General features: G+C 71.5%; 55 protein-coding genes and 1 pseudogene (2 of these 56 only partly in view). 40 read left to right on the top strand and 16 right to left on the bottom strand.

Annotated features, from left to right (window positions below):
* From ftsW to ACZ42A_RS00805, 9 genes are all read left to right on the top strand, one after another.
* On the top strand, positions 1-713 hold the 3' portion of the coding sequence (gene ftsW, locus ACZ42A_RS00845) for a putative lipid II flippase FtsW (RefSeq protein WP_468524966.1). It extends 631 nt beyond the left edge of the window; 713 of the gene's 1,344 nt are visible here — the last part of the coding sequence; its start codon lies beyond the left edge, outside the window; the stop codon is at positions 711-713.
* A gap of 6 nt (positions 714-719) precedes the next feature.
* On the top strand, positions 720-1,817 hold the full coding sequence (gene murG / locus ACZ42A_RS00840) for an undecaprenyldiphospho-muramoylpentapeptide beta-N-acetylglucosaminyltransferase (RefSeq protein ID WP_468524965.1): 1,098 nt from the start codon (positions 720-722) through the stop codon (positions 1,815-1,817).
* 35 nt (positions 1,818-1,852) lie between these two features.
* Positions 1,853-2,647, top strand: a complete 795-nt coding sequence (locus tag ACZ42A_RS00835) for a cell division protein FtsQ/DivIB (protein ID WP_468524964.1) — start codon at positions 1,853-1,855, stop codon at positions 2,645-2,647.
* Between the two features lie 288 nt (positions 2,648-2,935).
* A complete protein-coding gene (gene ftsZ / locus ACZ42A_RS00830) occupies positions 2,936-4,138 on the top strand; it encodes a cell division protein FtsZ (RefSeq protein ID WP_468524963.1) in 1,203 nt (400 codons plus the stop codon).
* Complete coding sequence (pgeF, locus tag ACZ42A_RS00825; RefSeq protein ID WP_468524962.1) at positions 4,135-4,866, top strand: peptidoglycan editing factor PgeF; 732 nt, start codon at positions 4,135-4,137, stop codon at positions 4,864-4,866. Before ftsZ ends, pgeF begins: the two co-directional genes overlap by 4 nt.
* Before the next feature lie 6 nt (positions 4,867-4,872).
* Positions 4,873-5,592, top strand: coding sequence for a YggS family pyridoxal phosphate-dependent enzyme (locus tag ACZ42A_RS00820; protein WP_468524961.1), 720 nt, complete (start codon positions 4,873-4,875; stop codon positions 5,590-5,592).
* Positions 5,593-5,720: 128 nt separating this feature from the next.
* On the top strand, positions 5,721-6,362 hold the full coding sequence (locus ACZ42A_RS00815; protein WP_351839935.1) for a cell division protein SepF: 642 nt from the start codon (positions 5,721-5,723) through the stop codon (positions 6,360-6,362).
* Between the two features lie 74 nt (positions 6,363-6,436).
* On the top strand, positions 6,437-6,721 hold the full coding sequence (locus ACZ42A_RS00810; protein WP_016435858.1) for a YggT family protein: 285 nt from the start codon (positions 6,437-6,439) through the stop codon (positions 6,719-6,721).
* 53 nt (positions 6,722-6,774) lie between these two features.
* Positions 6,775-7,887, top strand: coding sequence for a DivIVA domain-containing protein (locus tag ACZ42A_RS00805; RefSeq protein WP_468524960.1), 1,113 nt, complete (start codon positions 6,775-6,777; stop codon positions 7,885-7,887).
* A 222-nt stretch (positions 7,888-8,109) separates the two neighbouring features.
* Here ACZ42A_RS00805 and ileS read toward each other — a convergent pair whose 3' ends face one another.
* The gene (gene ileS, locus ACZ42A_RS00800; RefSeq protein ID WP_468524959.1) at positions 8,110-11,256 is read right to left on the bottom strand and encodes an isoleucine--tRNA ligase; all 3,147 of its coding nucleotides are present in this window, start codon (positions 11,254-11,256) and stop codon (positions 8,110-8,112) included.
* Between the two features lie 440 nt (positions 11,257-11,696).
* Here ileS and ACZ42A_RS00795 point away from each other — a divergent pair.
* The 6 genes and pseudogenes from ACZ42A_RS00795 to ACZ42A_RS00770 form a co-directional block, all read left to right on the top strand.
* A pseudogene (locus ACZ42A_RS00795) lies at positions 11,697-12,701 on the top strand (histone H1-like repetitive region-containing protein); the annotation flags it as partial.
* A 348-nt stretch (positions 12,702-13,049) separates the two neighbouring features.
* Positions 13,050-14,081: a TraR/DksA family transcriptional regulator gene (locus ACZ42A_RS00790; protein ID WP_468526101.1), complete on the top strand. Its 1,032-nt coding sequence runs from the start codon at positions 13,050-13,052 to the stop codon at positions 14,079-14,081.
* A 61-nt stretch (positions 14,082-14,142) separates the two neighbouring features.
* Complete coding sequence (lspA, locus tag ACZ42A_RS00785) at positions 14,143-14,799, top strand: signal peptidase II (RefSeq protein ID WP_468524958.1); 657 nt, start codon at positions 14,143-14,145, stop codon at positions 14,797-14,799.
* Positions 14,800-14,842: 43 nt separating this feature from the next.
* Entirely contained in the window at positions 14,843-15,787 is a 945-nt protein-coding gene (locus ACZ42A_RS00780; RefSeq protein WP_468524957.1) for an RluA family pseudouridine synthase, read from the top strand.
* Positions 15,784-16,263, top strand: a complete 480-nt coding sequence (locus tag ACZ42A_RS00775) for a GNAT family N-acetyltransferase (protein WP_468524956.1) — start codon at positions 15,784-15,786, stop codon at positions 16,261-16,263. The genes ACZ42A_RS00780 and ACZ42A_RS00775 overlap by 4 nt, the downstream gene beginning before the upstream one ends.
* 88 nt (positions 16,264-16,351) lie before the next feature.
* Positions 16,352-17,935: a Na+/H+ antiporter gene (locus ACZ42A_RS00770; protein ID WP_468524955.1), complete on the top strand. Its 1,584-nt coding sequence runs from the start codon at positions 16,352-16,354 to the stop codon at positions 17,933-17,935.
* A gap of 24 nt (positions 17,936-17,959) precedes the next feature.
* Here the strand turns inward: ACZ42A_RS00770 and ACZ42A_RS00765 are convergent, their stop codons facing one another.
* A complete protein-coding gene (locus tag ACZ42A_RS00765; RefSeq protein WP_468524954.1) occupies positions 17,960-19,087 on the bottom strand; it encodes a mechanosensitive ion channel family protein in 1,128 nt (375 codons plus the stop codon).
* 107 nt (positions 19,088-19,194) lie between these two features.
* On the opposite strand from ACZ42A_RS00765, the gene ACZ42A_RS00760 reads away from it, so the two are divergent.
* Positions 19,195-19,767, top strand: a complete 573-nt coding sequence (locus tag ACZ42A_RS00760; protein WP_468524953.1) for a dienelactone hydrolase family protein — start codon at positions 19,195-19,197, stop codon at positions 19,765-19,767.
* Between the two features lie 16 nt (positions 19,768-19,783).
* On the opposite strand, the gene ACZ42A_RS00755 is transcribed toward ACZ42A_RS00760, so the two are convergent.
* The 5 genes from ACZ42A_RS00755 to ACZ42A_RS00735 all read right to left on the bottom strand — a co-directional run bounded on the left by ACZ42A_RS00755 (position 19,784) and on the right by ACZ42A_RS00735 (position 25,871).
* Positions 19,784-20,794 carry a zinc metalloprotease gene (locus tag ACZ42A_RS00755; protein WP_468524952.1) on the bottom strand — a complete coding sequence of 337 codons (1,011 nt, stop codon included), beginning with the start codon at positions 20,792-20,794 and terminating at the stop codon, positions 19,784-19,786.
* Between the two features lie 332 nt (positions 20,795-21,126).
* On the bottom strand, positions 21,127-22,785 hold the full coding sequence (locus tag ACZ42A_RS00750) for an alkaline phosphatase D family protein (RefSeq protein ID WP_468524951.1): 1,659 nt from the start codon (positions 22,783-22,785) through the stop codon (positions 21,127-21,129).
* 95 nt (positions 22,786-22,880) lie between these two features.
* A complete protein-coding gene (locus ACZ42A_RS00745; protein WP_468524950.1) occupies positions 22,881-23,681 on the bottom strand; it encodes a DsbA family protein in 801 nt (266 codons plus the stop codon).
* Between the two features lie 81 nt (positions 23,682-23,762).
* Positions 23,763-24,467, bottom strand: coding sequence for a hypothetical protein (locus ACZ42A_RS00740; protein WP_468524949.1), 705 nt, complete (start codon positions 24,465-24,467; stop codon positions 23,763-23,765).
* Between the two features lie 78 nt (positions 24,468-24,545).
* Positions 24,546-25,871: a DUF2252 domain-containing protein gene (locus ACZ42A_RS00735; RefSeq protein WP_468524948.1), complete on the bottom strand. Its 1,326-nt coding sequence runs from the start codon at positions 25,869-25,871 to the stop codon at positions 24,546-24,548.
* A 204-nt stretch (positions 25,872-26,075) separates the two neighbouring features.
* Here ACZ42A_RS00735 and dnaE point away from each other — a divergent pair, with 204 nt between their 5' ends.
* Positions 26,076-29,615 carry a DNA polymerase III subunit alpha gene (gene dnaE / locus ACZ42A_RS00730; RefSeq protein ID WP_468524947.1) on the top strand — a complete coding sequence of 1,180 codons (3,540 nt, stop codon included), beginning with the start codon at positions 26,076-26,078 and terminating at the stop codon, positions 29,613-29,615.
* A gap of 90 nt (positions 29,616-29,705) precedes the next feature.
* Here the strand turns inward: dnaE and ACZ42A_RS00725 are convergent, their stop codons facing one another.
* Positions 29,706-29,870 carry a hypothetical protein gene (locus tag ACZ42A_RS00725; RefSeq protein ID WP_468524946.1) on the bottom strand — a complete coding sequence of 55 codons (165 nt, stop codon included), beginning with the start codon at positions 29,868-29,870 and terminating at the stop codon, positions 29,706-29,708.
* A 244-nt stretch (positions 29,871-30,114) separates the two neighbouring features.
* Between ACZ42A_RS00725 and ACZ42A_RS00720 the strand changes: the two genes are divergently transcribed.
* From ACZ42A_RS00720 to ACZ42A_RS00705, 4 genes are all read left to right on the top strand, one after another.
* The gene (locus ACZ42A_RS00720) at positions 30,115-31,332 is read left to right on the top strand and encodes an NYN domain-containing protein (protein WP_468524945.1); all 1,218 of its coding nucleotides are present in this window, start codon (positions 30,115-30,117) and stop codon (positions 31,330-31,332) included.
* Positions 31,333-31,494: 162 nt separating this feature from the next.
* On the top strand, positions 31,495-32,469 hold the full coding sequence (locus ACZ42A_RS00715; RefSeq protein ID WP_468526100.1) for an ABC transporter ATP-binding protein: 975 nt from the start codon (positions 31,495-31,497) through the stop codon (positions 32,467-32,469).
* 76 nt (positions 32,470-32,545) lie between these two features.
* Positions 32,546-33,367, top strand: a complete 822-nt coding sequence (locus ACZ42A_RS00710) for an ABC transporter permease (protein WP_468524944.1) — start codon at positions 32,546-32,548, stop codon at positions 33,365-33,367.
* A gap of 34 nt (positions 33,368-33,401) precedes the next feature.
* On the top strand, positions 33,402-34,085 hold the full coding sequence (locus ACZ42A_RS00705; protein ID WP_468524943.1) for an AAA family ATPase: 684 nt from the start codon (positions 33,402-33,404) through the stop codon (positions 34,083-34,085).
* 162 nt (positions 34,086-34,247) lie between these two features.
* Here ACZ42A_RS00705 and ybaK read toward each other — a convergent pair whose 3' ends face one another.
* The 3 genes from ybaK to ACZ42A_RS00690 form a co-directional block, all read right to left on the bottom strand.
* Positions 34,248-34,751: a Cys-tRNA(Pro) deacylase gene (gene ybaK, locus ACZ42A_RS00700; protein WP_468524942.1), complete on the bottom strand. Its 504-nt coding sequence runs from the start codon at positions 34,749-34,751 to the stop codon at positions 34,248-34,250.
* Between the two features lie 13 nt (positions 34,752-34,764).
* Positions 34,765-35,505, bottom strand: a complete 741-nt coding sequence (locus ACZ42A_RS00695; RefSeq protein WP_468524941.1) for an LON peptidase substrate-binding domain-containing protein — start codon at positions 35,503-35,505, stop codon at positions 34,765-34,767.
* 159 nt (positions 35,506-35,664) lie between these two features.
* Positions 35,665-37,248 (bottom strand): oxidoreductase, encoded by a 1,584-nt coding sequence (locus tag ACZ42A_RS00690; protein WP_468524940.1) that lies wholly within the window; start codon positions 37,246-37,248, stop codon positions 35,665-35,667.
* 178 nt (positions 37,249-37,426) lie between these two features.
* Between ACZ42A_RS00690 and hisD the strand changes: the two genes are divergently transcribed.
* Genes hisD through hisF form a run of 8 tightly spaced genes read left to right on the top strand, consistent with a single transcriptional unit; the run spans position 37,427 to position 43,142 of the window.
* Positions 37,427-38,752 carry a histidinol dehydrogenase gene (hisD, locus tag ACZ42A_RS00685; protein WP_468524939.1) on the top strand — a complete coding sequence of 442 codons (1,326 nt, stop codon included), beginning with the start codon at positions 37,427-37,429 and terminating at the stop codon, positions 38,750-38,752.
* 14 nt (positions 38,753-38,766) lie between these two features.
* Positions 38,767-39,873 carry a histidinol-phosphate transaminase gene (locus ACZ42A_RS00680; protein ID WP_468524938.1) on the top strand — a complete coding sequence of 369 codons (1,107 nt, stop codon included), beginning with the start codon at positions 38,767-38,769 and terminating at the stop codon, positions 39,871-39,873.
* Positions 39,870-40,463, top strand: coding sequence for an imidazoleglycerol-phosphate dehydratase HisB (gene hisB, locus ACZ42A_RS00675; RefSeq protein ID WP_037889654.1), 594 nt, complete (start codon positions 39,870-39,872; stop codon positions 40,461-40,463). The genes ACZ42A_RS00680 and hisB overlap by 4 nt, the downstream gene beginning before the upstream one ends.
* Entirely contained in the window at positions 40,460-40,624 is a 165-nt protein-coding gene (locus tag ACZ42A_RS00670) for a hypothetical protein (protein ID WP_468524937.1), read from the top strand. The genes hisB and ACZ42A_RS00670 overlap by 4 nt, the downstream gene beginning before the upstream one ends.
* A complete protein-coding gene (hisH, locus tag ACZ42A_RS00665) occupies positions 40,615-41,259 on the top strand; it encodes an imidazole glycerol phosphate synthase subunit HisH (RefSeq protein ID WP_468524936.1) in 645 nt (214 codons plus the stop codon). Before ACZ42A_RS00670 ends, hisH begins: the two co-directional genes overlap by 10 nt.
* Positions 41,260-41,263: 4 nt before the next feature.
* Entirely contained in the window at positions 41,264-41,989 is a 726-nt protein-coding gene (priA, locus tag ACZ42A_RS00660) for a bifunctional 1-(5-phosphoribosyl)-5-((5-phosphoribosylamino)methylideneamino)imidazole-4-carboxamide isomerase/phosphoribosylanthranilate isomerase PriA (RefSeq protein ID WP_468524935.1), read from the top strand.
* Complete coding sequence (locus ACZ42A_RS00655) at positions 41,986-42,390, top strand: RidA family protein (protein WP_468524934.1); 405 nt, start codon at positions 41,986-41,988, stop codon at positions 42,388-42,390. The genes priA and ACZ42A_RS00655 overlap by 4 nt, the downstream gene beginning before the upstream one ends.
* Positions 42,387-43,142: an imidazole glycerol phosphate synthase subunit HisF gene (hisF, locus tag ACZ42A_RS00650; RefSeq protein WP_468524933.1), complete on the top strand. Its 756-nt coding sequence runs from the start codon at positions 42,387-42,389 to the stop codon at positions 43,140-43,142. The genes ACZ42A_RS00655 and hisF overlap by 4 nt, the downstream gene beginning before the upstream one ends.
* 19 nt (positions 43,143-43,161) lie before the next feature.
* Here the strand turns inward: hisF and ACZ42A_RS00645 are convergent, their stop codons facing one another.
* Entirely contained in the window at positions 43,162-43,797 is a 636-nt protein-coding gene (locus ACZ42A_RS00645; protein WP_468524932.1) for a TIGR03085 family metal-binding protein, read from the bottom strand.
* Positions 43,798-43,938: 141 nt separating this feature from the next.
* On the opposite strand from ACZ42A_RS00645, the gene hisI reads away from it, so the two are divergent.
* The 11 genes from hisI to lgt all read left to right on the top strand — a co-directional run bounded on the left by hisI (position 43,939) and on the right by lgt (position 52,732).
* Positions 43,939-44,334, top strand: a complete 396-nt coding sequence (gene hisI, locus ACZ42A_RS00640; RefSeq protein WP_165997583.1) for a phosphoribosyl-AMP cyclohydrolase — start codon at positions 43,939-43,941, stop codon at positions 44,332-44,334.
* An 11-nt stretch (positions 44,335-44,345) separates the two neighbouring features.
* The gene (locus ACZ42A_RS00635) at positions 44,346-45,824 is read left to right on the top strand and encodes an anthranilate synthase component I (RefSeq protein ID WP_468524931.1); all 1,479 of its coding nucleotides are present in this window, start codon (positions 44,346-44,348) and stop codon (positions 45,822-45,824) included.
* Between the two features lie 52 nt (positions 45,825-45,876).
* Complete coding sequence (locus ACZ42A_RS00630) at positions 45,877-46,527, top strand: TIGR02234 family membrane protein (protein ID WP_468524930.1); 651 nt, start codon at positions 45,877-45,879, stop codon at positions 46,525-46,527.
* Positions 46,528-46,667: 140 nt separating this feature from the next.
* Positions 46,668-46,955, top strand: coding sequence for an HGxxPAAW family protein (locus ACZ42A_RS00625; RefSeq protein ID WP_468524929.1), 288 nt, complete (start codon positions 46,668-46,670; stop codon positions 46,953-46,955).
* Between the two features lie 79 nt (positions 46,956-47,034).
* Positions 47,035-47,472 carry a DUF2752 domain-containing protein gene (locus ACZ42A_RS00620; protein ID WP_468524928.1) on the top strand — a complete coding sequence of 146 codons (438 nt, stop codon included), beginning with the start codon at positions 47,035-47,037 and terminating at the stop codon, positions 47,470-47,472.
* A gap of 138 nt (positions 47,473-47,610) precedes the next feature.
* Positions 47,611-48,420: an indole-3-glycerol phosphate synthase TrpC gene (gene trpC, locus ACZ42A_RS00615; RefSeq protein ID WP_468524927.1), complete on the top strand. Its 810-nt coding sequence runs from the start codon at positions 47,611-47,613 to the stop codon at positions 48,418-48,420.
* A 22-nt stretch (positions 48,421-48,442) separates the two neighbouring features.
* Positions 48,443-48,616 (top strand): tryptophan biosynthesis modulator TrpM, encoded by a 174-nt coding sequence (gene trpM, locus ACZ42A_RS00610; protein WP_468524926.1) that lies wholly within the window; start codon positions 48,443-48,445, stop codon positions 48,614-48,616.
* 108 nt (positions 48,617-48,724) lie between these two features.
* The gene (gene trpB, locus ACZ42A_RS00605) at positions 48,725-50,008 is read left to right on the top strand and encodes a tryptophan synthase subunit beta (RefSeq protein ID WP_468524925.1); all 1,284 of its coding nucleotides are present in this window, start codon (positions 48,725-48,727) and stop codon (positions 50,006-50,008) included.
* Positions 50,005-50,820, top strand: coding sequence for a tryptophan synthase subunit alpha (trpA, locus tag ACZ42A_RS00600; RefSeq protein WP_468524924.1), 816 nt, complete (start codon positions 50,005-50,007; stop codon positions 50,818-50,820). The genes trpB and trpA overlap by 4 nt, the downstream gene beginning before the upstream one ends.
* Positions 50,821-50,947: 127 nt before the next feature.
* Positions 50,948-51,721: a DsbA family protein gene (locus ACZ42A_RS00595; protein ID WP_468524923.1), complete on the top strand. Its 774-nt coding sequence runs from the start codon at positions 50,948-50,950 to the stop codon at positions 51,719-51,721.
* Between the two features lie 81 nt (positions 51,722-51,802).
* A complete protein-coding gene (lgt, locus tag ACZ42A_RS00590; RefSeq protein ID WP_468524922.1) occupies positions 51,803-52,732 on the top strand; it encodes a prolipoprotein diacylglyceryl transferase in 930 nt (309 codons plus the stop codon).
* A 67-nt stretch (positions 52,733-52,799) separates the two neighbouring features.
* Here lgt and ACZ42A_RS00585 read toward each other — a convergent pair whose 3' ends face one another.
* The 4 genes in view from ACZ42A_RS00585 to ACZ42A_RS00570 are tightly spaced (each overlapping or abutting the next) and all read right to left on the bottom strand, a layout consistent with a single transcriptional unit that may run on beyond the window.
* The gene (locus tag ACZ42A_RS00585; RefSeq protein WP_468524921.1) at positions 52,800-53,624 is read right to left on the bottom strand and encodes an HpcH/HpaI aldolase/citrate lyase family protein; all 825 of its coding nucleotides are present in this window, start codon (positions 53,622-53,624) and stop codon (positions 52,800-52,802) included.
* Complete coding sequence (locus ACZ42A_RS00580; protein WP_468524920.1) at positions 53,621-54,811, bottom strand: CaiB/BaiF CoA transferase family protein; 1,191 nt, start codon at positions 54,809-54,811, stop codon at positions 53,621-53,623. The genes ACZ42A_RS00585 and ACZ42A_RS00580 overlap by 4 nt, the downstream gene beginning before the upstream one ends.
* A complete protein-coding gene (gene rbsK / locus ACZ42A_RS00575) occupies positions 54,808-55,701 on the bottom strand; it encodes a ribokinase (protein ID WP_468524919.1) in 894 nt (297 codons plus the stop codon). Before rbsK ends, ACZ42A_RS00580 begins: the two co-directional genes overlap by 4 nt.
* Positions 55,698-56,507: the 3' portion of an ADP-ribosylglycohydrolase family protein gene (locus ACZ42A_RS00570; protein WP_468524918.1), read on the bottom strand. It continues 564 nt past the right edge of the window; the window shows 810 of its 1,374 coding nt (coding positions 565-1,374); its start codon lies off the right edge, out of view; it ends in the stop codon at positions 55,698-55,700. The genes rbsK and ACZ42A_RS00570 overlap by 4 nt, the downstream gene beginning before the upstream one ends.

Raw genomic sequence — 56,507 nt, 5'->3', positions numbered from 1 at the left:
TCCTCTTCGGGCTGCTGTGGCTGGCCGGGGCGCCCACCCGGCTGTTCGTCGGGGTGCTGGCGGTCGCCGCGGCGATCGGCGCGGTCCTGATCAAGACCAACTCCAACCGGCTGGACCGCTTCGCCTGCATCGGCGCCACCGAGATGGGCCCCGACGGCTCCTGCTGGCAGGCCGTGCACGGGATCTATGCCCTGGCCTCCGGCGGACTCTTCGGTTCCGGGCTCGGCGCGAGTGTGGAAAAATGGGGCCAACTCCCCGAAGCGCACACCGACTTCATCTTCGCCGTCACCGGTGAGGAACTGGGCCTCGCGGGGACGCTGTCGGTGCTCGCCCTCTTCGCCGCTCTAGGCTATGCGGGTATCCGCGTGGCCGGACGCACGGAGGACCCGTTCGTGAGGTATGCCGCGGGAGGCGTGACCACCTGGATCACGGCTCAGGCCGTGATCAACATGGGTGCGGTGCTCGGCCTGCTGCCGATCGCCGGCGTCCCCCTCCCGCTGTTCTCCTACGGAGGATCCGCCCTGCTGCCGACCATGTTCGCCATCGGGCTGCTGATCGCCTTCGCGCGCGACGAGCCCGCTGCGCGGGCGGCGCTTGCGATGCGGCAACCCCGCTTTGGTAGAAAGCGGGGGGCTGGGGGCTCTCAGGGGCCTCGGAGATGGAACACGATGCGACGGCGCACCTCGGCGGTGCGTACGTCCGGAGAGCGGTGAATTTCGGTGCATGTCGTACTCGCCGGCGGGGGCACCGCGGGCCACATCGAGCCCGCGCTCGCCCTCGCGGACGCCCTGCGCAGGCAGGACCCGACCGTGGGCATCACGGCCCTGGGCACGGAGCGCGGCCTGGAGACCAGGCTGGTCCCGGAGCGCGGTTACGAGCTGGCGCTGATCCCGGCCGTACCGCTGCCCCGCAAGCCCACTCCCGAGCTGATCACCGTCCCGGGCCGGCTGCGCGGCACGATCAAGGCGGCCGAGCAGATCCTGGAGCGCACCAAGGCGGACGTCGTGGTCGGCTTCGGCGGCTATGTCGCGCTGCCCGGCTATCTCGCGGCCAAGCGCCTCGGCGTGCCGATCGTCATCCACGAGGCCAACGCCCGCCCCGGCCTCGCCAACAAGATCGGCTCCCGGTACGCCGCGCAGGTCGCCGTCGCCACCCCGGACAGCAAGCTCCGGAACGCGCGCTACATCGGCATCCCGCTGCGCCACTCCATCGCCACCCTCGACCGGGCCGCGGTCCGCCCCGAGGCGCGCGCGATGTTCGGCCTCGACCCCAATCTGCCGACGCTGCTCGTCTCCGGCGGCTCGCAGGGCGCCCGCCGCCTCAACGAGGTCGTCCAGCAGGTCGCGCCCTGGCTCCAGCAGGCCGGCATCCAGATCCTGCACGCGGTCGGCCCGAAGAACGAACTGCCGCAGGTGCACCAGATGCCGGGAATGCCCCCCTACATCCCGGTAAGTTACCTGGACCGGATGGACCTCGCGTACGCCGCGGCCGACATGATGCTCTGCCGTGCGGGCGCGATGACCGTCGCCGAACTCTCCGCCGTCGGACTCCCGGCCGCCTACGTCCCGCTGCCCATCGGCAACGGCGAACAGCGGCTGAACGCCCAGCCGGTGGTCAAGGCCGGCGGCGGTCTGCTGGTCGACGACGCGGAGCTGACCCCCGAGTGGGTGCAGCAGAACGTGCTGCCCGTGCTGGCCGACCCGCACCGGCTGTACGAGATGTCCCGCGCCGCCGCCGAGTTCGGCCGCCGGGACGCCGACGACCTGCTCGTCGGCATGGTGTACGAGGCGATCGCCGCCCACCGTGCACACCGATAGGACCCGTATCTCCATGTAAGCGGAGGGCAGGAAGCGTGGCCGGACCCACCACCGCCGAGCGCGGTGCACGCCAGCAGGAGTCGTCCGGCCCGCCTCCCACCCGACGGCCGCGGCTGCCCGGACTCCGTACGATCGTCATCCTGGCCGTCGCCCTGGCGCTGCTCGGCGCGGGCGGCGGCTGGGTGCTGTACGGCTCGCAGTGGCTGCGGCTGGAGCGTGTCTCCGTCTCCGGCACCCGGGTGCTCGCCCCCGAGCAGGTGCACGAGGCGGCCGACGCCCCGGTCGGAGCGCCGCTGGTGTCGGTCGACACCGAGGCGATGGAGAGCCGACTGCGCCGGAAATTGCCCAGAATTGACGAGGTTGATGTGGTCCGTTCCTGGCCGAACGGAATCGGGCTGAAAGTAACCGAGCGCACTCCGGTTCTGCTGCTGAAAAAAGGCGGGAAGTTCGTGGAAGTGGACGACGAAGGTGTCCGTTTCGCCACGGTTTCTAACGCTCCGAAAGGTGTTCCTCTTCTGGAATTGAGACCGTCCCGGTCCCGGTCCGCGGCGGCCAGTCTGCGGCGCTTCGGCGAGGGGCGGCTGGTGCGGGAGGCGGTGCGGGTGGCCGGGGCCCTGCCGGAGGCCGTCGCGCACCGGACGCGGGTGGTCAAGGTCCGCTCGTACGACGACATCTCGCTGGAGTTGGGCGACGGCCGGACGGTCGCCTGGGGGAGCGGTGAGAAGGGTGCCGCGAAGGCCCGTACCCTCACCGCTCTGCTGAAAGCGGCCCCCGATGCGCGGCACTTCGACGTGAGTGTCCCCACCGCCCCTGCGTCATCAGGGAGTTGACGCACATCCGCGCAGGCCAGCACCCTGGTTGGGCATCGCTATGGCTGATCACATAGGGTGAAAAGAAAAACGGGAGGTTCGGCGTGTTCGTTGAACGTGCGCCACTTGTCGACTTAGTGTCCTGTTCAGAAGACTCCAGGGAACAGACACACTGGTAACCCTAAACTTCAACGTTAGGGTTCGGGTCGGCGATACGGACCGTCCCATTCGGCATCAGTCGTCGGATCGCGGGGGCGCAGCGCCCACGGTGATGCGGCGACACGTAACTCGAGGCGAGAGGCCTTCGACGTGGCAGCACCGCAGAACTACCTCGCAGTCATCAAAGTCATCGGTGTCGGCGGCGGTGGTGTCAATGCCATCAACCGGATGATCGAGGTCGGTCTCAAGGGCGTCGAGTTCATCGCCATCAACACCGACGCGCAAGCTCTGTTGATGAGCGACGCCGACGTCAAGCTGGACGTCGGCCGTGAACTCACCCGCGGACTCGGCGCCGGAGCCAACCCGGCCGTCGGCCGCAAGGCCGCCGAGGACCACCGCGAGGAGATCGAGGAGGTCCTCAAGGGGGCCGACATGGTCTTCGTGACGGCCGGTGAAGGCGGCGGCACCGGCACCGGCGGCGCGCCCGTCGTGGCCAACATCGCACGCTCCCTCGGCGCGCTCACCATCGGCGTGGTCACGCGCCCGTTCACCTTCGAGGGACGGCGCCGTGCGAACCAGGCCGAGGACGGCATCGCCGAGCTGCGCGAAGAGGTCGACACCCTCATCGTCATCCCGAACGACCGCCTGCTGTCCATCTCGGACCGCCAGGTCTCGGTCCTCGACGCGTTCAAGTCGGCGGACCAGGTCCTGCTCTCCGGCGTTCAGGGCATCACGGACCTCATCACCACCCCCGGTCTGATCAACCTGGACTTCGCCGACGTCAAGTCGGTCATGTCCGAGGCCGGTTCGGCCCTCATGGGCATCGGCTCGGCCCGCGGCGACGACCGCGCGGTGGCCGCGGCCGAGATGGCGATCTCCTCGCCGCTCCTCGAGGCGTCCATCGACGGCGCCCGGGGCGTGCTGCTCTCCATCTCCGGCGGCTCCGACCTCGGTCTGTTCGAGATCAACGAGGCCGCCCAGCTGGTCAGCGAGGCCGCCCACCCCGAGGCCAACATCATCTTCGGCGCGGTCATCGACGACGCCCTCGGCGACGAGGTCCGGGTCACCGTGATCGCGGCCGGCTTCGACGGCGGCCAGCCGCCGGCCCGCCGGGACAACGTCCTCGGCTCGACCTCCTCCACCCCGGCCCGCCGCGAGGAGCCCGCTCCGGTACGGCAGCCGGAGAGCCGCCCGTCCTTCGGCTCGCTCGGCAGCGTGACGCCGAAGGAGGAGCCGGAGCCCGCCCCGGAGCCGGTGAACGACATTCCGGTCGCCCCGCCGGTCACCCCGGCGCCGCGCACCTACGCGGACAGCGCGGCCGAGGAGCTGGACGTCCCGGACTTCCTGAAGTGATAGGACGGCGCGAGAGCGTGAGCGGCGCGCACTTCGCCTTCACCGACCGGTGGGGCGGGGTGAGCGCCGCTCCGTATGAGGAGCTCAACCTCGGCGGCGCGGTCGGCGACGACCCGGCCGCCGTACGGACCAACCGGGAGCTGGCGGCGAAGTCGCTGGGGCTCGAACCGGCCCGGGTGGTCTGGATGAACCAGGTGCACGGCAACGACGTGGCGGTGGTCGACGGGCCCTGGGGCACCGACACCGAGATCCCCTCGGTGGACGCGATCGTCACCGCCCGCCGGGGACTCGCCCTCGCCGTGCTCACCGCCGACTGCACCCCCGTCCTGCTCGCCGACCCGGTCGCCGGGGTGGCGGCCGCCGCCCACGCGGGCCGGCCCGGCATGGTCGCCGGAGTCGTCCTCGCCGCGCTACGCGCGATGATGGAACTGGGTGCCGAACCGTCCCGGATCGTCGCCCGCACCGGACCCGCCGTCTGCGGCCGGTGCTACGAGGTGCCGGAGGCGATGCGCGCCGAGGTGGCCGCCGTCGAGCCGGCGGCGTACGCCGAGACGAGCTGGGGCACGCCGGCGGTCGATGTGACCGCGGGGGTGCACGCGCAGCTCGAACGGCTCGGGGTGCACGACCGGGCGCAGTCGCCGGTGTGCACGCTGGAGTCGCACGACCACTTCTCGTACCGCCGCGACCGCACCACCGGTCGGCTCGCGGGCTATGTCTGGCTGGACTGATGGGGCATGACGGACCGTAGGGACGAACTCGCCGGAAATCTGGCGCGGGTCGAGGAGCGCATCGCCGCCGCCTGCGCTGCGGCGGGGCGCAAGCGTGAAGAAGTGACCCTGATCGTGGTCACCAAGACCTACCCCGCGAGCGATGTGCGGATCCTGTCGGAACTCGGTGTGCGTCACGTCGCCGAGAACCGTGACCAGGATGCGGCGCCGAAGGCCGCGGAATGCAAGGATCTGCCCCTTTCCTGGCACTTCGTGGGCCAGTTGCAGACCAACAAGGTCCGTTCCGTGGTCGGTTACGCGGATGTGGTGCAGTCCGTCGACCGCGCCCGGCTGGTGACGGCCCTCTCCAAGGAGGCGGTCCGGGCCGACCGCGAGATCGGCTGCCTCATCCAGGTCGCCTTCGACGCGGGAGCGAGCGGCCGGGGCGAGCGGGGCGGCGTGGCGCCGGAAGGCGTCGAGGAGTTGGCCGGTCTGGTCGCCGGCTCTCCCGGGCTGCGGCTCGCCGGGCTGATGACGGTCGCACCTCTGACCGGTGAGTACGCCGGTCGCCAACAGGCGGTGTTCGAGCGGTTGATGGATTTGTCGACCGACCTGCGCCGAGTCCATCCGGCTGCGAACATGGTCTCGGCAGGAATGAGTGCGGACCTCGAACAGGCCGTGGCCGCCGGGGCGACACATGTACGCGTCGGCAGCGCGGTACTCGGAGTCCGCCCCAGGCTCGGGTAACGTCGCCAGGAAGTCGGACCACAGCAGAAAATATGGTCATTACCGTCGAAGGGCGGGCATAACGACCTCGTGGATCGCAGGACTTGGCAGTCGTCAGCCGATCCACCACAGAGCGGAGGACTCAGAGCATGGCCGGCGCGATGCGCAAGATGGCGGTCTACCTCGGCCTCGTGGAGGACGATGGGTACGACGGCCGGGGATTCGACCCCGATGACGACTTCGAGCCCGAACTGGACCCGGAGCCCGAACGGGATCACCGACGGCACGAGCCGTCCCACCAGTCGCACGGTTCACATCAGCCCCAAAGGGACGAATCGGTGCGCGTGGTGCACCCTCCCGCGCCCCGGGAGCCGGTGGCCCACTCCGCTTCGCTACCCGCGGAATCCGGGCGACCGGCGCGCATCGCGCCCGTGGCGTCCATCACACAAGAACGCGCAAGCCTGGAGAAGAACGCACCGGTGATCATGCCCAAGGTTGTGTCGGAACGAGAGCCTTACCGGATCACCACGCTTCACCCGCGGACCTACAACGAGGCCCGTACCATCGGGGAACACTTCCGTGAAGGCACCCCTGTGATCATGAATCTGACTGAGATGGATGACACAGACGCGAAGCGACTTGTCGACTTTGCGGCCGGTTTGGTGTTTGGTCTTCACGGCAGCATCGAGCGGGTGACGCAGAAGGTGTTCCTGTTGTCGCCTGCTAACGTCGATGTCACGGCGGAGGACAAGGCCCGCATCGCAGAGGGCGGGTTCTTCAACCAGAGCTGAGACGCACGACCGGAAAAAGCGGTACAAAGCAGTACCTGGACAGCACGGAATCAGGGGAGAGGGAAGCACGGGTCATGAGCGTGGTCCTGGATGTCATCTACATCGCGCTGATGTGCTTCCTCATCGTGCTCATCTTCCGGTTGGTCATGGACTACGTCTTCCAGTTCGCCCGCTCGTGGCAACCCGGCAAGGCGATGGTGGTCGTTCTGGAGGCCACCTACACTGTCACTGATCCACCGCTCAAGCTTCTGCGGCGGTTCATTCCGCCGCTGCGTCTCGGGGGCGTGGCGCTCGACCTGTCCTTCTTCGTACTGATGATCATCGTCTACATCCTGATCTCGATCGTGAGCCGGCTGTGAGCGATGTGACCTACCGTCTTGCCGAATGCCGACGACTACGTTGAGGTGAAGAGATGCCGTTGACCCCCGAGGACGTGCGGAACAAGCAGTTCACGACCGTCCGCCTCCGAGAAGGCTATGACGAGGACGAGGTCGATGCCTTCCTCGACGAGGTCGAAGCCGAACTGACCCGTCTGCTCCGCGAGAACGAGGATCTGCGCGCGAAGCTGGCCGCGGCCACCCGCGCCGCCGCGCAGAACCAGCAGAACATGCGCAAGCCGCAGGAGCAGCAGGACCAGCAGCAGCCGCCGCAGGGCATGCCGCAGCAGGGCATGCGAGGTCCCGGCGCTCCGGTGCCCGCCGGGATATCGGGCCCGCCGCAGCAGCAGATGGGTGGCCCCATGGGTGGTCCGCCCCAGCTGCCGAGCGGTGCCCCGCAGCTGCCCGCCGGTCCCGGCGGTCAGGGTCCGCAGGGTCCCGGCCCGATGGGTCAGGGTCCGATGGGCCAGGGCCCGATGCAGGGCCAGATGGGCCCGGGCCCGATGGGCGGTCCGATGGGTGGTCCCGGTATGCCCGGTCAGGGCCCCGGTGGCGACAGCGCCGCGCGCGTGCTGTCGCTGGCCCAGCAGACCGCCGACCAGGCGATCGCCGAGGCCCGTTCCGAGGCCAACAAGATCGTCGGCGAGGCGCGTTCGCGTGCCGAGGGTCTGGAGCGTGACGCCCGTGCCAAGGCCGACGCCCTGGAGCGGGACGCGCAGGAGAAGCACCGTGTCGCGATGGGCTCCCTGGAGTCCGCCCGCGCCACGCTGGAGCGCAAGGTCGAGGACCTGCGCGGCTTCGAGCGCGAGTACCGCACGCGCCTGAAGTCGTACCTGGAGTCGCAGCTGCGCCAGCTGGAGACCCAGGCCGACGACTCCCTGGCCCCGCCGCGCACCCCGGCGACCGCGTCCCTCCCGCCGTCCCCGGCGCCCTCCATGGCTCCGGCCGGCGCGAGCGCCCCGTCGTACGGCGGCAACCAGTCGATGGGGGGTGCGCCGAGCCCGTCCGCTCCGTCCTACGGCGGTCAGCAGCAGATGTCCCCGGCCATGACCCAGCCGATGGCTCCGGTCCGGCCGCAGGGTCCGTCGCCGATGGGCCAGGCTCCCTCGCCGATGCGTGGGTTCCTCATCGACGAGGACGACAACTGACGGTTCGTAGTACGGCGTAGACGTCGGCAGCGTTCAGGGCGGGGCCCCGGATTCCGATCCGGGGCCCCGCCCTTTTGCTACGCGTGTTCACGGGGTTTGCGGTGTTTGTTCGGAGGGCGGGGGCTTTGTCCGACGTACAACATGCCGAAGGCCCGGCCCCCCAAGATTTCTTGGTGGCCCGGGCCTTACGCCTTCGCGCCTGCCGGGACAGGTCTTCCTGCGCTATGCCTTGCGGAGGCGGAACGTCAGGGTCAGACCCTCGTCCGTGAACGGGTCCCCGTAGGTGTCATCCGCCTCGCCCTGCGCGAAGTCGGTCGCCAGGACCTCGTCGGCGATCAGTTCCGCGTGCTCGCCGAGCGCCGCGACCGTTGCCGGGTCCGTGGCCGTCCAGCGCAGCGCGATCCGGTCGGCCACGTCGAGGCCGCTGTTCTTGCGGGCCTCCTGGATCAGCCGGATCGCGTCACGGGCGAGGCCCGCGCGGCGCAGCTCCTCGGTGATCTCCAGGTCGAGGGCGACCGTGGCACCCGCGTCGGACGCCACCGACCAGCCCTCGCGCGGGGTCTCGGTGATGATCACCTCGTCCGGGGCGAGTGTGATGGTCTCGCCGTCGACCTCCACGGACGCGTTGCCCTCGCGCAGCGCCAGCGACAGCGCCGCCGCGTCGGCGTTCGCGATCGCCTTGGCCACGTCCTGGACCCGCTTGCCGAACCGCTTGCCCAGCGCGCGGAAGTTGGCCTTCGCCGTGGTGTCGACCAGCGAGCCGCCAACCTCGGAGAGGGACGCCAGCGACTCGACGTTCAGCTCCTCGGTGATCTGGGTGTGCAGCTCGCGGTCCAGCGCCTCGAAGCCGGTCGCCGCGATCAGCGCGCGCTTGAGCGGCTGACGCGTCTTGACGCCGGACTCCGCGCGGGTGGCCCGGCCCAGCTCCACCAGGCGGCGCACCAGCACCATCTGCCTCGACAGCTCCGGGTCGATCGCGCCCAGGTCCGCCTCCGGCCAGGACGCCAGGTGCACCGACTCCGGCGCGCCCGGGGTGACCGGGACGATCAGGTCCTGCCAGACCCGCTCGGTGATGAACGGGGTCAGCGGGGCCATCAGCTTGGTGACCGTCTCGACGACCTCGTGCAGGGTGCGCAGCGCGGCCTTGTCGCCCTGCCAGAAGCGGCGCCGGGAGCGGCGGACGTACCAGTTCGACAGGTCGTCGACGAACGCGGACAGCAGCTTGCCGGCGCGCTGGGTGTCGTACGCCTCCAGCGCCTGGGTCACCTGGTCGGTGAGCGCGTGCAGCTCGGACAGCAGCCAGCGGTCCAGCAGCGGACGGTCGGCCGGGGCCGGGTCGGCCTCGGACGGCGCCCAGTTCGAGGTGCGCGCGTACAGGGCCTGGAAGGCGACCGTGTTCCAGTAGGTGAGCAGCGTCTTGCGCACCACCTCCTGGATGGTGCCGTGGCCCACGCGGCGGGCCGCCCACGGGGAGCCGCCGGCCGCCATGAACCAGCGGACCGCGTCCGCGCCGTGCTGGTCCATCAGCGGGATCGGCTGGAGGATGTTGCCCAGGTGCTTGGACATCTTCCGGCCGTCCTCGGCGAGGATGTGGCCGAGGCAGACGACGTTCTCGTACGACGACTTGTCGAAGACGAGCGTGCCGACCGCCATGAGCGTGTAGAACCAGCCGCGGGTCTGGTCGATGGCCTCGGAGATGAACTGCGCCGGGTACCGGCTCTCGAACAGCTCCTTGTTCTTGTACGGGTAGCCCCACTGCGCGAACGGCATCGAGCCCGAGTCGTACCAGGCGTCGATGACCTCGGGCACGCGCACCGCGTCGAGGGAGCAGCCCTCGTGGGTGCAGGTGAAGGTGACGTCGTCGATGAACGGGCGGTGCGGGTCGAGGCCGGACTGGTCGGTGCCGGTCAGCTCGGTCAGCTCGGCGCGGGAGCCCACGCAGGTGAGGTGGCCCTCCTCGCAGCGCCAGATCGGCAGCGGGGTGCCCCAGTAGCGGTTGCGGGAGAGCGCCCAGTCGATGTTGTTGTTCAGCCAGTCGCCGAAGCGGCCGTGCTTGACCGTGTCCGGGAACCAGTTGGTCTTCTCGTTCTCCTGGAGCAGGCGGTCCTTGACGGCCGTCGTACGGATGTACCAGGAGGGCTGCGCGTAGTACAGCAGCGCGGTGTGGCAGCGCCAGCAGTGCGGGTAGCTGTGCTCGTACGGCAGGTGCTTGAAGAGCAGGCCGCGGTTGCCGAGGTCGTCGGTGAGGGCTTCGTCGGCCTTCTTGAAGAAGACGCCGCCGACCAGGGGGACGCCCTCCTCGAAGGTGCCGTCCGGGCGGACCGGGTTGACCACGGGCAGGCCGTAGGAGCGGCAGACCTTGAGGTCGTCCTCACCGAAGGCGGGGGACTGGTGGACCAGGCCCGTGCCGTCCTCGGTGGTGACGTAGTCGGCGTTGACCACGAAGTGGGCCTCGGCCGGGAACTCCACCAGCTCGAAGGGGCGCTGGTAGGTCCAGCGCTCCATCTCGGCGCCGGTGAAGGTCTGGCCGGTGGGCTCCCAGCCCTCGCCGAGGGCCTTGGCGACCAGCGGTTCGGCGACGACGAGCTTCTCCTCGCCGTTCGTCGCGACGACGTAGGTGACCTCGGGGTGCGCGGCCACGGCGGTGTTGGAGACCAGGGTCCAGGGGGTCGTCGTCCAGACCAGGAGCGCGGCCTCGCCGGCGAGCGGGCCGGAGGTCAGCGGGAAGCGGACGTAGACCGAGGGGTCGACGACCGTCTCGTAGCCCTGCGCCAGCTCGTGGTCGGACAGGCCGGTGCCGCAGCGTGGGCACCAGGGGGCGACGCGGTGGTCCTGGACGAGGAGCCCCTTGTTGAAGATCTCCTTGAGCGACCACCAGACGGACTCGATGTACTCGGGCTCCATCGTGACGTACGCGTCGTCGAGGTCGACCCAGTAGCCCATGCGGGTCGTCAGCTCGGAGAAGGCGTCGGTGTGGCGGAGCACGGACTCGCGGCACTTGGCGTTGAACTCGGCGATGCCGTACGCCTCGATGTCCTTCTTGCCGCTGAAGCCCAGCTCCTTCTCGACCGCCAGCTCGACCGGGAGGCCGTGGCAGTCCCAGCCCGCCTTGCGGGCCACGTGGTAGCCGCGCATGGTGCGGAAGCGGGGGAAGACGTCCTTGAAGACGCGCGCCTCGATGTGGTGGGCGCCGGGCATGCCGTTGGCGGTGGGCGGGCCCTCGTAGAACACCCATTCGGGGCGGCCCTGGGACTGCTCCAGGCTCTTGGCGAAGATCTTCTGCTCGCGCCAGAAGTCGAGCACGGCGTGCTCGAGCGCGGGCAGGTCGACCTGGGCGGGCACCTGGCGGTACGTCGGCGCTGTTGTCATCAGCGATCTTCCTCCGGCGGACTTGCTGCCTTCCGTCGGAGGGACGAGAGCTACGTCTTTCCTACGCCGCTTCGGCGCGCTCCCGCGGTACCACCCTCCTTGGCCCTCCGACGCAGCTCGTGCCTCGGTGAGCCCCCTCATTGGGGTCGCGAGCCGGTTCTACTGACCGCTGCGGGCTGGCTGCGGCGTTCTTCCGGCGGCTCCGGGGTGATCTTCACGTCGCGCTCGCCCCCGGGCTTCCACCGTCCCCGGGTCGCTCTGGGCTGCGTACGCCGCTACTCGTCCCCATCCACGCTTTTCGCTCCGCCCAGTGTACGGCGCCCCACGGACAGCGGCCGACCGGTTTTACGGCGGGCGGGGCGCGGGGCCCCGGACGACCTCTTTGATGACCTCTCCGGCGACCTCTCTCCGGTGACCCTCCCGGTGACCCGAATGGTCAGATGCGAGGCCGGGGATCCGGGGAAGTCCGCGGAACTGCGGCTCGGCGGCATACCCGGCGGGGAGCTGGGCACAACGCATGCATGCCGGTCACGCGGGGGTCGTGGGGCGGGCGAATCGGGCGGCGTGCCCCGTTGCCGCGGGACTCAAGTCGATTTATCGTCCCAGCACGATTCGCGTGCAAGATCACAATATGTGAAGGGGCCGCGGCCATGGTGGCGAAGAAGACCGCCGTACAGCAGTCGGCGGCGTCCGGCAGGCCCACAGGCGCGGATGCCTCCGGCGGTGCGGCCAAGGACGTGAGCGGGAAGAAGAGCACGCGGGGGGCGGGGGGTGGGAAGCGCGCGGTGAACGCCGTGAAGACGGTGCGGGGGGAGGGGGGCGGGAAGAGGGTGGCCGGGGTGGAGGCCGCCGGGACGAGGGCGGCTGGGACGGGGGCGGCCGCGAAGAAGGTGGCGGTCGTGGAGGAGGCGGCGACTGGGAGGGCGGCCGCGAAGAAGGGTGCCGGTGGGAAGACGGCTGCCCCTGAGGCTGCCGTGCGGAAGACGGCCGCCGAGAAGGCGGCTGCCGAGAAGGCGGCCGCCGAGAAGACGGCCACCGAGAAGACGGCCACCGAGAAGACGGCTGCCAAGGAGGCAACCGCCAGGAAGGTGGCCGCCAGGAAGGTGGCCGCCAGGAAGGCGGCCGGCAAGAAGGCGGCCCCCGAGAAAGCGGCAGCGAAGAAGGCGTCGGCGAAGAAGACGGCGGTCAAGGACGTCCCGGCAAAGAGGGCCCCGGCCAAGAAGACGGCTGCGAAGGAGGCGGCGGTCAAGGAGGCGGTGACCAGGGAGGTCCCCACCAAGAAGACGGCTGCGAAGGAGGCGGCGGTCAAGGAGGCGGTGACCAGGGAGGCCCCCACCAAGAAAGCGGCTGCGAAGGAGGGCGCGGCCAAGGCGGCGGCGACCAAGGAAGGGCTGGCAAAAGAGGGTGCCGGCAAGAAGGCGGTTGCCAAGAGGGCGGCTGACAAGAAGGCGCTGGCCATGGAGGCGCCAGTCACAGAGGTGCCAGTCACAGAGGTGCCAGTCACAGAGGCGGTCAGGAAGACGTCGGCCAGGGAAGCGGCGGTCAAGGAGGGCGCGGTCGGGAAGGCGGCGGTCAGGACCCCGGCCAAGGAAGCGGCGGTCAAGGAGGGCGCGGCCGGGAAGGCGGCGGTCAGGACCCCGGCCAAGGAAGCGGCGGTCAAGGAGGGCGCGGCCGGGAAGGCGGCGGTCAAGAGGGCCCCTGCCAAGAAGACGCCAGCCAAAAAGACGCCGGCCAGGGAGGCACCAGCCCCGGAGGCGGTGGCCAAGGAGGCACCAGCCCCGGGGGCGCTGGCCATGGAGGCGCCAGTCACAGAGGCGCCGGCCACGGAGGCGGTCAAGAAGACGCCCGCCAAGGAAGCGGCGACCAAGAAGGGGGCGGCAAAGAAGGCCGCTCCCAAGAAGGCGGCGGCAAAGGTGGCCGCGGACAGGAAGACGTCGGCCGGGGAGGCGGCCGCCGAGGAGGTCGCGCCCCATGAGATCGCGGGCCAGGAGGTCGCGACCAAGCAGGTCGAGGCCAAGCAGGTCGAGGCCAAGGAGGCCGCGGACAGGCAGGTCGGGGCCAAGGAGGCTGCGGACAGGCAGACGCTGGTCGAAGCGGCGTCGGTCGCGGCGGCGTCCGGTGAGGTGGCGTCTGGCGAGGCGGCGTCCGGTGAGGTGGCGTCCGGTGAGGCGGTGTCGGTCGAGGAAGTGCAGGTCGGGGGCGTGGCGGGCGAGGAGGGGGCGGTCGGGGGCGGGGAGGCCGGCGGGGTGATGGGTGGGGTGGAGAGGCCCACCGAGGGTGTGGTCGAGAAGAGCACGGTGAAGAAGGCGGGCGCGGCCGAGGCCGCGAAGCAGACGGGAGCCACGACGGTGGTTGCGAAGAAGACTCCTGGCACGGCCCCGGCGGCCCAGACCGCCGTCCCCAAGGCACGCGTCGCCGCGGCGGAGCCCGGCGAGCTGGCGGTGCGCCCCGGTGAGGAGCCCTGGACACCGGAGGAGGTGGAAGAGGCCCGGGCGGAGCTGTCGAGCGAGATGGAGCGGCTGAGCGCGGAGATCGCCTCCTCGGAGGCGTCCCTGGTCGGGCTGATGAGGGAGTCCGGGGACGGCGCGGGGGACGATCAGGCGGACACCGGAGCCAAGAACATCACACGCGAACACGAGCTGGCCCTCGCGGCCAACGCGCGCGAGATGCTGGTCCAGACCGAGCGCGCCCTGCAGCGCCTGGACGCGGGCACGTACGGCCTGTGCGAGAACTGCGGCAATCCGATCGGCAAGGCGAGGATGCAGGCCTTCCCGCGGGCCACCCTGTGCGTGGAGTGCAAGCAGAAGCAGGAACGCCGGTACTGATCGGCACTGAAGGCGTGCCGTACCCTCGTCCTCAGTCAGGTACCTAGGTTGAGGGACTCACGTGGCAGAGGCGGAGCGCATCATCGGTACGCCGGACAACCCGGACGCGGCGCGGGGCGAGGAGCCGGAGCGGCCGGGCGTCGACGAGACCGGCGACGGCGGCACGGGCGACGGCGCCACCGACGACGGTGGCACCGGGGCCGAGTCCGGGGCCGCTCCCGCGCGGCACCGGGACCGGCGGCGGATCGCCGTGCTGTTCGCGGTCGCCGCCTTCGCCTACGTCCTCGACCTGGTCAGCAAGATAATCGTGGTCGAGAAACTGGAGCACCAGGAGCCGATCGAGATCATCGGCGACTGGCTGCGGTTCGAGGCGATCCGCAACGCGGGCGCGGCCTTCGGTTTCGGCGAGGCCTTCACCGTGATCTTCACGGTGATCGCGGCCGCCGTGATCGTGGTCATCGCCCGCCTCGCCCGCAAGCTCTACAGCCTGCCCTGGGCGATCGCGCTCGGTCTGCTGCTGGGCGGTGCGCTCGGCAATCTCACCGACCGGATCTTCCGCTCGCCGGGCGTCTTCGAAGGCGCGGTGGTGGACTTCATCGCGCCCAAGCACTTCGCCGTCTTCAACCTCGCCGACTCGGCGATCGTGTGCGGCGGCATCCTGATCGTGCTGCTGTCCTTCAAGGGCCTCGATCCGGACGGGACCGTCCACAAGGACTGAACGCCCGTGCAGGGTTGCCGGAACCGTCCGGCATACTCGACGGGTGAGCACGATTCCCGAGATCCGTACCCTGCCCGTGCCCGACGGCCTGGAGGGCGAGCGCGTCGACGCCGCCATCTCCCGCATGTTCGGCTTCTCCCGTACGAAGGCCGCGGAACTGGCCGCGGCGGGCAAGGTGCTGGTCGACGGCGCGGTGGTCGGCAAGTCGGAGCGGGTGCGCGGCGGCGCCTGGCTCGAGGTCGAGATGCCGCAGGCGGCCGCGCCGGTGCAGGTGGTGGCCGAGCCGGTCGAGGGCATGGAGATCGTGCACGACGATGACGACGTGGTGGTCATCGTGAAGCCCGTCGGCGTCGCCGCCCATCCCAGTCCCGGCTGGACCGGCCCGACCGTCATCGGCGGGCTCGCCGCCGCCGGGTACCGGATCTCCACCTCCGGCGCCGCCGAGCGCCAGGGCATCGTGCACCGCCTCGACGTCGGCACCTCCGGCCTGATGGTCGTGGCGAAGTCGGAGTACGCGTACACGTCGCTGAAGCGCCAGTTCAAGGAGCGCACGGTCGACAAGCGCTACCACACGCTCGTGCAGGGCCACCCGGACCCGACCAGCGGCACCATCGACGCGCCGATCGGCCGCCACCCCAACCACGACTACAAGTGGGCGGTCACCGCCGAGGGCAAGCCCTCCGTCACGCACTACGACCTCATCGAGGCCTTCCGCGCGGCCTCCCTGCTCGACGTGAAGCTGGAGACCGGCCGCACGCACCAGATCCGCGTCCACATGGCCGCCCACCGGCACCCCTGCGTCGGCGACCTGACGTACGGCGCCGACCCGACGCTGGCCAAGCGGCTGCGGCTGGCGCGCCAGTGGCTGCACGCCGTCCGCCTGGGCTTCGAGCACCCGGGCAGCGGCGAGTGGGTCGAGTTCGCCTGCGACTACCCCGAGGACCTCCAGCGGGCCCTGGACCAGGTCCGCGAGGAGACCTACGGATGACCCCGCCCGCCCGGCCGTCGTACGTCGTGCGCGTCGCCGAGGAGTCCGGTGACCGCGAGGCGTGCTTCGCGGTGCGCAAGGAGGTCTTCGTCGCCGAGCAGGGCGTACCGGAGGACCTGGAGTACGACGCGTACGACGCCGGCGCGTTGCACGTGCTCGCCGTCCGGGAGGACGGCGTACCGCTGGGCACCGGGCGGCTGCTGTACGGCGAGGCCGCCGCCGAGCGGACCGGGGGCGACCCGTCGGTGGGGTCCCTGGGGCGGCTGGCGGTCGTCCGGGACGCGCGCGGGCTGGGTGTCGGTGTGGCGCTGGTCCGGGCGATCGAGGACGCGGCCCGTGCGCGCGGGCTCGCGGCGGTCGATCTGCACGCGCAGACACACGCGCTGGGGTTCTACGAGCGGCTGGGATACGAGGCGTACGGCCCGGAGTACCCGGAGGCAGGGATTCCGCACCAGGCGATGCGGCGCGCCCTGTAGCGGCGCGGCGCACAGCCGTGAGGACGGGCGGGCGCGTGGCAGGCTGGAACCGGGGGTCTTGATCGCCTAGACCGTCGGAGCGCTGAGCGTGGATCAGTTGGCCCTGCTGTTCGTGCTGTTGCTCGGGGCCGTGGTGAGCGTCCCGGTCGGGGACCGGCTGGGACTGCCCGCGCCGGTGCTGATGACCCTGTTCGGCATCGTGCTGGCGCTGCTCGACTTCGTGCCGAACGTCGACATCCCGCCCGAGCTGATCCTGCCGCTGTTGCTGCCGCCCCTGCTCTACGCGGCCGTACGGCGCACCTCCTGGCGGCAGTTCACGGCGAACAAGCGGCCGATCTTCCTGCTCGCCGTGGCGCTCGTGTTCGTCACCATGTTCTGCGTGGGCGTCGTCGCCCACGCCATCGTGCCGGGGCTGCCGATCGCCGCCGCGCTGGCGCTCGGTGCGCTGGTCGCACCGCCCGATCCGGTCGCCGCGACCGCGGTCGCGGGGCAGCTCGGGCTGCCGCGCCGGCTGGTGTCCATCCTGGAGGGCGAGGGCCTGTTCAACGACGTGACGGCCATCGTGCTCTACCACGTGGCGATCACCGCCGTGGTCAGCGGCACCTTCTCGGCCTGGCAGGCCGGGCTCGACCTGGTGCTGTCCGCCGTGGTCGCCGTCGCGGTGGGGCTCGCGCTCGGCTGGGGCGCGAACAAGCTGATGGACCTGCTGGGGGACCCGACCCTCCAGATCGGGCTCACCCTGCTGGTGCCCTACGCCGCCTATGTCCTCGCCGAGGAGCTGCACGGCTCCGGCGTGCTGGCCGTGCTCACCGCCGCGCTGTTCCTCGCCGAGTACGCCACCGACGCCGACGACGTGATGACCCGGCTCGCCGGGCACACCTTCTGGGAGGTCATCGACACCCTCGTCACCGGGGTCGCCTTCGGGCTGATCGGCCTGGAGCTGCACAACGCGATCCGGACGGCCTCCGGGCGCTGGGGCGACATGCTGGGCTGGGCGGCGGCGATCGCGGGGGTCGTGGTCCTCGTACGACTGCTGTGGCTGCTGCCGGCGACCTGGCTGACCAAACGGCTGCACGCGCGGCGCGACTACGAGGACATCCCGATGAGCTGGCGGGAGACCGTCGTCATGTGGTGGTCCGGGATGCGGGGCGTGGCCTCGGTGGCGCTGGCGCTGGCCATTCCGCTGGAGACCGACGACGGGTCGCCGTTCCCCGACCGCGACGAGATCGTCTTCATCGCGTTCGGCGTGATCATGGCGACGCTGGTGCTCCAGGGGCTGACGCTGCCCTGGCTGGTCAAGCGGCTCGGCGTGCGGGCGGACACCGAGCGGGAGCACGAGTTCGAGAAGGCGCTGGCGGTGCGGGCGGCGAGGGCCGCCAAGCGGCGGCTGCGGGAGATCGAGCAGGTCGAGGAGCTGCCCGAGGAGCTGTCCGAGCGGATGCTGCGGCGGGCTTTCGAGATCGGCGTGCGGATCAGCCCGGACATGGGCGAGGAGGAGCGGCGGGAGGCGCACGAGCAGCGGGTGAAGCGGATGAAGCGGCTGCGCCGGATCGAGGGGGAGATGCTGAGCGCCGCCCGGCACGAGGTGCTGGCGGCGCGCAGCGAGCCGGGGGCGGACCCCGAGGTGGTGGACCGGGTGCTGCGCCAGCTGGACGTGCGCAGCATGCGCTGAGCAGCCGGACGCAGGTCACGCAGGTCAGCCCCGTTCCGCCCGCGGCGGTGTCTCCACCGCGCGGCGGTTCGGCACGCCGTCGGGCGACGGCCGGGCGCTCGGCGGGCGGCCCGGCGGCAGATGGGCGTCGGCCGTGTTGACCCGGGGCAGCGCGTACGGGTGCTCGCGGACCAGCCAGGCGATCATCCGCTCGCGGACCGTGACCCGGACCGTCCAGACGTCGTCGGCGTCCTTCGCGGTCATCAGCGCCCGTACCTCCATGGTGTTCGGCGTGGTGTCGGTGACCGACAGGTCGTAGGCGCGCCCGTCCCAGGCCGGGCAGGCGCGCAGGATGTCGCGGAGCTGGTCGCGCATCGCGTCCACCGGCGCCGAGTGGTCGAGGTGCCAGAAGACGATGCCGGTCATCTGCGGCGTGCCGCGCGACCAGTTCTCGAACGGCTTGGAGGTGAAGTACGACACCGGCATGGTGATCCGGCGCTCGTCCCACGTCCGCACGGTCAGATAGGTCAGCGTGATCTCCTCGACGGTGCCCCACTCGCCGTCCACCACGACCGTGTCGCCGATGCGCACCATGTCGCCGAACGCGATCTGCAGCCCCGCGAACATGTTGCCCAGCGTGGACTGCGCCGCGACACCGGCGACGATGCCGAGGATGCCCGCCGAGGCCAGCAGCGAGGCGCCCGCCGCGCGGAACGCGGGGAAGGTCAGCAGCATCGCCGCCACCGCCACCACCCCGACGATCGCCGCCACCACCCGCGTGATCAGCGTCACCTGGGTGCGCACCCGGCGCACGCGCGCGGGATCGCGCTGGGCGCGGGAGCTGGCGTACCGGGTGTACGACGTCTCGACGACCGCCGCCGCGATCCGGATCACCAGCCAGGCGGCCGAGCCGATCAGCACCAGCGTGAGGGTGCGGCCGATGCCGACCCGGTGGGCCTGGAGCAGCTGCGCCTCGTCGTACGACGCTCTCAGCAGCGCCGCGCAGAGCACGAGCTGGTAGGGGATGCGGCCGCGGCGCAGCAGCCCCCACAGCGGCGTGTCGCTCTGGCGTTCGTCGGCCCGGCGCAGCAGCCGGTCGGTGGCCCAGCCGATCAGCAGGGTGAGCAGGACGGAGCCGCCGACGACTGTCAGCGGGCGGAGTACGTTCTCCATGCCCTGGAACGTAACCGGCCTCCGGCGGGTGTGAACCTGTGAATCGGGCGCGGTTTCGGGTAGTGCCCCGGATCTGCGCTGTCACACCCGGCTGGCACCATGGCCTCATGAACATCATGCTTTTCCACTCGGCCTATGGCCTCAGGCCCGCGGTGCGCGCCGCGGCGGACCGGCTGCGCGCGGCCGGGCACGAGGTGTGGACGCCCGACCTCTTCGAGGGGCGCACGTTCGACACGGTCGAGGAGGGCATGGCCGCGAAGGACGAGATCGGCAAGGACGAGCTGCTGAAGCGGGCCGTGCTGGCCGCCGCGCCCTATTCGGAGAGAGGTCTCGTCTACGCCGGTTTCTCGCTCGGCGCCTCCATCGCGCAGACCCTCGCGCTGGGCGACGAGAAGGCGAAGGGGCTGCTGCTTCTGCACGGCACCTCGGATCTCGCGCCGAACGTCTCGGTGGACGATCTGCCGGTGCAGCTGCACGTGGCCGAGCCGGACCCGTTCGAGCCGGACGACTGGCTGAGCTCCTGGTATCTCCAGATGCGCCGCGCCGGCGCGGACGTCGAGGTGTACCGGTACGCCGGGGCCGGTCATGTGTACACCGACCCCGACCTGCCGGACTACGACGAGGAGGCCGCCGAGGCCACCTGGCGGGTGGCGCTCGGCTTCCTGGACTCGCTGGACTGAGCGGGCGCTACGCGGCTCAGCCCGCGGCGCGGTAGGCCGCCCAGCTCTGCTGCATGCGCGTCACCTGGCCGGAGGTGAACTGGTACATGCAGTTGTCGTACGTGTAGTCCATGAAGTTGTGGATCGGGTCGGCGCCCGCCTTGCGGGTGCAGCTGTCCCGGCCCTCGGGGCACTCGTAGGCGGGGCTCTTCTCGGCCGGGGTGTCCTCGACGTAGTCGCCGTTGCCGCTACAGCCGCCCTGGAAGGTGTGGTACAGCCCCAGCCAGTGGCCGACCTCGTGGGTCGCGGTGTCGCCCTCGTTGTAGTTCGCGGCCGAGCCGCCGGGCAGCGAGGCGTCCAGCAGGACCACGCCGTCCATGGACGGGCTGGAGTTGTAGGAGCTGGGGAAGGTGGCCCAGCCGAGCAGGCCGCCGCCGAGGTTGGCGGTGTAGATGTTGAGCGCGTTCGCGCCGCCCTTGCGCAGGGCCGACTTCATCGCCTTCTCCTCGGCCGAGCCGGAGGAGACGTTGTACCAGGCGGCGTTGTCCGTGTAGTCGGTGGCGGCCAGCGTGAACTGGAAGCCGGAGTCGACGTTCCCGGTGCCCTGGCCGCCGAACGCCGCGTTCAGCACGTTCATCTGGGCGGTGATGTCGGCGGAGCTGAGCTGGCCGGCGGCGCCGTCGTGGATGACGTGGAAGTACACCGGGATGGTGGTCGTGGCGGTGGCCGACAGGCTCCGGCCGTTGTTCGGCAGCTTGTCGAGCTTCCTGCGCAGATCGGCGTCCATGGCCTGGGCCTTGGCGGCGCTCACCTCGTTGGGCTCGGCGGCGTGCTCGCCGGACCCGGGGCGGGCCTCGCGGGCCGCGGCGTGGGCGTCCGCGTGGGCGTCCGCGTGGGTGTCCTCGACGCACTCGGCGGCGGTGGGGGTGCCGGCCGCCGCGACGCCCGTGGGCGTCGAGAGGGGGCTGAGCATCAGGGTTCCGGCCACGACGGCGGTGGCGAGAACACGTCTGCGCGTCGAGGGAGATATCCGGGCAAGCGCACGCATGCTGGCTCCTAGCGGATGCGGTGGGGAGTGGGGCACAGGGGTCTTCCTGGCCGCCGCCCGGAGATTACGTGGACATGCTCAGATGGGAAGAGAAGTGATCAGGCCCAATCAAATTCCCGGCAAACAAGGAAAATTGGGGAGATGAACCGACGGCCTGTTCCGGGGTTTGAGATCCGGACGTAACGAAGGCCGCTACCGGGGCGGGTGGTGTGTCCGGATTCGGGCCACGGCTCGCACCACCCGCCGTAGTGAAGGACAGGTCGTTGTGATCTCGCCTTAACGGCTCATCGTGCCGCTGCGGTTGGCTGAAAATCGCCCTTCACGCGCGGCTGTCACACCGGGTCGTAGGTGCGCTCGACCTTCTGCGTGCCGCTGCGGGTCCGGTACGAGCGCGCCCAGGAGGCGGTCGCGTCCGCCTTTCGGCGGTCGGATATGACGTAGTAGTCCATCTGCGCCCGGTCGGCGGTGAGGTCCAGGACGCCGTAGCCGTGCCGGTCCGTGTCGACCCAGTGGACATGCCGGTTGGCGGCGCGGATCAGCGGGGCGGCGACCGCCGAGACAGTGCCCTCCGGGACCTTCACCATGTCGTCGAGGTTGTCCGAAGTCACCGAGGTGACCACGAACTCCGTGGCGGCCGAGGCGGACAGCGGATACGTCCCGGCGTTCACCGGCACGTCGTTGGCCCACGCCATGTGGATGTCGCCGGTCAGGAACACGGTGTTGCGGATGGCGTTCGCCCGCAGATGCGCCAGCAGTTCGCGGCGGTCGTCGGTGTAGCCGTCCCACTGGTCCGGGTTGAGGGCGAGGCCCTCCTGCGGCAGCCCCAGCAGCTTCGCCAGCGGCTTGAGCAGGTCCGCGGAGAGCGAGCCGATGGCGAACGGCGCGATCATCACCGAGTTGCCGACCAGCCGCCAGGCGGTGTCGGAGGAGGCCAGCCCGGCCTTCAGCCAGTCCAGCTGGGCGCGCCCGGTGAGCGTGCGCTCCGGGTCGTCGGCCTCGCCGTTCCCGACGGAGACCTGCTGCGAACGGAACGACCTGAGGTCGAGCAGGGAGAGGTCCGCCAGCTTGCCGAAGCGCAGTCGGCGGTAGGTGGTGCCCGCGATCGCAGGGCGGACCGGCATCCACTCGAAGTAGGCCTGCTTGGCGGCGGCCTGACGGGCGGCCCAGGCGCCTTCCGCGCCCTCGGTGTGGTTCTCGGCGCCGCCGGACCAGGCGTCGTTGGCGATCTCGTGGTCGTCCCAGATGGCGACGACCGGGGCGGTGGCGTGCAGGGCCTGGAGGTCCGGGTCGGTCTTGTAACGGCCGTGCCGGATCCGGTAGTCGGCGAGGGTCAGGATCTCGTGGGCCGGGGCGTGCGGCCGGACGACGGTGCCGCGCGTGCCGTACTGGCCGGTGCCGTACTCGTAGATGTAGTCGCCGAGGTGCAGCCAGGCGTCCAGGTCGCCGCGGGCCGCGAGATGGCGGTACGCCGCGAAGTGCCCGGCCTCCCAGTTGGCGCACGAGACCACGCCGAAGCGCAGGTTGGCGACCGCGGCGTCGGCGGCCGGGGCGGTGCGGGTGCGGGCGACGGGGGAGTCGGTGCCGGCGGCCGAGAACCGGAACCAGTAGTCGGTGGCGGGGGCAAGGCCGCGGACGTCGGCCTTGACGGTGTGGTCGGAGGCGGCGGTCGCGGTGACGGAGCCCTTGGCGACGACGTTCGTGAACGCCTTGTCCAGGGCGACGGTCCACTCCACCTCGACGTCGGGGCCGAGTCCGGAGCCGGGGACGGCCTCCGGCGTGGGCGTCACCCGGGTCCAGAGCAGGATGCCGTCGGGGAGCGGGTCTCCGGAGGCGACGCCGTGCAGGAAGGCGGGGGCCTCGGCGGCGCGCGCCGGGGCGGCGGCGGCCAGCGGGGCCGCGAGAACGGCCCCGGCCGCGGCGGCCTTGACGACCGTACGACGGCGCGGGGCGGGCGAGTTGGGACTGGTGTGGGATCTGAAACGACTGGTCACGGCCGATCAGATTACTGATCGGTAAGGACCTTGATAAGCCAGGGGACATGAAGAGCGGGCGAACCCCGGGGAGTTCGCCCGCCCTACGCCCCGCGTTACTTGGTGACGCCGGCGTCCTTCAGCGCGGTCTCCCACTCGGCGACGGTGCTCGGGTTGGTGATGAGCTTGTCGTTGATCTTGATGCTCGGGGTCGACTTGACGTCCTTCGCGTTCTCGAAGGAGTCGCTCATCTTCATCGCCCAGGCGTCGTAGGTGCCCTTCTCGACCGCGTCCTGGAACTTCTTGTTGTTCTTCAGGGCGTCCACCGTGTTCGCCACCTTGATCAGGTAGTCGTCCTTGGCGAACTCGTCGGTCGACTCGGAGGGGTGGTACTCCGCCGAGTACAGCGCAGCCTTGTAGTCGAGGAAGGCCTCGGGGCTCACGTTCAGCGCGGCGCCGAGCGCGCTCAGCGCGTTCTTGGAGCCCTCGCCGCCGAGGTTGCCGTCGAGGAAGGTGCCGAGGGTGAAGGAGAGCTTGTAGTCGCCGTCCTCCATGCCCTTGTTGACGGTCTCGCCGATGGTCTGCTCGAAGGAGGCGCAGGCCGGGCAGCGCGGGTCCTCGTAGAGGTGGACGACGTTGTCGGTCTTGGAGTCGCCGATGAGGACCTCGGTGCCGTTCTTGCCGGAGGTGTTGGCCGGGGCGACGACCTTCGCCTCGGCGGCCGCCTCCCACTCCGTGGGCTGGTTGCTCTGGACGACGGCCCAGCCGATGCCGCCGGCCAGCGCGAGGACCGCGACCATCGAACCGGCGACGATCAGCTGCCGCCTCGCCTTCTCGCGCTTGGCCTGACGCTCGCGCTCCTGGCGCAGCCGCTCCCGGGCCGCCGTCTTCGCCGCCTGGCTGTTCCGCTTGCTCATGTTCGTTGTCTCCCTGGGATCGCGCACCGGTGTGCGCGGATACGGATGAAGGACGGTGCGTGTTCGGATGTGTCGCTTCGCTCAGGCGGCGAGAGCGACGGCGATCGAACACGGCGGTCCACGCCGTCCCAGGGAGTACGCGAGCAGCAGATCACGCGCGGTGGGGGTGGTGCGGTGCGCGGGCCGTGGCAGCCGGCGGACCGCCGGGGCCGGCCGGGCCGCCACCGCGGCGACGGCCAGCAGCAGCGGGCGGAAGGTGGTCGCGGTCATCGCGTGCAGCAGCTGGGCCAGCGCCCGCTCGCCGCGCCGCAGCCAGGCCGCCGCCAGCAGCCCCACGCCGACATGCGCGCCGAGCAGCAGCCAGGCGGTCTCCGGGTGGGCGTCGGCGAGCAGCGCGGCGAGCCGGTCGGTGCCGGTCGTCCCGGCCATCCGGGCCAGCGGGGCGCCCACCTCGCCGCCGCCGCACAGCACATCCAGGCCGACCGAGCGCAGCGGACCGGCCACGGGGCCGCCCGTCCGGCCGTAGCAGGCGTGCTGGCCGGCGGTGAAGACGGTGTCGGCGGCCAGCTCCAGCGGGATCAGCAGCGCGGCGATCCGGCCGAAGCCGCGCTCGCGGCCGGCCAGCGCGTAGGCAATCAGGAACACGGCGACGGCGATCGCCGCCACCGTGCCCAGGGGCAGCGGGACGCGCGACAGCAGCACGTGCGACGCGGTGCTGAGCGTCACGACGATCGCCGTGAACAGCGCCGCGCGTACGGCTCTGAGCTGGGTCCCTGATATGTCCATCGCGTGGAGAGTGTGTCATGGGCTCCTGTAAGGGACCCCTAAGGGGTTCCCGTGAAGGAGCGGATCCGGTCGGGGTGACTACAGGCCGGGGATCCGGCCGTTGCGGAACAGGTCGAGGAAGATCTGGTGGTCGGCACGCGCGCGTGCCCCGTAGGTGTGCGCGAAGTCGACCAGGAGCGGGGCGAAGCCCTCTTCGTCGGCCTGGATCGCCGCGTCGATGGCCCGCTCGGTGGAGAACGGCACCAGGGACTCCCCGGACTGGTCGTCCGCCGCCGAGTGCATCGACGCCGTGGCCCGGCCCAGGTCGGCGACGACGGCCGCGATCTCCTCCGGGTCGTCGATGTCGCCCCAGTCCAGGTCGACCGCGTACGGCGAGACCTCGGCGACCAGCTGGCCCGCGCCGTCCAGCTCCGTCCAGCCCAGCCACGGGTCGGCGTGCGCCTGGAGGGCGCGCTGGGAGATCACCGTGCGGTGGCCCTCGTGGTGGAAGTACTCACGGATCGCCGGGTCGGTGATGTGCCGGGAGACGGCCGGGGTCTGGGCCTGCTTGATGTAGATCACGACATCGTTCTCGAGGGCGTCGCTGTGGCCCTCCAGCAGGATGTTGTACGACGGCAGGCCCGCCGAGCCGATGCCGATGCCGCGGCGGCCGACGACGTCCTTCACCCGGTACGAGTCGGGGCGGGTCAGGGAGGTCTCCGGCAGGGTCTCCAGATAGCCGTCGAAGGCGGCCAGCACCTTGTACCGCGTGGCGGCGTCCAGCTCGATGGAGCCGCCGCCGGGGGCGAAGCGGCGCTCGAAGTCGCGGATCTCGGTCATCGACTCCAGCAGCCCGAACCGGGTCAGCGAGCGGGCGTCGCGCAGGGCGTCCAGCAGCGGGCCCTCCGCGGTGTCCAGGGTGAAGGGCGGCACCTCGTCGCTCTTGGCGCCGGTGGCCAGCGCGTGGATCCGCTCCCGGTACGCGCCCGCGTAGATCCGCACCAGCTCGGTGATCTGCTCGTCGCTGAGCGCCTTGGCGTACCCGATCAGCGCGATCGAGGCGGAGAAGCGCTTGAGGTCCCAGGTGAAGGGGCCGACATAGGCCTCGTCGAAGTCGTTGACGTTGAAGATCAGCCGGCCGGTGGAGTCCATGTAGGTGCCGAAGTTCTCGGCGTGGAGATCACCGTGGATCCAGACCCGGGAGGTCCGCTCGTCCAGATACAAACCGCCCCGCTTCTCGGCGTCCAGGTCGTGGTAGAAGAGGCACGCCGTCCCCCGGTAGAAGGCGAACGCCGAGGCGGCCATCTTCCGGAACTTGACCCGGAACGCGGCCGGGTCGGCGGCCAGGAGCTCGCCGAAGGCGGTGTCGAAGACGGCAAGGATCTCCTCGCCGCGGTGCTCGCCGTTGAGCTGCGGAAACGACATCGCGGGGTGCCTCCTGGTGCGGGTGGTGCCTGACCTGTGCGGACGGGGTGCCGGACAGGGTGTCCGTCACCTTGCAACGTCCGACGGTACGCCGGAGTGCCCGCGCGCTGTCAGTCCCGAGGCATAGACTTCGACGCTGTCCCCCAGACTGTCCGCAGCCTGTCGGACCCCCGTCGCCGTATGTTTTCCTTGGAGGCCGCAGCCGTGTCAAAGCCGCCGTTCACGCACCTGCACGTCCACACCCAGTACTCGCTGCTGGACGGTGCCGCGCGGCTGAAGGACATGTTCAACGCCTGCAATGAGATGGGCATGACGCACATCGCCATGTCCGACCACGGCAACCTCCACGGCGCGTACGACTTCTTCCATTCCGCGAAGAAGGCCGGAATCACCCCGATCATCGGGATCGAGGCATATATCGCCCCCGAGTCCCGGCGCAACAAGCGCAAGATCCTCTGGGGCCAGCCGCACCAGAAGCGGGACGACGTCTCCGGTTCCGGTGGTTACACCCACAAGACGATGTGGGCGGTGAACAAGACCGGCCTGCACAACCTCTTCCGGCTCTCCTCGGACGCGTACGCCGAGGGCTGGCTGCAGAAGTGGCCCCGGATGGACAAGGAGACCATCGCCCAGTGGTCCGAGGGGATCGTCGCCTCCACCGGCTGCCCCTCCGGCGAGGTGCAGACCCGGCTGCGCCTCGGCCACTTCGACGAGGCCCTGAAGGCCGCCGCCGACTACCAGGACATCTTCGGCAAGGACCGCTACTTCCTGGAGCTGATGGACCACGGCATCGACATCGAGCGCCGGGTCCGCGACGGCCTGCTGGAGATCGGCCGCAAGCTCGGCATCCCGCCCCTGGTCACCAACGACTCGCACTACACGTACGCGCACGAGGCGGGCGCCCACGACGCCCTGCTGTGCATCCAGACCGGCAAGAACCTCTCCGACCCGGACCGCTTCAAGTTCGACGGCACCGGCTACTACCTGAAGTCCACGGACGAGATGTACGCCATCGACTCCTCGGACGCCTGGCAGGAGGGCTGCGCGAACACGCGCCTCATCGCCGAGATGGTCGACACCACCGGCATGTTCGAGAAGCGCGACCTCATGCCCAAGTTCGACATCCCCGAGGGCTACACCGAGGTCAGCTGGTTCCGCGAGGAGACCATGCGCGGTATGCAGCGCCGGTTCCCGGACGGCATCCCGGACGACCGCATGAAGCAGGTCGAGTACGAGATGGACACGATCATCTCGATGGGGTTCCCGGGCTACTTCCTCGTGGTCGCCGACTTCATCATGTGGGCGAAGAAGCAGGGCATCGCGGTCGGCCCCGGCCGAGGCTCCGCGGCCGGCTCGATCGTCGCCTACGCCCTCGGCATCACCGACCTCGACCCGATCCCGCACGGCCTGATCTTCGAGCGGTTCCTCAACCCCGAGCGCATCTCGATGCCCGATGTCGACATCGACTTCGACGAGCGTCGGCGCGTCGAGGTGATCAGGTATGTGACGGAGAAATACGGCGCCGACAAGGTCGCCATGATCGGCACCTACGGCACCATCAAGGCCAAGAACGCGATCAAGGACTCCGCGCGCGTGCTGGGCTACCCGTACGCGATGGGCGACCGGATCACCAAGGCCATGCCGCCGGACGTCCTCGGCAAGGGCATCCCGCTCTCCGGCATCACCGACCCGCAGCACCCCCGCTACTCGGAGGCGGGCGAGGTCCGGGCGATGTACGAGAACGAGCCGGACGTGAAGAAGGTCATCGACACCGCGCGCGGCGTGGAGGGCCTGGTCCGGCAGATGGGTGTGCACGCGGCCGGCGTGATCATGTCCAGCGAGACCATCACCGAGCACGTCCCGGTCTGGGTGAGGCACACCGACGGCGTGACCATCACGCAGTGGGACTACCCGAGCTGTGAGTCGCTCGGCCTGCTGAAGATGGACTTCCTGGGCCTGCGCAACCTCACGATCATGGACGACGCCGTCAAGATGGTGAAGGCCAACAAGGGGATCGACATCGATCTCCTGGCCCTCCCGCTCGACGACCCCACCACCTTCGAGCTGCTCCAGCGCGGCGACACCCTCGGCGTCTTCCAGTTCGACGGCGGCCCCATGCGCTCCCTGCTGCGCATGATGAAGCCCGACAACTTCGAGGACATCTCCGCCGTCTCGGCCCTCTACCGGCCGGGTCCGATGGGCATGAACTCGCACATCAACTACGCCCTGCGCAAGAACGGCCAGCAGGAGATCACCCCGATCCACCCGGAGCTGGAGGAGCCGCTCAAGGAGGTCCTGGACGTCACCTACGGCCTGATCGTCTACCAGGAGCAGGTGCAGAAGGCCGCCCAGATCATCGCCGGCTACTCGCTCGGCGAGGCCGACATCCTCCGCCGCGTGATGGGCAAGAAGAAGCCGGAGGAGCTGGAGAAGAACTTCGTCATCTTCCAGGCCGGCGCCCGCAAGAACGGCTACAGCGACGAGGCCATCCAGGCGCTCTGGGACGTGCTGGTCCCGTTCGCCGGCTACGCGTTCAACAAGGCGCACTCCGCCGCGTACGGCCTGGTGTCGTACTGGACCGCCTACCTCAAGGCGAACCACCCCGCCGAGTACATGGCGGCGCTGCTCACCTCGGTCAAGGACGACAAGGACAAGTCGGCGGTCTACCTCAACGAGTGCCGTCGCATGGGCATCCGGGTGCTCCCGCCGAACGTCAACGAGTCGGAGTCCAACTTCGCCGCCCAGGGCGACGACGTGATCCTCTTCGGCCTGTCCGCGGTCCGCAACGTCGGCACCAACGTCGTCGAGTCGATCATCAAGTGCCGCAAGGCGAAGGGGAAGTACAGCTCCTTCCCGGACTACCTCGACAAGGTCGAGGCGGTCGTCTGCAACAAGCGGACCACGGAATCGCTGATCAAGGCGGGCGCCTTCGACTCCATGGGGCACACCCGCAAGGGCCTGATGGCGCAGTACGAACCGATGATCGACAACGTGGTCGCGGTCAAGCGCAAGGAGGCCGAGGGCCAGTTCGACCTCTTCGGCGGCATGGGCGAGGACGACAGCAGCGAGCCCGGCTTCGGACTCGACGTGGAGTTCTCCACCGACGAGTGGGACAAGACGTATCTGCTCGCCCAGGAGCGGGAGATGCTCGGTCTCTACGTCTCGGACCACCCGCTGTTCGGTCTGGAGCACGTGCTGTCCGACAAGGCCGACGCGGGCATCGCCCAGCTCACCGGCGGTGAGCACGCGGACGGCGCGGTGGTCACCATCGGCGGCATCATCTCGGGCCTGCAGCGCAAGATGACCAAGCAGGGCAACGCCTGGGCGATCGCCACCGTGGAGGACCTGGCGGGTTCCATCGAGTGCATGTTCTTCCCGGCGACCTACCAGCTCGTCTCGACCCAACTCGTCGAAGACGCCGTGGTGTTCGTCAAGGGCCGCCTCGACAAGCGCGAGGACGTGCCGCGGCTGGTCGCGATGGAGCTGATGGTCCCGGACCTGTCCAACGCGGGCACCAACGCGCCGGTCGTCCTCACCATCCCGGCGACCCGGGTCACCCCGCCCATGGTCAGCCGCCTCGGCGAGATCCTCACCCACCACAAGGGCGACAGCGAGGTGCGGATCAAGCTCCAGGGGCCGACCAAGACGACGGTGCTGCGTCTGGACCGGCACCGGGTGAAGCCGGATCCGGCGCTCTTCGGCGACCTGAAGGTGCTGCTCGGGCCGTCCTGCCTGGCGGGCTAGGCGGATTCACGGACTGACACGAGGGGCGCATCCCCGGCGGGATGCGCCCCTCATGCATGCGCCTGGGCTTCAGCGCCCGTGCTGCGGATGTCAGTTGTGCCCGAAGCGCTTCTGCCGGCCCTTGCGGGCGAGGTCGCCGGGGGTCATCGCCGGGGTGGGCTGCTCGGCCGGCGACTCCATCGGAGCCTGCGGGGCCTGCTGCTGCCCACGCGGGGACTGGGGCTGCTTACGGTCACGGTTCTTGTTCTTGGCCATGGTGATGCCTCCTGTGGGGGATCTAGGGGCCAGGGCCGGGACCAGATTCACATAGGCCGTAACGCGCCGCATGTCGGACAATTACCGTCTGTAACAAGGTTGGTCGGCGTGCGCCCGGGGCGCGACCACAAGCCGATTCCCACAAACGCCACGCCGAAGATCGAGTTCGGGCCGTTAACCCTCGCGCGGTCGGGCAGACTCGAAGGAAGCCCGAAGCAAACCTCCCGGGAAGAGGGTGAGTCGCGTGGACCGCTGCATCGTCCTGGTGGACGCCGGGTATCTGCTGGGGGCCGCCGCCAGCCTCCTCGCCGGAGAGCCATCGCGGTCCCGGATCACCGTCGACCACACCGCCCTCATCCAGGGGCTCAGGGAACGCGCCGAATCGGACACCCAGCAGCCGCTGCTGCGCATCTACTGGTTCGACGGCGCCCCCGACCGCGTCCCGCAGCCCGAGCACCGGCGGCTGCGCGTGATGCCCCGGGTCACCGTCCGGCTGGGCGCGCTGACCCGCAGTGACGGCCGCTGGGCGCAGAAGGGCGTGGACGCCGCGATGCACGCCGAACTGACCGAGCTGGCCCGCAACCGGGCCTGCTCCGACGTGGTGCTGGTGACCGGGGACGGTGATCTGCTGCCGGGCATGATGGCCGCCAAGGAGCACGGGGTGGCCGTCCATCTGTGGGCCGTACAGGCCGCCGACGGCGACTACAACCAGTCCGAGGACCTGGTCGCCGAGGCCGACGAGCGGCGGGTGCTGGACCGGGCGTGGATCACCAAGGCCGTCCGGGCGAAGGAACTGGGCGGGGTCTGCGCGCCGCCGCCCGCGCCGCGCCCGGAGATCGCCGCGATCCTCTCCGCGCCGCTGCCCGAGTCCGCGCTCGGCGGGGCCGAGCGGTCCGCCGAGGAGGCCCCGCACCCGGCGCCCGCCGCCGCGCAGAACGGCGGGGAGGAGCGGGTGCCGACGTCGAAGGGCGTGCCGACGCCCAAGGACCTGGCCGCGCTGCGGACGCACGGCGCCCAGCCGGCCGCCCAGCACCCCGCCACCGCGACGCTGCGCTGGTCGTCGGACAAAGGGTGGGTGGACCGCCCCGGGGTCGCCTCCGAGCCGCCCGAGGCCCTCGCCATGCCGACCCTCGCCCAGCTGACCACCGCCGAGCAGCGGTGGGCCGACCGGGAGGAGGACATCACCACCGTCGGCGGGGATCCGTACGAGGTGGGGCAGGTCTTCGCCCGGCGGTGGATCTCCCGGCTCGGCGACCAGGGGCATCTCCAGCGGCTGTCCGGGATGTACCCCCGGATCCCGCACCGCGTCGACGGCGAGCTGCTGCGCTACGCCGCCCGGTTCGGGCTGCTGGCCCACAAGGACGACCAGATCGACGAGCACGACCGGTATGCGATCCGGGCGGGATTCTGGCGCGAGGTGGACGCCCGCACCGGGGCGGAGCACGCGCCGGCCGGCGAGTAGGCGAAGAGCGCGGAGCTGCGGCGATCGCGGCGGAATGACGCGGTCCCGGTGGATTTGGGGGTGTGGAGGGCGCCCCGGGCGCGGACGCCGGGCCGGGACCCCGTAGTCTCGTCCCTTGTGAGTACGCGCGCGGCACAGGTCTTCGGGGACAGTGGTGAGGTCGTGTGCGCGGTGCGCGGACTGACCAAGACCTACCCCGCGAGCCGGGGGCGACGCGGTGTCCCGGCGACGCCCGCGGTGCGGGCCACCGACGACGTACGGCTCGAGGTGCGCCGGGGTGAGATCTTCGGGCTGCTCGGGCCGAACGGGGCCGGCAAGTCCACCCTCGTCCGCCAGCTGACCGGGCTGATGCGCCCTGACAGCGGCAGCGTGGAGATCCTCGGCCACGACATCGTGCGCCACCCCGAGCGCGCCTCCCGCATCCTCGCCTACCTCGGCCAGGAGTCCACCGCCCTGGACGAGCTGACCGTCTCGCTCGCCGCCGAGACCACCGGGCGGCTGCGCGGCCTGGACGTACGGCGGGCGCGGGCCGAGCGGGACGCCGTACTCGACGAACTCGGGCTCGGCCCGATCGCCGGGCGGCCGCTGAGGAAGCTGTCCGGCGGGCAGCGGCGGCTGGCCTGCTTCGCCGCCGCGCTGGTGGGCGAACGGCCGCTGCTGGTGCTGGACGAGCCGACCGCCGCGATGGACCCGGTGGCGCGGCGCGCGGTGTGGTCCGCCGTCGACCGGCGGCGGGCCGAGCGGGGCACCACGGTCGTGCTGGTCACTCACAACGTCATCGAGGCGGAGACCGTCCTCGACCGGGTCGCCGTGCTCGACCAGGGCCGGGTGATCGCCTGTGACACGCCCACCGGGCTCAAGGAGCGGGTGGCCGGCGAGGTCCGGGTCGATCTGGTCTGGCGGGAGCGCGCGCCGCTGGACGTGCCCGAGGTCGCCGCGCTGCGGGACCGGGCCGAGGAGTCCGGGCGCCGCTGGACGCTGCGGCTGGCCCCCGAGGAGGCCCGCGCGGTCGTCTCCACCGTCACCGGCGGGGCCGCCTTCGCCGCGCTGGACGACTTCACGCTGACCACGCCGAGCCTGGAGGACGTGTACATGGCGCTGGGCGGGGCCGCGCGGCAGGGACTGGTGAAGGCATGAGCACCCGGGCCGCCGCATCCGTACGGGACAGGGCCACCGCCGGAGGGAACGCCGCAGTGAAGAGGAGCAGCACGACGTGAGTGTCGTACCCGCAGAGGTTCTGCCGGGCAGTGCCCTGGCCGCGGACGAGGTGGCCCGTCCGGCCGCCGAGCTGGCGCCGCCCGCCCGGCTGTGGCCGTCGCTGTGCGCCGTGTACCGGGCGCAGCTGTCGCGGGCGCGGGTGGCGCGGATCCCGCTGCTGTTCGTGGCGACCTTCCAGTCCGTCGGCATCATGATCATGATGCGGGGTGTCGTCGACGGCGGCGGCGAGGCGCAGTCGGTCGTGGCCGGTTCGTCCGTCGTGGTCGTCGCCTTCGTGGCGCTGAACCTGCTCGCCCAGTACTTCGGGCAGCTGCGGGCCACCGGCGGGCTGGACCACTACGCCACGCTGCCGGTGCCGCCCGCGGCGGTGGTGCTCGGGGCGGCGGGGGCGTACGCCTCCTTCACCGTGCCGGGGACCTTCGTGACCGCCGTCTTCGGGTGCCTGCTCTTCGGCCTGCCGCTCACCCACCTCTGGATCCTCTTCGCGGTCATCCCGCTCGCCGGCGCGGCGCTCGCCGGGCTCGGGGCCGCGTGCGGGCTGCTCGCGCCGCGGCCGGAGCTGGCCACGCTGCTCGGGCAGCTGGGCATGTCGGCGGCGCTGCTGCTGGGGGTGCTGCCGCCCGAGCGGATGCCGGAGATCATCCGGCTCGCGCGGGATCTGCTGCCGTCGACCTACGGCGTGGAGGCGTACGCGCGGACCTTCTCGGCCGATCCGGACTGGGCCGTCGTCGCCGCCGATCTCGCGGTGTGCGCCGGGGTCGGGGTGATCTCGCTGGCCGTCGCGACGTGGGCGTACCGGCGGGCCGCCGTCCGGTGACGCGGGCCGTGGGCGGGCCTGGCACGATGTCAGGGTGACAGCACCGTTGACTCCGCCTCCGCCGCCGCACGAACAGTCCGCGCACCGTCAGTGGCCGCCTTCGGCCGCCGCCGGGGCGTACGGGGGTGCCGCGTACGGAGCCCACGGAGGGCAGGGACAGGACGGCCCCGGGATGAAGACCGAAGTGCGGGAGGCCGCCGTGATCACGGTGGCGGTGGCGCTCGGTGGGGTGCTGCTCGGCGTGCTGTGGAACTGGCTGGCGCCTCGGGTTCCGCTGGTCGGGGACGTCGTGGACGGCAGCTGGGTGGTGTACGTCAAGGACACCGAGGGGGAGCAGGCGGCCGGGGTCGACGGAACGTTCACTCTGCTGGCACTGGCGTTCGGTGTGCTCAGTGGGGCGGTGGTGTTCCTGCTGCGGCGGCGCGGGGGTGTGCCGGTCGTGGTGGCGCTGGGGCTCGGGGGATTGCTCGCGTCGCTGCTCGCCTGGCGGGTGGGGGTCTGGCTCGGGCCCGCGCAGGATGTGCTGGCGCATGCGAAGGATGTGGGGCGGGGGGTGACGTTCTCCGCGCCGGTGAAGCTGGGGGCGAAGGGGGCGTTGCTGGCGTGGCCGTTGGGGGCGTTGCTGGTGCATCTGGGGTTGACGGCGTTGTTCGGGCCTCGGGATCCGGAGCCGCCGTATGGGTACGGGCCGGTGGGGCCTGGGGCTGCGGCGCGTTGAGTTGTACCCGGCGTTGTCGCTGAGGTACCGGCGTTGCGCAGCCCGGCGTGACGGGGTGCCGCCGCGCCCACCCTCCCCCAAGCTCTCGGCTTCGCTCGAGCAGGGGGGACCCCCATCGCCCCAGGCGGCACGCATGCCCGCGGCTATACCAAGGGGCTTCGCCTAGGGACGGCCGATTGGGGCCAGTGTCGCGTTTGTCAGGGTGGCCAGGTCCTTCGGGGCCAGTTCGACCTCCAGGCCCCGGCGGCCCGCCGAGATGCAGATCGTGTCGTGGGTGGTGGCCGAGGTGTCGAGGACCGTGGGGAGTTTCTTGCGCTGGCCCAGCGGGGAGATGCCGCCCCGGACGTAGCCGGTGGTGCGTTCCGCCAGGGCCGGGTCGGCCATCGTCGCGCGCTTGCCGCCGACCGCCGCCGCCAGGGCCTTCAGGTCCAGCTGGCCCGCCACCGGCACCACTGCCACGGTGAGGTCGCCGTCCACGTCCGCGACCAGGGTCTTGAAGACCCGCTCCGGGGAGACGCCCATCGCCTCGGCCGCCTCCTCGCCGTACGACGGGTGGGAGGGGTCGTGGTCGTAGGCGTGGACCGTGTACTCCACGCCCGCCGCCGTCAGCGCCACCGTCGCGGGCGTGCCGCCGGACTGCTGCTGCTTCTTCGACTTCTTCGCCATCGGGTCCCGGTCTTCAGTTCAGGCTCGTCGGCCCGCGGGTCAGGTCCACCGCGGGCAGCGAGGGCAGCGTACGGATGATCGCCGTCTCCGCGCGAAGGAGTTTCAGCTCGTCGCGCAGCCGGGACGCGGTGTCCGGTGCCTGGAGGAGCCGCTGCTTGGTCGGGATGTCCAGCATCATCGCGGCCGCGACCAGGTAGGACACGACCGACGGCTCGTCGGGCAGGTCCCCGCCGGTCGCCAGCGACCGCTCCCGCGCCCCCGCGAGGCGCTTCTGGTACTGGCGGAACGCCCGCAGCACGCCCTCGGCCAGCGCGCCCGCCTCGTCGCCCGGTTCCTCGGGCAGCTCCTGCAGCTCGGCCGTGAGGTACGGCCCGGAGGCGTCCACCGAGAGCAGCCGTACCCGGGTCGTCCCGGTCGCCAGCACCTCGAAGGTGCCGTCGGCCCGCTCCCGGATGGTGGCCGCGTCGGCCACGCAGCCGATGCCGTGGAAGGCCTTGACGGGGTCCGGGCCGAACCCGGCGGCGGGCCCCCGCTCCGGCAGGGCCGTCGGATCGGGCATGCCGGGCGCGCTCGGCGCCACCTCGTGGCCGTCGCGGATCGCCACGACGGCGAAGCGGCGCGGTTCGTCCTCGGGGGTCTTCAGCAGCGCGCGCATCATGGCGCGGTAGCGCTCCTCGAAGACGTTCAGCGGGAGGACGAGTCCCGGGAACAGCACCGAGTTGAGGGGGAAGAGCGGCAGCCGGACGGTGGTCACGAGCCAAGAGCCTAATGGTCGCCGGCCCCGGTGCGTCCGCCCCGCCCACGAACCGGGCAGGCCAGAGCCCTCCGGGCTTGGCCAGGTCCGTGCCAGGCTCCGCTCGGGTGGGCCGTGAGGCACCGCATCCCGCAGCCGGGCTGATCCACACGACAAGCCTTAGTTCCGGCGCAGCAGCCGCGTCGCCCCCGCCGCCACCGTCGTCGCCAGCACCCAGCCCAGCAGGACCAGTGCCGCTCCCAGCCACTGCCAGCCGCCGCGCAGCTGCCAGACGTTCGCGTGGCCGAGGTCGATGACGGGGAGGAGGAGGTCGAGGGCGAAGAGGGCCGGGTTCCAGGGCGGTCGGGCGGCGTTGCCGCCGCCGGTCTCGGGCCGCCCGGCGTACGCGAAGGCCAGGGAGCCCGCCGCCCACAGCACCGCCATCCACACGGCGGCGCGCCCCGGCCGGTAGCCGTAGGCCACGGTCCAGTCCTGCAGGTACCCCACGATCTTCGCGGCGGGCGGCAGCGTCTCGCGGCGCCGCCGCTGTTTGGCGAGCAGCACCTCGCGGGCGTCCTCGTCCTCGCCGCCGGCCCGCAGCACGGCGGCGAGGCGCTCGTACGGGTCCGGGTTGTACTCGGCGGTCGCCGCGGCCACCCACTCCAGCCGCTCGGCCAGCGGGAAGGGGCCCTGCGGCACCAGGTTCTCGTAGGTGAAGCCGGGCATGTGCAGATTGCCGGGGCCCGGCCAGCTGTCCGCCCGGTCGACGAGGTTGACGATCCGCGCACCGGACAGCACCACCTTGCCCCGCTGCGGGCGTTCCCCGAGGAAGCGCAGCTCGGGCACCTGGAGACGGCGCAGGGACAGCTCCTGCTCGTCGGTGAAGACGAGCCGGGCGCCGTCGAAGTCGACCGCGTCGCCGAACCGGCCGTCGTCCAGCCGTAACCCGCCCTGGCACTCGAACCGCTGGACGCGGGTGCCCTGAGCGGGGGTCCGGCCGCTCAGCTGGAGGCCGCCGACGCCCGCCGGGGTCAGGTACAGGGTGCGCTCGACGGTGAGCTGCGGGGCGTTGAGCGCGAGCCTGCCGTACGGGTTGCGCAGCCGGGCGCCGCGCAGGCTGAGCGACACGCCGACGGTGGCGCTGCGCAGGCTCAGCTCGCCGTGCGACTCCAGCAGCTCGGCCTGGAGGTCCTGCCCCACGGTCATGCCGTCCCCGGCGACGGACCGGCCGCTGCGGTCGCGGTACACGATCGCCTGATTGAGCAGCAGGTCCGTGCCGATCTGCGCGTCGGTGAGCCGGATCCCGCTCAGGAACCGGGAGCGCGGCAGATGCAGATCGCCCTCGGTGTGCACCCGGGCGGCCTCCAGCCGCGGCACCGAGCAGTTGACCAGCCGCACGGTGGTGAAGCGGGCCTCCGGCAGCCGGACCTCCCGCTCGAAGCGGCACCCGGTCAGCTCCACGTACGGCACCACGACACCGCCCGCCAGGTCCATCGTGTCGCTGATCAGCACCCCCGCCAGCTTCAGCGAGGACACCCGGCCGGCCAGCGCGGGCGGTCCGTCCAGCAGCAGCCAGCACACGATGCGCGCCCGCACGGTCCGCTCCGGGCCCCAGGGGTGCCCGCCGTGCGGATCGTCGACGACGGAGTCGCCGCTGCGCAGGTCGTAGACGGTGCCGTTGCGGAAGGCCTGCCACATGCCGGCCTCGGCGGCGGTCAGATCGTCCGGGATGTCCCCGGCCCGCAGGGCTGCCCCCTCGGTCACAGCCGTTCCTTCCTCCTCGGGTACTCGCGAGTTCGCCTCTTCGTACACCTGTTCATGCCCGCTCTGTGACGCGTGGAACACGCAAGGTGAGGAGGATCCGCCGAGGCCGGGCGGGGTTCTGTATCAGCCATTGATACGCGCGGACGGCCGCCGGCTCCGGTCTGCGAGAATTGAGCCTGTGATCTCCCGAATCGATCTGCGCGGCGACGCCCTCCCGGAGGGTCCCGCCCTGCGCGACCTGCTGCCCCGAGCCGACTTCGACGTTCAGGCCGCCCTGGAGAAGGTGCGTCCGATCTGCGAGGCCGTGCATCATCGGGGTGACGCGGCGCTGATCGACTTCGCCGAGAAGTTCGACGCCGTCAAGCTCGACCAGGTCCGGGTGCCGGCCGCGGCGCTCACCCGGGCCCTGGAGGAACTGGACCCGGCCGTGCGCGCGGCCCTGGAGGAGACCATCCGCCGCGCCCGGCTCGTCCACCGCGCCCAGCGCCGCTCCACCCACACCACCCAGGTGGTGCCCGGCGGCTCGGTCACCGAGAAGTGGGTGCCCGTGGACCGCGTGGGGCTGTACGCGCCGGGCGGCCGCTCCGTCTACCCGTCCTCCGTGGTGATGAACGTCGTGCCCGCCCAGGAGGCCGGCGTCGAGTCCATCGCGCTCGCCTCCCCGGCCCAGGCCGAGTTCGACGGCCTCCCGCACCCGACGATCCTCGCCGCGTGCGCGCTGCTCGGCGTGGACGAGGTGTACGCGGCCGGCGGCGCCACGGCCGTCGCGATGTTCGCGTACGGCACCGAGTCCTGCCCGCCCGCCAACATGGTCACCGGCCCCGGCAATATCTGGGTCGCCGCCGCCAAGCGTTACTTCACCGGCAAGATCGGCATCGACGCCGAGGCCGGACCGACCGAGATCGCGATCCTCGCCGACTCGACCGCCGACCCGGTGCACGTCGCCGCCGACCTGATCAGCCAGGCCGAGCACGACCCGCTGGCGGCGGCCGTGCTGGTCACCGACTCCGTCGAGCTCGCGGAGGCCGTCGAGAAGGAGCTGGAGCCGCAGGTCGCGGCGACCAAGCACATCGACGACCGGATCGTGCCGGCCCTCAAGGGCAAGCAGTCCGCGATCGTGCTGGTCGACGGTGTCGAGGAGGGCCTGCGGGTGGTCGACGCGTACGGCGCCGAGCACCTGGAGATCCAGACCGCCGACGCGGCCGCCGTGGCCGACCGCGTGCGCAACGCCGGCGCGATCTTCATCGGCCCCTGGGCACCGGTCTCGCTCGGCGACTACGCCGCCGGGTCCAACCACGTGCTGCCGACCGGCGGCTGCGCCTGCCACTCCTCGGGTCTGTCCGTGCAGTCCTTCCTGCGCGGCATCCACATCGTCGACTACACGAAGGACGCGCTGGCCGAGGTCGCGCATCACGTGGTGACGCTGGCGGAGGCGGAGGACCTGCCGGCGCACGGCGCGGCGATCAAGGCCCGGTTCGGGTGGAAGGTTCCTGAAGGCAAGTGACTGGCAACTCCTCTGTGTCCCCATGGGACGAGCTCCCCGTCCGTGACGAGCTGCGCGGCAAGTCCCCGTACGGCGCGCCCCAGCTCGACGTCCCCGTACGGCTCAACACCAACGAGAACCCCTACCCGCTGCCCGAGCCGCTGGTCGAGCGGATCGCCGAGCGGGTGCGCGAGGCCGCCCGGAACCTCAACCGCTACCCGGACCGCGACGCCGTGGAGCTGCGCACCAAACTCGCGGAGTACCTGACGAACACCTCCGGGTACGAGGTGGGCCTCGCCAACGTCTGGGCCGCCAACGGTTCCAACGAGGTCATCCAGCAGTTGCTCCAGACCTTCGGCGGGCCGGGCCGCACCGCGATCGGCTTCGAGCCGTCGTACTCGATGCACGGCCTCATCGCGCGCGGGACGGGCACCGGATGGATCTCGGGTCCGCGCAACGACGACTTCACCATCGACGTCGACGCGGCCGAGAAGGCCATCGCCGAGCACCGGCCGGACGTCGTCTTCATCACCACCCCCAACAACCCCACCGGCAACGCGGTCCCGCCGGAGACGGTCCTCGCGCTGTACGAGGCCGCGCAGGCGGCGAAGCCGTCGATGGTGGTGGTCGACGAGGCGTATATCGAGTTCAGCCACGGCGACTCGCTGCTGCCGCTCCTCGAAGGCCGGCCGCATCTCGTCATCTCCCGCACGATGTCGAAGGCGTTCGGCGCGGCGGGCCTGCGCCTCGGCTACCTCGCCGCGCATCCGGCGGTGGTGGACGCCGTCCAGCTGGTCCGCCTGCCGTACCACCTGTCGGCCGTCACCCAGGCGACCGCCCTGGCCGCCCTGGAGCACACCGACACCCTGCTCGGCTATGTCGAGCAGCTGAAGGCCGAGCGGGACCGCCTGGTGAGCGAGCTGCTGGCGATCGGCTACGAGGTCACGGCCTCGGACGCCAACTTCGTGCAGTTCGGCCGGTTCGCCGACGCCCACGAGGTCTGGCAGAAGATCCTCGACCGGGGCGTCCTGGTCCGGGACAACGGCGTACCGGGGTGGCTGCGGGTCACGGCCGGCACCCCCGAAGAGAACGACGCGTTCCTCGACGCGGTCCGTGAGTTGAAGAAGGAGCAGAGCGCATGAACCGCGTAGGACGCGTGGAGCGGGTGACGAAGGAGACCTCGGTGCTCGTCGAGATAAACCTCGACGGCACCGGCCAGGTCGATGTGTCGACCGGTGTCGGCTTCTACGACCACATGCTCGACCAGCTCGGCCGGCACGGTCTGTTCGACCTGACCGTGAAGACCGAGGGCGACCTGCACATCGACTCCCACCACACCATCGAGGACACCGCCCTCGCGCTGGGCGCCGCCTTCAAGCAGGCGCTCGGCGACAAGGTGGGGATCTACCGCTTCGGCAACTGCACGGTCCCGCTGGACGAGTCCCTCGCCCAGGTGACCGTCGACCTGTCCGGCCGCCCCTACCTCGTGCACACCGAGCCCGAGAACATGGCGCCGATGATCGGCGAGTACGACACCACGATGACCCGGCACATCCTGGAGTCCTTCGTCGCCCAGGCGCAGATCGCGCTGCACGTGCACGTGCCGTACGGCCGCAACGCGCACCACATCGTGGAGTGCCAGTTCAAGGCCCTGGCCCGCGCCCTGCGATACGCCTCCGAGCGCGACCCGCGCGCGGCGGGCATCCTTCCCTCCACGAAGGGCGCGCTGTGAACGGGACCTCTACTGCCCTGATCGTCGTCGGCCTCTTCCTCATCGGCGGCATCATTTCCTTCGTGAAGCAGAAGATGCCCACGAGCCTCATCGTGCTGCTGTCCGTCGGCGCCGCGATGTGTCTCGTCGCGGGCGTCATGCGGCTGGAGGTGTGGAATTGAGCACCAAGAGCGTCGTGGTCTTCGACTACGGCTTCGGCAACGTCCGCTCCGCCGAGCGCGCCCTCGCCCGCGCGGGAGCCGACGTCGAGATAACGCGTGACTTCGACAAGGCCATGAACGCGGACGGCCTGCTGGTGCCGGGCGTCGGTGCCTTCGCCGCCTGCATGGGGGGCCTGAAGGAGGCCCGCGGCGACTGGATCGTCGAACGGCGGCTGGCCGGCGGGCGTCCCGTGATGGGCATCTGCGTCGGCATGCAGATCCTCTTCGCCCGCGGCATCGAGCACGGCGTGGAGACCGACGGCCTCGGCGAGTGGCCGGGCTCGGTCGAGCCGTTGCAGGCCGACATCGTGCCCCACATGGGCTGGAACACCGTGGACGCGCCGCCCGCCTCCGAACTGTTCGCCGGCCTGGACGCGGACGCGCGCTTCTACTTCGTGCACTCCTACGCCGTCCACGACTGGACGCTGGAGACCGAGAACCCGGTGATGACCGCACCGCTGGTCACCTGGTCCACGCACGGCAAGCCCTTCGTGGCCGCCGTGGAGAACGGCGCCCTGTGGGCCACGCAGTTCCACCCCGAGAAGTCCGGCGACGCCGGAGCGCAGCTGCTCACCAACTGGATCGGAACCCTGTAGAGACATGGCCAAGCTCGAACTGCTCCCCGCCGTCGACGTCCGCGACGGCCAGGCCGTCCGCCTCGTGCACGGCGAGTCCGGCACCGAGACCTCGTACGGCTCGCCCCTGGAGGCCGCCCTGGCCTGGCAGCGGGCGGGCGCCGAGTGGCTGCACCTGGTCGACCTGGACGCGGCTTTCGGCACCGGCGACAACCGTGAGCTGATCGCCGAGGTCACGAAGGCGATGGACATCAAGGTGGAGCTGTCCGGCGGCATCCGCGACGACGCCTCCCTGGCCGCCGCGCTCGCCACCGGCTGCACCCGCGTCAACCTCGGCACGGCCGCCCTGGAGACCCCGGAGTGGGTCGCCAAGGTCATCGCCGAGCACGGCGACAAGATCGCGGTCGGTCTCGACGTCCGCGGCACGACCCTGCGCGGCCGCGGCTGGACCCGCGACGGCGGCGACCTCTACGAGACGCTGGACCGTCTCAACAAGGAGGGCTGCGCGCGGTACGTCGTCACCGACATCGCCAAGGACGGCACCCTGCAGGGCCCCAACCTGGAGCTGCTGAAGAACGTCTGCGCGGCGACGGACCGCCCGGTCGTGGCCTCCGGCGGCGTGTCGTCTCTGGACGACCTGCGCGCCATCTCCGAGCTGGTCCCCCTCGGTGTCGAGGGCGCCATCGTCGGGAAGGCCCTCTACGCCAAGGCGTTCACCCTGGAAGAGGCCCTGGAGGCAGTGGCGTCATGACGTCCGAAGCCGTGCGGCGCGTGCAGAGCGGAAGCCCCTGGGAGGAGTCCTTCGGTTTCGCACGCGCCGTCGCGGCGGGCGACCGCGTCCTGGTGGGCGGCACGACGTCCTTCAAGGGGCGCGTGCTGTACGGCGAGGGCGACCCGTACGAACAGGCCAAGGTGGCCTTCACCAGCGCGATCGAGGCGATCGGCGAGTTCGGGCTCGGCATCGAGTCCGTGGTCCGCACCCGGATGTACCTGACACATCCGCGGGATGTGGACGAGGTGGGCCGCGCCCACAAGGAACTCTTCGACTCGGTGCGGCCGGTGTCCACCCTCCTGGTGGTGGAGGGCTTCGTGGACCCGCGCATCCTGGTCGAAGTCGAAGTAGAGGCATTCAGAGGAGCCGAGCAGTCATGACCCTGGCGGTCCGAGTCATCCCCTGCCTGGACGTGGACAACGGCCGGGTCGTCAAGGGCGTCAACTTCCAGAACCTGCGCGACGCGGGCGACCCCGTCGAGATGGCGAAGGTGTACGACGCCGAGGGCGCCGACGAGCTGACGTTCCTGGACATCACCGCGTCCTCGGGCAACCGCGAGACGACCTACGACGTGGTGCGCCGCACCGCCGAGCAGGTGTTCATCCCGCTCACCGTCGGCGGCGGCGTGCGCACGGCCGAGGACGTGGACCGGCTGCTGCGCGCGGGCGCGGACAAGGTCGGCGTCAACACGGCCGCGATCGCCCGCCCCGACCTGATCCGGGAGATCGCCGAGCGCTTCGGCCGGCAGGTGCTGGTCCTGTCGGTGGACGCCCGCCGCACGCCGTCCGGCTCCTTCGAGGTGACGACGCACGGCGGCCGCAAGGGCACCGGCATCGACGCCGTCGAGTGGGCGCACCGGGCCGCCGAGCTGGGCGCGGGCGAGATCCTGCTGAACTCGATGGACGCCGACGGCACCAAGGACGGCTACGACCTGGAGATGATCCGGGCCGTCCGCAAGCACGTGACGATCCCCGTGATCGCCTCCGGCGGCGCCGGCAAGCTCGCCGACTTCCCCCCGGCGATCGAGGCGGGCGCGGACGCGGTGCTCGCGGCGTCCGTGTTCCACTTCGGCGACCTGCGGATCGGCGAGGTCAAGGAGGCCCTGCGGGAGGCGGGCCACCTGGTGCGGTGACGCGCCACACGCCCTTCGGTCAGATGCCCAGCTGCTTGCTGCCGTGCAGGCGTTCGATCGCGTCCGCGTCGCCGTCCAGGTCCACCTTGGCCGCGTCCTGCCGGCCGTAGAGGAACAGCAGCAGCTCGGACGGCTCACCGGTCACCGTCACCACCGGCGTGCCCCGGTGGGCGACGGCGGTCTGGCCGTCGGGGCGGCGCAGGACCAGCCCGGTGGGGGCGCTCCGGCCCATCAGACGGGCGGTGCGCTCCATCCGGGACCACAGGGCGTCCTGGAAGACCGGGTCGAGCACCCGCGCGGTCCAGTCCGGCTGGGCGCGGCGGACATCCTCGGTGTGGACGTAGAACTCGACCGTGTTCGACATCTCGTCGATCTGCTTGAGCGCGAACGGCGAGAAGCGGGGCGGGCCGGTGCGGATGAGCTGGATCAGCTCCTCGTACGGCTTCGCCGCGAACTCCTCCATCGCCTTCTCCAGGCGTGGCGCGAGCTGCTTGATGAGCATCCCCCCGGCGGCGTCGGGGCGGCGCTCGCGCACCACCACGTGCGCGGCCAGGTCCCGGGTGAGCCAGCCCTCGCACAGGGTGGGGGCCTCTGGACCCGCGGTTTCCAAGAGGTCGGCGAGGAGGAGCCGTTCACGCTTGGCAAAGGTCGACATGCGATTCAGCCTACGACCGGTCCGATGGTCCGCCCACCCGTCACCCGGCCACCACCCCTCAACGAGGCGCTTCCGCGCCGCCCCGCCCATCTGATGGACGCCGCGCCGTGACCGTCCGTGGCGCGCGGCACAATGGCACACATGACCAGCACGCCTCCGCCCAGCAGGCCCAGCAGCCTGGACCCCGAGATCGCCGCGCGCCTCAAGCGCAGCGCCGACGGTCTCCTGCCCGCCATCGCCCAGCAGTACGACACCGGAGAGGTGCTCATGCTCGGCTGGATGGACGACGAGGCGCTGCATCGGACCCTGACCACCGGCCGCTGCACCTACTGGTCGCGCAGCCGCCAGGAGTACTGGGTCAAGGGCGACACATCCGGTCACGTCCAGTGGGTGAAGTCCGTCGCCCTGGACTGCGACGCGGACACCGTGCTCGTCAAGGTCGACCAGGTCGGCGCCGCCTGCCACACCGGTGCCCGCACCTGCTTCGACGAGGACGTACTGCTCAAGGACGCCGGCGCGCCGGCCTCGGATCAGTAAGGTCGGCGCCCATGGACCTCGAGACGTTCCGCAAGCTCGCCACCGACCGCCGCGTCATCCCCGTCACCCGCAAGCTCCTCGCCGACGGCGACACCCCGGTCGCGCTCTACCGCAAGCTCGCCGCCGAGCGCCCCGGCACCTTCCTCCTGGAGTCCGCGGAGAACGGCCGCTCGTGGTCCCGCTACTCCTTCGTCGGCGTGCGCTCGGCGGCCACACTCACCGAGCGCGACGGCCAGGTCCACTGGCTGGGCGCCCCGCCCGTCGGCGTCCCCGTCGACGGCGACCCGCTCGCCGCCCTGCGCGCCACCGTCGAGGCGCTGCACACCCCGCACCAGGAGGGCATGCCGCCCTTCACCGGCGGCATGGTCGGCTACCTCGGCTACGACATCGTGCGCCGCCTGGAGAAGATCGGCCCCGGCGAGCGCGACGACCTGAAGCTCCCCGAGCTGACCATGCTCCTGACCAGCGACCTCGCGGTGATGGACCACTGGGAGGGCTCCGTCCTGCTGATCGCCAACGCGATCAACCACAACGACCTGGACACCGGCGTCGACGAGGCCTACGCGGACGCCGTGGCCCGCCTCGACGCCATGGAGGCGGACCTTTCCCGCGCGGTCGCCCAGCCGCCCGCCGTCCTGCCGCCCTCCGAGCTGCCGGAGTACACCGCGCTGTGGGGCGGCACCGACTTCCAGGCGGCCGTCGAGGACATCAAGGAGCGCATCCGCGCGGGCGAGGCGTTCCAGGTGGTGCCCTCGCAGCGGTTCGAGACACCGTGCACGGCAAGCGCGCTGGACGTCTACCGGGTGCTGCGGGCGACGAACCCGTCGCCGTACATGTACCTCTTCCGCTTCGACGGGTTCGACGTGGTCGGCTCGTCCCCCGAGGCGCTCGTCAAGGTCGAGGACGGGCGGGCCATGGTGCACCCCATCGCCGGCACCCGCTGGCGCGGCGCCACCCCGCAGGAGGACCAGGCCCTCGCCGACGAACTGCTCGCCGACCCCAAGGAGCGCGCCGAGCACCTGATGCTCGTCGACCTGGGCCGCAACGACCTGGGCCGGGTCTGCGAGCCGGGCTCGGTCGAGGTCGTCGACTTCATGTCCATCGAGCGGTACTCGCACGTGATGCACATCGTCTCCACGGTGACCGGCAAGGTCGCCGCGGGCCGCACCGCGTTCGACGTGCTGACCGCCTGCTTCCCGGCCGGCACCCTCTCCGGTGCCCCGAAGCCGCGCGCGATGCAGATCATCGACGAGCTGGAGCCGTCCCGGCGCGGCCTGTACGGCGGCTGTGTCGGCTACCTCGACTTCGCGGGCGACTCCGACACCGCCATCGCCATCCGCACCGCCCTGCTGCGCGACGGCACCGCCTACGTCCAGGCGGGCGCCGGCATCGTCGCCGACTCCGACCCGGTCGCCGAGGACACCGAGTGCCGCAACAAGGCGGCGGCGGTCCTCCGCGCGGTCCACACCGCCAACCGGCTCGGCAAGTAGGGCGCGGATCACGTGAGCCCCGGGTGACGGTTCGCCCGGGGTTCAGGCGATAGTGGAGTACGTGACTGCCGTACCTCACCCCCGTACCGAAGCCGTACGACCCGCGCGGGCCGGACGCCGGAGTCTCGCTCTGGCGCTGCTGTCCGGCGCGCTCGGCGCGGCCGTGGCGCTCCTCGCCACCCGCCAGCAGTGGTCGGAGGGCACCGCGACGGTGGCCGGCGGCTCCTTCCCCCTGACCGCCAAGGGCAGCGACGTCACCGGCGTCCCGGCGGCCCTGGCCATAGTGGGCCTCGCCGCGCTCGTCGCCGTCTTCGCCGTCCGCCGAGCAGGCCGTTTCCTGGTCGCCGCGCTGCTCACGCTGTCCGGCGTCGGCACCGTCGTGGCCGCCGTGCTCGGCGCTTCCGACACCGCCGCGCTCGACGAGCAGGCCGCCCGCGCCTCCGGCGACACCTCCGCCACCGTGCACGCGCTCAGCCACACCGCGTGGCCGTACGTCGCGGCCGTCGGCGGCGTGCTGATCGTGCTGGCCGGACTGCTCGCCCTGCGCTACGGCCGGCTGTGGCCCGCCATGTCGGGCCGCTACGAGCGCTCCGGCGCGCCCCGCCCGCGCCGCGCCGCCCCGGCCGTCGACCCCGACCGGCCCGAGGACCTGTGGAAGGCTCTGGACCGCGGCGAGGACCCGACGGGCACCGGCCCGGCCTGACCCCCCGCCGCGGCCCGGTCCCGATGTGGCGAAACAGACGCGCCCTCGGGGCCACCCCCGCGCATGCCACGGGCGGGCGTACGGGACAATGGACGGCGAGCGTCAGGCTCACACACGTACACGGCTACGAGGAGCAAGCAATGGCGGACAGCAGCCACGGGCACGGTCACACCCCGGCCGCCTGGACCGGTGTCATCATCGCCTTCATCGGTTTCACCGTCGCGGGTGCCTTCATGGTGATGGCCAACCCGCTGGGCTTCTGGGGCGGCATGGCCATCGTGGTCCTCGGCGGTGTCGTGGGCGGCGTGATGCGCGCCATGGGCCTGGGCATGCCGAAGGCGCACCCCCTGAAGATGGTCGAGGGCGCCACCGTCAAGGCGAAGCCGGCCGCCACCGCGACCCGCGAGCCGGTCGCCGCCGAGAGCTGATCCGACGCGGCACACACAGCGACATCGAGGGGCGGCCCACGGGCCGCCCCTCGCGCGTGTCCGCCCCGCGCGGGGCACAATGCGAGGCGTGACCGCCGACCGCCGCACCACGACACCGAAACCGCCCCTGGCCCGGCTGGCCGTGCCCGCCGGGGTGCTGGCGGCCGTCGCCGGAGCCTTCGCCTACGTCGGAGCCGTGGACCCCAACGAACCCGGCCACTACCCCGCCTGCCCGCTGCTGCGCCTCACCGGCCTCTACTGCCCCGGCTGCGGCGGCCTGCGCAGCGCCCACGCCGTCGTCCACGGCGATCTGGCGACCGCGCTCCAGGCCAACGCGGTGGCGGTCGCGGGGTATGTCGTGTTCGCCGTGGCATGGACCGTATGGGTGGTCCGCGCGGCCCGCGGCCGGCCACTCCGCCTCGACCTGCGCTCCGCGCACCTCTGGACCGTCGGCGCGTTGCTGCTGGTCTTCACCGTTGTCCGGAACCTGCCGTTCGGCGGCTGGTTGCATCCTTGATCATCGGACGGATGTCCAGGTAGTGGGACCGCCGTCAACCGGATGCGGGGCCTTCGCCCTCCTCCGGATACCATCGCTATGACCATAGGTTTCGACCGACCGCTGTGACAGTCAGCCGACTGGAAGGGGGCCGCTCGCGTGAGTGTGCTCGACGAGATCATCGACGGAGTCCGTGCCGACCTCGCGGAGCGGCAGGCGCGCGTCAGCCTCGACGAGCTCAAGGAGCGCGCGGCGAAGGCTCCCGCCGCCAAGGACGGGGTCGCCGCGCTCAAGGGCGACGGCGTCAAGGTGATCTGCGAGGTCAAGCGCTCCAGCCCGTCCAAGGGCGCGCTGGCCGCGATCGCCGACCCCGCGGGCCTCGCCGCGGACTACGAGGCGGGCGGCGCGGCCGTCATCTCCGTCCTCACCGAACAGCGCCGCTTCGGCGGCTCCCTCGCCGACCTGGAGGCGGTCCGCGCGCGCGTGGACATCCCGGTGCTGCGCAAGGACTTCATCGTCACCTCGTACCAGCTGTGGGAGGCCCGCGCCTACGGCGCCGACCTGGCGCTGCTGATCGTGGCGGCCCTGGACCAGCCCGCGCTGGAGTCGCTGATCGAGCGCGCGGTCTCCATCGGCCTGACCCCGCTCGTCGAGGTCCACGACGAGGACGAGGTCGAGCGCGCGGTCGACGCGGGCGCCAAGGTCATCGGCGTCAACGCGCGCAACCTCAAGACCCTGGAGGTCGACCGCGGCACCTTCGAGCGGGTGGCGCCGGAGATCCCCGACAACATCGTCAAGGTCGCCGAGTCCGGCGTGCGCGGCCCGCACGACCTCATCGCCTACGCCAACGCCGGCGCCGACGCCGTCCTGGTCGGCGAGTCCCTGGTCACGGGCAAGGACCCGAAGACGGCCGTCGCCGACCTGGTGGCCGCGGGCGAACATCCCGCACTCCGCCACGGGCGGGGCTGAACTCCCGCTAGGCTGTGCCCCGATGACTGTCTCGATCACCATGGCGACCAGGGACCCGTATGCCCGCCTCGCGCGCGGCTGCCGGCCCCGAGGCTGCCGTGCCCCGGCCCGCCGGGTGCACGGCCGCCGAGTGCGCTACGTCATCGGTGACGAACCTGGGCAGGTAAACGGCCGTCGATGGCAGCGCGCCCCTTAGGGGCGCGGGGAACTGCGCGACCAGCCACAATCGGCCCGCAGTCAACACATCATCTCCGCCCCCACGGCGAATAGTGTCTTTTCACCACACTCACCGTGAGGCTCAAGCATGCCCAGCAACTTCTTCATCCCCGACCCGGAGGGTCAAGTCCCGAGTGCCGAAGGCTACTTCGGCGACTTCGGCGGCAAGTTCATCCCGGAGGCCCTCGTCGCCGCCGTGGACGAGGTCGCCGTCGAGTACGACAAGGCCAAGCAGGACCCCGAGTTCGCCCGAGAGCTCGACGACCTGCTGGTCAACTACACCGGCCGCCCCAGCGCGCTGACCGAGGTCCCGAGATTCGCCGAGCACGCCGGCGGCGCCCGGATCTTCCTCAAGCGCGAGGACCTGAACCACACCGGCTCCCACAAGATCAACAACGTCCTCGGCCAGGCCCTGCTCACCAAGCGCATGGGCAAGACCCGCGTCATCGCCGAGACCGGCGCCGGCCAGCACGGCGTCGCCACGGCGACCGCCTGCGCGCTCTTCGGCCTCGAGTGCACGATCTACATGGGCGAGATCGACACCCAGCGGCAGGCCCTCAACGTGGCCCGCATGCGCATGCTCGGCGCCGAGGTCATCGCCGTGAAGTCGGGCAGCCGCACCCTGAAGGACGCCATCAACGAGGCGTTCCGCGACTGGGTCGCCAACGTCGACCACACCCACTACCTGTTCGGCACGGTCGCGGGTCCCCACCCCTTCCCGGCCATGGTCCGCGACTTCCACCGGGTCATCGGCGTCGAGGCCCGCCGCCAGCTCCTGGAGCGCGCCGGACGCCTGCCCGACGCCGCCATCGCCTGCGTCGGCGGCGGCTCCAACGCGATCGGCCTGTTCCACGCGTTCATCCCCGACGAGGGCGTCCGCCTCGTCGGCTGCGAGCCCGCCGGGCACGGTGTCGAGACCGGCGAGCACGCGGCGACCCTGACCGCCGGCGAGCCCGGCATCCTGCACGGCTCCCGTTCCTACGTCCTCCAGGACGACGAAGGCCAGATCACCGAGCCGTACTCGATCTCGGCCGGTCTGGACTACCCGGGCATCGGCCCCGAGCACTCCTACCTCAAGGACACCGGCCGCGCCGAGTACCGCGCGGTCACCGACGACGCGGCCATGCAGGCGCTGCGCCTGCTGTCCCGTACCGAGGGCATCATCCCCGCCATCGAGAGCGCCCACGCCCTGGCCGGCGCCCTGGAGGTCGGCAGGGAACTGGGCGAGGACGGGCTGATCGTGGTCAACCTGTCCGGCCGCGGCGACAAGGACATGGACACCGCCGCGCGCTACTTCGGTCTGTACGACACCGACGCCGAGGTCGCCGAGGACGCCTCCGGCACCGCCGAGATCGAGGGGGACGCCAAGTGAGCGGGAAGATCCAGCTGCTGACCGACACCCTCGCCGCGGCGAAGGCCGAGGGCCGCTCCGCCCTCATCGCCTACCTCCCGGCCGGGTTCCCGACCGTGGACGGCGGCATCGAGGCGATCAAGGCCGTCCTGGAGGGCGGCGCGGACGTCGTCGAGGTCGGTCTGCCGCACAGCGACCCGGTCCTCGACGGCCCGGTCATCCAGACCGCCGACGACATCGCCCTGCGCGGCGGCGTGAAGATCGCGGACGTCATGCGCACGGTCCGCGAGGCGTCCGCCGCGACCGGCAAGCCGGTCCTCGTGATGACGTACTGGAACCCCATCGACCGCTACGGCGTCGAGCGCTTCACCGCCGAGCTGGCCGAGGCGGGCGGCGCGGGCTGCATCCTGCCCGACCTGCCCGTGCAGGAGTCGGCGCTGTGGAGGGAGCACGCCGAGAAGCACGGTCTCGCGACCGTGTTCGTGGTGGCGCCCAGCAGCAAGGACGAGCGGCTCGCCGAGATCACCGCGGCGGGCAGCGGCTTCGTGTACGCCGCCTCACTGATGGGTGTCACGGGCACCCGTGAGTCGGTCGGCGCGCAGGCGCAGAACCTGGTGGAGCGCACCCGCGCCACCACCGAGCTGCCGGTCTGCGTCGGGCTCGGCGTGTCCAACGCGGCCCAGGCCGCCGAGGTGGCCGGGTTCGCCGACGGGGTGATCGTCGGGTCCGCCTTCGTCAAGCGGATGCTGGACGCCCCGGACCACGCGGCCGGCGTCGAGGCCGTCCGCGCGCTCGCGGGCGAGCTGGCGAAGGGCGTGCGCGGACAGGCGTAGCGACGGGACGTACGGACGAGACGTCACACACGTGACGTAACGGAGACGATCTTCGTACGGGTCGCTCGAACGGGTGGTCCTGGAGCCGGGGAGGCGCGCTGCGCCTCCCCGGTTCGTTCTGCGGGGTGTGAGCGAGAAGAACCGTGACGGAAAGCGCACCGCCCGGGAACGGCTGGCGGCGGAGCGCGAGAAGCAGAAGGCCGCGGAGAAGCGGCGGCGGGCGCTGATCGTGGGTGCGAGCGTCGTCTGCGTCCTGGGCCTCGCGGCGGTGATCGGCGTGGTCGCCGCCAACGCCGGCAAGGACGACGGCGACAGGGCGGGCCCGGTCGTGGCCCCGTCGGGCGCCAACGGCGAGGACAGCCTGGTCATCCCGGTCGGCGAGAGCGGCGCCAAGTCGACGCTCACCGTCTGGGAGGACTTCCGCTGCCCGGCCTGCAAGTCCTTCGAGACGAACTACCGCTCGACGATCCACGAGCTGACCGACGCCGGACAGCTGAAGGTCGAGTACCGCCTGGCCACGATCATCGACGGCAACATGGGCGGCAGCGGCTCGCGCAACGCGGCCAACGCCGCGGCCTGCGCCCAGGACGCCGGCAAGTTCGTCGAGTACCACGACGTGCTGTTCGACAACCAGCCCCCGGAAACCGACGACGCGTTCGCCGAGAACGCCAAGCTGATCGAGCTGGCGGGCAAGGTCGACGGCCTCGACACGCCCGCGTTCCGCAAGTGTGTCGAGGACGGCACGCACAACGCCTGGGTCGACAAGTCCGCGCAGGCCTTCAGCACCGGCGGCTTCAGAGGCACCCCGACCGTCCTGCTCAACGGCGCGAACATCTACGAGGACCGGACGATGACCCCGGCCAAGCTCAAGCAGCAGGTGCAGGAGGCGGCCAAGGGATGACGCGGGGTACCCGCCCGTTATGGACCCGTAGCCGGGCTGCCCGCCGCCGGGCCGGTCCGGCACGGTAGCGTCGACCTTGCCATGGAACTTGCCTACATTCCCAGCCCGTCGCGCGGGGTGATCCACCTCGGCCCCATTCCGCTGCGCGGCTACGCGTTCTGCATCATCATCGGTGTCTTCGTTGCCGTCTGGCTCGGCAACAAACGATGGATCGCCCGCGGCGGGAGGGCCGGCACGGTCGCCGACATCGCTGTCTGGGCGGTGCCGTTCGGCCTGATCGGCGGCCGGCTGTACCACGTGATCACGGACTACCAGCTGTACTTCAGCGAGGGCCGTGACTGGGTGGACGCCTTCAAGATCTGGGAGGGCGGCCTCGGCATCTGGGGCGCGATCGCGCTCGGCGCGCTGGGCGCGTGGATCGGCTGCCGCCGCCGCGGCATCCCGCTCCCCGCCTACGCCGATGCCATCGCACCCGGCATCGCCTTCGCGCAGGCGATCGGCCGCTGGGGCAACTGGTTCAACCAGGAGCTGTACGGGCGGGAGACCGACCTGCCGTGGGCACTGCACATCACCTCCACCGCCGACGGCCGGATCCCCGGCTACTACCACCCGACGTTCCTGTACGAGTCGCTGTGGTGCGTGGGCGTGGCGCTGCTGGTGATCTGGGCCGACCGGCGCTTCAAGCTGGGCCACGGCCGGGCGTTCGCACTGTACGTCGCCGCGTACTGCGCGGGCCGGTTCTGGATCGAGTACATGCGCGTCGACGACGCCCACGAGATCCTGGGCCTGCGCCTGAACAACTGGACCGCGCTGGTCGTCTTCCTGCTCGCCGTGATCTACATCGTGGTGTCGGCGAAGAAGCGGCCGGGACGGGAAGAGGTCGTGGAGCCCGGTGCCTCCGGCGGTGAGGACGCCGAGGACAAGGCCGCCGAGGACAAGGCCGCCGAGGACAAGGACAAGAACGCGGACGCGGACCTCGAGGACGAGGCCGAGTCCGCGAAGAAGACCTGACGGTCGCCATATGCCGCCGAGGGCGCCCGGAGATCCTCCGGGCGCCCTCGGCGTGTGCGGTACCGGCTCAGCGGCGGTGGGCCAGGGACAGCGTCCGCTGCGCCGCCGCCACTACCGCCGCGTCGATGAAGGTGCCGTCCTCCAGGGCCTGCGCGCCCCGCTCCCGCGCCGCCGCCTTCAGGACCGTCTCCGCCTGTTCGATCTCCTCCGGGGTGGGGAGGTAGGCCCGTTCGATGATGGGCAGTTGGCGGGGGTGGATGGCGGCGCGGCCCAGGAAGCCGAGGGCACGGCCGTGGGCGCAGGAGGCGGCGAGGCCCTTCAGATCCCGGGTGTCGGGGTGGACCGACTGGGCCGGGGGCGGCAGTCCGGCCGCGCGGGCGGCGACGACCACCCGCGAGCGCGGCCATTCCAGGCCCGCGTCCTCCCGTACGCCGAGGTCGGCCCGGAGATCGGACTCGCCGATCGCGATACCGCGCAGGGCCGGGTGGGCGGCGGCGATGGCGTGGGCGCGCTCGATGCCGAGGGCCGATTCCAGCAGCGCGTACAGGGCGGGGGCACCCCCGTCGGCGGAGGCCGTGTGCTCGGCGATCCGGACGATCTGCTCCGGTGAGGTCACCTTCGGCAGGCGCAGGCCGGACACGCCGGGCAGCCCGGCCAGCGCGCGCAGGTCGGCCGCCGCCAGCGGGCCGTCCAGGGCGTTGACCCGGACGTGGACCGGGACCGGCTGCGGCTCGGTGAGCAGTTCGGCGGTGGCCGTGCGGGCGTACTCCTTGCGGTCCGGGGCGACCGCGTCCTCCAGGTCGACGATCACCACGTCCGCGCCGCTGGCGAGGGCCTTGGCGACCGTCCGGGGATGGTCACCCGGGGCGTACAGCCAGGTCAGCGGGATCACAGCGCGCCCTCCGCGCGCAGCGTGGCCAGCTCGTCCCCGGTCAGGCCCAGCTCGGTGAGGACCGCCTCGGTGTCGGCGCCGTGCGGGCGGCCGGCCCAGCGGATCGCGCCGGGCGTCGCGGAGAGCCGGAAGAGCACGTTCTGCATGCGCAGCGGGCCCAGTTCGGGGTCGTCGACGGTGGTGATGGTGTCGAGGGCCGCGTACTGCGGGTCGGTCATCACGTCCCGTACGTCCTGGATGGGGGCGACCGCCGCCTCCGCCTTCTCGAAGGACTCCAGGACCTCGGCGCGGGTGTGCCGGGCGATCCAGGCGCCGACCGCCTCGTCGAGGACGTCGCTGTGCCGGGCGCGGTCGGCGCCGGTGGCGAACCAGGGCTCGTCGATCAGGTCCGGGCGGCCGACCAGGCGCATCACGCGCTCGGCGACCGACTGGGCGGAGGTGGAGACGGCGACCCAGGTGCCGTCCGCTGTGCGGTAGGTGTTGCGCGGGGCGTTGTTCTGGGAGCGGTTGCCGGTGCGGGGCTGGACGTGGCCCAGCTGGTCGTACCAGAGGGGGTGCGGGCCGAGGACGGTCAGGATCGGCTCGATGAGCGCCATGTCGACGACCTGGCCCTCGCCGGTGCGGTCGCGGGCGGCGAGCGCGGTCAGCACCGCGTACGCCGTCGCCAGACCGGCGATCGAGTCGGCGAGCCCGAAGGGCGGCAGGGTCGGGGGCGCGTCCGGCTCGCCGGTGATCGCGGCGAAGCCGCTCATCGCCTCGGCGAGGGTGCCGAAGCCGGGGCGGCGGGCGTACGGGCCGAACTGCCCGAAGCCGGTGACCCGGGCGAGCACCAGGCGGGGGTTGGCGGCGGACAGCTCCGGCCAGCCGAGGTCCCACTTCTCCAGGGTGCCGGGGCGGAAGTTCTCGATGACGACGTCGGCCGTGGCGGCGAGGCGCAGCAGGGTGGTGCGGCCGCCCGGCTTGGACAGGTTGAGGGTGATCGTGCGCTTGTTGCGGCCGAGCAGCTTCCACCACAGGCCCACGCCGTCCTTCGACGGGCCGTGGCCCCGGGACGGGTCGGGCCGGGTGGGGTGCTCGACCTTGACGACGTCCGCGCCGAAGTCGCCGAGCAGGGTGGCGGCGAGCGGGCCGGCGAACAGGGTGGCGAGGTCGAGGACGCGCAGTCCGGTGAGGGGTGGTCGGCTCATGACGTGAACCGCGCCTCGATCTCCGAGCGGTACGGCATCGAGGCCGACGCGCCCTCGCGCTGCACGGACAGGGCGGCGGCCGCGGCGGCCCAGCGCAGCGCCTCCGGCATCGGTCGGCCCTCGCCCAGCGCGACGGCGAGCGCGCCGACGAAGGTGTCGCCCGCGCCGGTGGAGTCCACGGCGGTGACCTGCGGGGCGGGCACGGTGACGGGTTCGGCGTCCCGGGTGGCGTAGAGGCTGCCCGCCGCGCCCAGGGTGATCACCACCTCCGGGACCCGGTCGAGCAGCGCGAGGGCGGCCTCGCGCGGGTCGGGGACGCCGGTGAGCGCGGCGGCCTCGTGCTCGTTGGGGACCAACAGGTCGACGGCGGCGAGCAGTTCGGGCGGCAGCGGGCGGGCCGGGGCCGGGGTGAGGACGGTGCGGACGCCGTGCGTGCGGGCCGCCCGCGCACCGGCGAGGACGGCGGCCAAGGGGATTTCCAGTTGAAGGAGCAGCAGATCGGCGGAGGCGATCAGGCCCTCGTCGCCGGGGGCGAGGTGGTCGACGGTGCCGTTGGCGCCGGGGATCACCACGATGGCGTTGCCGCCCTCGTCGTCCACGACGATGTGGGCCGTACCGGAAGGGCCTTCGGTGGTGCGCAGGTGGTCGGTGTTCACCCCGGAGTGTTCGAGGGTGGAGCGCAGCCGGGTGCCGAAGGAGTCGTTGCCGACCGCGCCGATCATCGAGACGGTGGCGCCGGCGCGGGCGGCGGCGATCGCCTGGTTGGCGCCCTTGCCGCCGGGGATCGTCCGGAACTCGCGTCCCGTCACGGTCTCTCCGCGCTGCGGGGCCTTCTCGACGTAGGCGACGAGATCCATGTTCGTACTGCCGAGGACGGCGATATGGGTCATGGTCGGGTTGCCTCCTGGAGGGTGAGCTGGGCCAGGGTGTCGAAGCCGGTGCCGTCGAAACCGGCGACGGAGGTGGCCAGACGGTTCTTCAGCGGGGCCGTCCAGCGATCGGGCAGGGCGTCCGGGGACCCGGCGAGGAGACCGGCGACGCTGCCGGCGGTGGCCCCGTTGGAGTCGGTGTCCCAGCCGCCGGACACCGCGCGGCAGATCGAGCCGGTGAAGTCGCCGTCGGCGTGGGTGAGGGCGGCGGCGATCAGGGCGGTGTTGGGGACGGCGTGCACCCAGTGGTGGCCGGCGGCGTGGGCGGCGTGGAGTTCGTCCACGACCGTGTCGAAGTCCTCGCGGGTGGTGGCGAGTTCGATGGCGTGCCGCACCGCGCGGGCCAGCCGGGAGCGGGGCGGGATCACGGTGAGGCCGGTGCGCAGGCAGGCGTGGACGTCGTACGTCCCGGTGGCGGCGGTGGCGATGACGGCGGCCGTGAACATCGCCGCGTAGACGCCGTTGGCGGTGTGGGTGAGGGTGGCGTCGCGGTGGGCCTGGGCGGCGGCCCGGGCCGGGTCGCCGGGGTTGGTCCAGCCGTGCACGTCGGCGCGGATCAGGGCGCCGATCCACTCGCGGAAGGGGTTGCGGTGGCGGGCGGTGCGCGGGGGTTCCAGGCCGCACAGGAGATTGCGGTACGCGACGCGTTCGGCGGTGAAGGCGCGGCCGGCGGGGAGTTGGTCGAGCCAGAGGGCGGCGACGTCCTCGGTGCTGAAGTCCCGGCCGTGGCGTTGCAGCAGGAGCAGGTTGAGCAGGGGGTAGTTGAG

The organism is Streptomyces sp. NPDC030838, from assembly GCF_055572035.1.
This window is presented reverse-complemented; position numbering and strand designations above follow the sequence as displayed.

Bases quoted from the DNA above. Each gene is read 5' to 3' on its own strand.
- ACZ42A_RS00725 (WP_468524946.1), bottom strand. From the start codon at position 29,870: ATGGCCAAGAACAAGAACCGTGACCGTAAGCAGCCCCAGTCCCCGCGT.
- ACZ42A_RS00755 (WP_468524952.1), bottom strand. From the start codon at position 20,794: ATGCGTGCGCTTGCCCGGATATCTCCCTCGACGCGCAGACGTGTTCTC.
- ACZ42A_RS00820 (WP_468524961.1), top strand. From the start codon at position 4,873: ATGACGGACCGTAGGGACGAACTCGCCGGAAATCTGGCGCGGGTCGAG.
- hisF (WP_468524933.1), top strand. From the start codon at position 42,387: ATGACCCTGGCGGTCCGAGTCATCCCCTGCCTGGACGTGGACAACGGC.
- hisB (WP_037889654.1), top strand. From the start codon at position 39,870: ATGAACCGCGTAGGACGCGTGGAGCGGGTGACGAAGGAGACCTCGGTG.
- trpB (WP_468524925.1), top strand. From the start codon at position 48,725: ATGCCCAGCAACTTCTTCATCCCCGACCCGGAGGGTCAAGTCCCGAGT.
- trpM (WP_468524926.1), top strand. From the start codon at position 48,443: ATGACTGTCTCGATCACCATGGCGACCAGGGACCCGTATGCCCGCCTC.
- lgt (WP_468524922.1), top strand. From the start codon at position 51,803: ATGGAACTTGCCTACATTCCCAGCCCGTCGCGCGGGGTGATCCACCTC.
- ybaK (WP_468524942.1), bottom strand. From the start codon at position 34,751: ATGGCGAAGAAGTCGAAGAAGCAGCAGCAGTCCGGCGGCACGCCCGCG.
- ACZ42A_RS00815 (WP_351839935.1), top strand. From the start codon at position 5,721: ATGGCCGGCGCGATGCGCAAGATGGCGGTCTACCTCGGCCTCGTGGAG.
- ACZ42A_RS00810 (WP_016435858.1), top strand. From the start codon at position 6,437: ATGAGCGTGGTCCTGGATGTCATCTACATCGCGCTGATGTGCTTCCTC.
- ACZ42A_RS00635 (WP_468524931.1), top strand. From the start codon at position 44,346: ATGGACCTCGAGACGTTCCGCAAGCTCGCCACCGACCGCCGCGTCATC.
- rbsK (WP_468524919.1), bottom strand. From the start codon at position 55,701: ATGACCCATATCGCCGTCCTCGGCAGTACGAACATGGATCTCGTCGCC.
- ACZ42A_RS00735 (WP_468524948.1), bottom strand. From the start codon at position 25,871: ATGTCGTTTCCGCAGCTCAACGGCGAGCACCGCGGCGAGGAGATCCTT.
- ACZ42A_RS00790 (WP_468526101.1), top strand. From the start codon at position 13,050: ATGGAGGCGCCAGTCACAGAGGCGCCGGCCACGGAGGCGGTCAAGAAG.
- ACZ42A_RS00740 (WP_468524949.1), bottom strand. From the start codon at position 24,467: ATGGACATATCAGGGACCCAGCTCAGAGCCGTACGCGCGGCGCTGTTC.
- ACZ42A_RS00805 (WP_468524960.1), top strand. From the start codon at position 6,775: ATGCCGTTGACCCCCGAGGACGTGCGGAACAAGCAGTTCACGACCGTC.
- priA (WP_468524935.1), top strand. From the start codon at position 41,264: ATGGCCAAGCTCGAACTGCTCCCCGCCGTCGACGTCCGCGACGGCCAG.
- ACZ42A_RS00745 (WP_468524950.1), bottom strand. From the start codon at position 23,681: ATGAGCAAGCGGAACAGCCAGGCGGCGAAGACGGCGGCCCGGGAGCGG.
- ACZ42A_RS00580 (WP_468524920.1), bottom strand. From the start codon at position 54,811: ATGAGCCGACCACCCCTCACCGGACTGCGCGTCCTCGACCTCGCCACC.
- ACZ42A_RS00655 (WP_468524934.1), top strand. From the start codon at position 41,986: ATGACGTCCGAAGCCGTGCGGCGCGTGCAGAGCGGAAGCCCCTGGGAG.
- ACZ42A_RS00775 (WP_468524956.1), top strand. From the start codon at position 15,784: ATGACCCCGCCCGCCCGGCCGTCGTACGTCGTGCGCGTCGCCGAGGAG.
- ACZ42A_RS00625 (WP_468524929.1), top strand. From the start codon at position 46,668: ATGGCGGACAGCAGCCACGGGCACGGTCACACCCCGGCCGCCTGGACC.
- ileS (WP_468524959.1), bottom strand. From the start codon at position 11,256: ATGACAACAGCGCCGACGTACCGCCAGGTGCCCGCCCAGGTCGACCTG.
- ACZ42A_RS00645 (WP_468524932.1), bottom strand. From the start codon at position 43,797: ATGTCGACCTTTGCCAAGCGTGAACGGCTCCTCCTCGCCGACCTCTTG.
- ACZ42A_RS00760 (WP_468524953.1), top strand. From the start codon at position 19,195: ATGAACATCATGCTTTTCCACTCGGCCTATGGCCTCAGGCCCGCGGTG.
- hisI (WP_165997583.1), top strand. From the start codon at position 43,939: ATGACCAGCACGCCTCCGCCCAGCAGGCCCAGCAGCCTGGACCCCGAG.
- ACZ42A_RS00765 (WP_468524954.1), bottom strand. From the start codon at position 19,087: ATGGAGAACGTACTCCGCCCGCTGACAGTCGTCGGCGGCTCCGTCCTG.
- ACZ42A_RS00620 (WP_468524928.1), top strand. From the start codon at position 47,035: ATGCGAGGCGTGACCGCCGACCGCCGCACCACGACACCGAAACCGCCC.